Source organism: Pseudomonas bananamidigenes (genome assembly GCF_001679645.1).
In the GTDB taxonomy this organism is placed as follows: domain Bacteria; phylum Pseudomonadota; class Gammaproteobacteria; order Pseudomonadales; family Pseudomonadaceae; genus Aquipseudomonas; species Aquipseudomonas bananamidigenes.
On record NZ_LRUN01000001.1, the window covers coordinates 1 to 57547 of the forward strand.

Consider the following 57547-nt stretch of genomic DNA (forward strand, 5'->3'; position numbering starts at 1 on the left):
CTGAATCAGAGAGCAAGCTCTCTTCATCCGCTCGACTTGCATGTGTTAGGCCTGCCGCCAGCGTTCAATCTGAGCCATGATCAAACTCTTCAGTTCAAACATCTTTGGGTTTTTAAGAAACCCTAAACTTGGCTCAGCAATCGTTGGTTACATCTTTGATTTCTCGCGGAGTAACTTGTGATGCTGATAATCTTGTTGACTATCAGTCTGACTCCACAAGCACCCACACGAATTGCTTGATTCAGTTGTTAAAGAGCGTTTGGTTAAGAGCTTTCGTCTCAACCGAGGCGCGCATTCTACAGCAGCCTCATTTACTGTCAAGTGATTATTTTCAGAAGTTTTCGAAGAATTTCTCAACAACTTCAACCACTTGCGCTTCCGATCTCTCGTTAGCGGGAGGCGAATTCTACAGCGTTACACGCTGCTGTCAACACCTCTTTTTCACCGCTTTCGATCGAGAAGACCGAACCGCCAAAAGAGCCAAACATCACCGCTCTTTCAACTGCTTCCAGGCTTCGATGAACTGAAGCAACTCGCTATCGAAAATCGCTTAACTCATTGAATCTCAAGGAGTTTTCCGTTTCGACTGCGCCGGAAGTGGGGCGAATTATAGACTTCCAGAATCTGCCGTCAACACTTAATTTCGTTTTTCTATCGTGCGAGTAGAAAAGCCGGCGCCTATATAGACGTGCCGCAGATCGGTGCGCAATATACTGCCCAACATCACAATAAAACTCCGCCCTCCTGGATGATTTTCCGCAATGAATGATCAACCCCGCAGCCTGGCCTCAACCCTTTTCCCGGTCGGCCTGCTACTTATAGCCATGGCGTCCATTCAATCCGGGGCATCGCTGGCCAAGAGTATGTTTCCCATAATTGGTGCCCAAGGAACGACGACATTACGCTTGATATTTGCCAGCGTGATCATGCTGTTATTGCTGCGCCCCTGGAGAGCGAACCTGACGGCCAAGTCTCTGCGCACTGTCATCGTCTATGGAATGGCCTTGGGCGGCATGAACTTCCTCTTCTATATGTCATTGCGTACGGTGCCTTTAGGGATTGCGGTAGCCTTGGAGTTCACCGGCCCTTTGGCGGTTGCCATTTACGCCTCCCGACGCGCAATAGACTTCCTCTGGATCGCACTTGCCGCTACCGGACTGCTTTTGCTGATACCGACAGGAGCGACCACTGTCGGCCTGGATCTTGTTGGCGCCGGATATGCACTGGGGGCTGGTGCCTGCTGGGCGCTGTATATCCTGTTCGGCCAGAAGGCCGGCGCCGATAACGGTGTAACCACAGCAGCGCTGGGCGTCATGATCGCAGCTCTGTTTGTCGCGCCGATCGGCATCATCCATGCGGGCGCCGCACTACTGACGCCTTCCCTGATACCGGTCGCGATCGGCGTTGCCATTCTCTCTACCGCCCTGCCCTACACCCTGGAAATGGTTGCCCTCACCCGTATGCCGGCCCGCACGTTCGGAACACTGATGAGCATCGAACCGGCATTCGGTGCATTGTCCGGTTTGTTGTTCCTGCAGGAATACCTGACGTTTGCGCAATGGATGGCGATCCTATGCATCATCCTGGCGTCAGTGGGGGCAACCATGACAATGGGAGCAGCAGCCAAGCCAGCGGTTGCCGCGGATTGAAACAGGATTTGACTCAGGTCTGGTAATTGGTGCTCATTTAGGCCATGTTAGCCACGTAACCCAATGCCAGACATGGATTTTTCGGACAGGGACATCAGAACGCCTACAGCGCGAGCGAACAGGGGCGGACCCGAGCACCAGACCCGAGGCCGCCATTAAGGATGGTAATGAAACGAATCTTGATACTGATCGCCGTACTCGCCATAGCGGGCTGCGCCGCGACATCGAAAACCCAGGTGAAGCACGGCAAGAAAGGGCTGCATATCAATTGCTCCGGACTCTCCTCTTCCTGGGACAAGTGCTATACCAGCGCCGCCAACGCCTGTGCACCGAAGGGTTACAAAGTCATTGCCAAATCAGGTGACGCCGTGGAGGAGCCGGGTGATTATCCATTCGGTCTGAATCCCGCTGGCTATACCAGCCGTAGCATGATCGTCATCTGCAAATAGTTCGACGCCATCTCACTCAGCGCATCGTTCATCGAGCACGCGCTGTATCTCCTGGTGGCTCGACTCCAGTACCCTGCGCTGAATCTCGGGCGAAGCAAGCATTCGTGCTACCACCAACGCCCCGACACATTGCGACAGAATGGACCAGGCAAGATTGTCGCTCTCCAGTATCTGTGCCCAACTTTCCTGGAGTCGGCAGATCCATAGCTCTGCCTGTTCACGCACCGACTCATCCGACCGGGCTATCTCAGCCCCCAATGCAGGTAACGCACAACCGGATTCCGGCTGCTCGACATGAGCCATGCTCAGATACTGCTTGAGACAGCGTTGCAGTCGCTGCCTGTCCTGCGCTCCCTCTCCGCCCAGCCGCTCCAGGCTTTGACTTAACTCACGCTCTACGATCGCGCTGAACAACTCACTTTTTGATGAGAAATGGCTGTAGAACGCAGCGCCACTCAGTCCGATCGCCTTCATCAGACCATCCACTCCCACGGTCGAGAAACCGGAGCTTTTCGCCGACAGCGCGCTGCTTTGCAGCAGTTTTTCCCGGGTTTCCAGTTTGTGGTTGGCGGAGTAACGCATGGCTTTTTCCTCAGAGTGAGCTGTCTTGACGCTGACAAAATCCTAGCATAACGTTCGTTCACTTAACGATCGTTTACCAAAGGGATCCACCCATGAATAACAAGAAGGTCGTATTGGTTGTCGGTGCAGGTGATGCAACGGGCGGCGCCATCGCCAGAAGGTTTGCCAAAGAAGGTTTCATCGCTTGCGTCACACGTCGCAGCGCCGACAAATTACAGCCGTTGGTGGATGCCATTCAGGCAGACGGCGGCGAAGCCCATGGTTTTGCCTGTGACGCACGAAAGGAAGAAGAGGTGATTGGGCTGATCGAAGAGATCGAAACCCATATCGGGCCGATTGAAGCGTTCATTTTCAACATTGGCGCCAACGTTCCTTGCAGCATCCTCGAAGAAACTGCACGCAAGTATTTCAAGATCTGGGAAATGGCCTGTTTCTCGGGCTTTCTGAACGCTCGCGAAGTGGCAAAGCGTATGGTTACCCGCAAACGCGGCACGATTCTGTTCACCGGCGCCACTGCGGGACTGCGTGGAGCTTCCGGATTCGCGGCGTTTGCCGGCGCCAAGCATGGCATCCGCGCCCTGGCGCAGAGCATGGCCAGGGAACTCGGGCCGATGAATATCCATGTTGCCCACGTCGTGGTTGATGGCGCCATCGACACCGATTTCATCCGCAGCAACTTCCCTGACAAGTATGCGACCAAGGATCAGGACGGGGTTCTCGATCCCGGGCATATAGCCGAAAACTATTGGTATCTGCACAGCCAGCCGAGGGACGCCTGGACCTTCGAGCTGGATCTGCGTCCGTGGAATGAACGCTGGTAACCTTCCTCAAAAAATAAAAACGAGTGCAGCGAACATGAGCAAAACCGTGGAGTTTTACTTCGACCTTGGCAGCCCGGCCACTTATCTGGCGTACACCCAGCTGCCCGCCATCTGCGCCAGGACCGACAGCCGGCTGGTCTATATCCCGATGTTGCTTGGCGGCGTATTCAAAGCCACAGGTAATGCATCACCGGCGATGATCCCGGCCAAAGGTCGTTACATGTTTCAGGATCTCGACCGCTACGCCAAACGCTACGGCGTGCCCCTGAAATTCAACCCGCATTTTCCGATCAATACGCTGATTTTGATGCGGGCGGTGACCGGCATTCAGTTGCGCTATCCGGAACGATTCCAGGCCTTTATCGATTGCCTGTTCAAGGCACTTTGGGTCGACGGGCGGACACTCGATGAACCGGCAACGGTTGCAGCGGTGCTGGCCGAACATGGCTTTATTCCGGAGCAGACACTGGCGTTGACCAACGATGAAGCGGTGAAAACCGCACTCAAAGAGAACACCGAAATTGCTGTCAAGCGTGGCGTCTTTGGCGCGCCGAGCATGTTCGTCGGCGATCAGTTGTTCTTCGGTCAGGATCGACTCGACTTCGTTGAAGAAGCCTTGCGCTAGATTTCTTCCAGCAGACGTCCAGGAGCTGCTTTCAACGAGAGCAGTTCATGGACGTCGCCAGTCGCGTTCAATCGCTTAAATTGCAGCAGTGCGCGTATTCAGCCACGCCAACGCCTCACCACTAAGCAACGGACTCAAACGCTCGCGCACTTCGGTGTGATAGGCGTTGAACCATTGCTTCTCTTCCTGCGTGAGCAAGGACGGTTCCAGGCAACGGGTGTCGATCGGACACAGGGTCAGGGTTTCGAACTTGAGGAAGTCGCCGAACTCGCTGCTGCCAGCTTCAACGTTCATCGCCAGGTTCTCGATTCGCACACCCCAACGCCCCGGGCGATAAGTACCGGGCTCGATAGAGGTGATCATTCCTGGCTGCATGGCGGTTTGCGGCGCTGGCGCGGCCTGATAGGCGATCACCTGCGGACCTTCGTGCACATTGAGGAAATAACCCACGCCGTGACCGGTGCCATGGCCGTAATCCACGTTCTCGGCCCAGATCGGCGCTCGGGCGATCGCATCCAGCAGCGGAGACAGAATGCCTTTCGGGAAATGCGCGCGGGACAATGCAATCACGCCCTTCAACACGCGGGTGCAGTCGCGCTTCTGCTCCTCGGTTGGCGTACCGACCGGCACCATACGGGTGATGTCGGTGGTACCGCCCAGGTACTGTCCGCCGGAGTCAATCAGCAGCAGGCCATTGCCCTCGATCACCGCGTGTTCTTCTTCGGTGGCGTGATAATGCGGCATCGCGCCGTTGGCATTGAATGCGGCGATGGTGTTGAAGCTCAGCGAAACATAATCCGGACGGCGCTCACGGGCTGCCGTGAGTTTTTCGTCGATGGTGAGTTCGGTGATGCGCTCACGACCCCAGGCCGATTCCAGCCAGGTAAAGAACTCGCACAGCGCCGCGCCGTCCTGCTCCATTGCCCGACGGATATGCTCGGCATCTGCCGGGCTTTTTTTCGATTTGGCCAAGGTTGTCGGGTTGATGCCTTCAACCAGTTTCACACCATTGTCGAGGTTGCCCAGCAAACCGCTGGTCACCCGCGCCGGATCCACCAGCAGGCTCGCGTCGCTCGGGATCGCACGCAGGGCATCCGCAACTTCGCTGTAGTCGCGCAGGGTCACACCATCCTTCTCCAACACGGCGCGCAGTTCAGCGTCGACCTTGTTCAACGCCACAAACAGTGTTGCCTTCTCTTGACCGATCAAGGCAAAAGACACGAACACCGGGTTGAATGACACATCGCCGCCACGCAGGTTGAACAGCCAGGCGATGTCATCGAGGGTGGCGATGAAGTGCCAGTCCGCCCCGCGCTCCTGCAGGGTTTCGCGCAGTTGGGCGAGTTTCTCGCCACGGCTGACGGTCGCCTGCGGCGGCAAGTGTTGGTAGATCGGTGCGTCCGGCAGACCCGGACGGTCGCTCCAGACTTCGTTCAACAGGTCGAGGTCGGTACGCAGACTGGCGCCCCGCGCTTCGAGCTTGCTGCCCAGGGTCCGCGCCGAGGCCACGGCCATGACCGCGCCATCGACCGCGACCACGCCACCTTCCGGTGTCTGCTCGGCCAGCCAGTCCAGCGGGCCCGGCTGACCCGGTTGCAGTTTCACCAGTTCGATACCGCTGCCCTTGAGTTCCTTGGTCGCCTGCTCCCAGTAACGACTGTCGGCCCAGACACCGGCGAAATCGGCAGTGACAATCAGGGTTCCCACCGAACCATGAAAACCCGACAACCATTGCCGCCCCTGCCAGTAACCCGGCAGGTACTCCGACAGGTGCGGGTCGGCGGACGGCACCAGCAGTGCGTGAATGCCTTCGCGACGCATCAGTTCGCGGGTGCGCGCCAGGCGCTGGGGAACCGTTCCTTCGGTCAAAGTCTGGGTACTCATCGTGTCTCCTGCCAATCACTTCATCGTTATTGTTCGGTGCCGTTCGAAACCGGCTCGTTAAAGCCCTGTCGCCCAGAATGCCGGAGCATTGGCGCAGGCGGTCTTTATCAGATCTATAGCCTTGTCGATGTCCTCGGCGGTGGTGAAACGGCCGAGGCTCAGGCGAATGGTACGGCCGGCCAGGTGTGCGTCGTGCCCCAGCGCCAGCAACACGTGGGACGGTGTATTGCTGGCGGAATTGCAGGCCGAGGTCGCGGAAAACGCGATCGAATGGCTCAATGCCGCCGGATTGAACTCGCCTTCGCTGAAGGTCAGGCTCAGGGTGTGCGGAATGCGTTGCGCGGCGCTGCCGTTGAGACGCACGCCGGGCAGGCTCAACAGTTGTTCGAGCAGTCGCTCGCGCAGCGCGACGATGGTTTTCTTCTCGTCCTCGAAAGCCTCGGCAGCCAGGGCAAACGCCGAGCCCATGGCAGCAATCTGATGCGTCGCCAACGTACCGGAACGCAACCCGCCCTCGTGACCGCCGCCATGAATCTGCGCCTGCAAACGTTGTTGCGCACGCGGTCCGACGTACAGCGCACCGATGCCCTTGGGGCCGTAAAGCTTGTGCGCCGAAAACGACATCAGGTCCACCGGCCATTGCGCCAGATCGATCGCCACTTTGCCGGCGCCCTGGGCCGCATCGACGTGGAATAACGCACCACGCCCACGCACCACTTCACCGATGGCCGGAATGTCGTTGACGGTGCCGAGTTCGTTGTTCACCAGCATCAACGACACCAGAAAGGTGTCATCGCGCATCGCTTCGCTGACCGCCTGCGGAGTGATCAGGCCCTCGGCGTCCGGTACCAGGTAGGTGACGGCCACACCGGACTCCTGCAATTGCCGGGCAGTGTCAAGAATGGCTTTGTGTTCGATCTGACTGGTGATGATGTGCCCGCCGGAAACGCCGCGTGCCTGAGCCACGCCCTTGAGGGCGAGGTTGTTGGATTCGGTGGCGCCGGAGGTCCAGACGATTTGCTGTGGCTGCGCGCCGACCAGTTCGGCCACCTGACGGCGGGCGTTTTCGACGGTTTTGCGGGCCTGCTGACCAAAGGCGTGGGAACTGGAGGCAGGGTTGCCGAAATTACCGTTGAAACCCAGACACTCGATCATCACCTGAATGACCCGCTCGTCCACCGGAGTGGTGGCGGCGTAATCGAAATACAGCGGACGTTGATTCATAAAAAGACTCGCAGAGCGTGTTCCGGGATCAGGAAGCTCGTGTCTACAAACGGCGCGACGCAGCCTTGTGAGCTGCGTCCGGGTTCGAGAGCGTCATCAATACCTGATCGGATGCCGTTAAAGAAGAACAACTTCATTTAAAAGTGCGTAGGAACGCTCCTGAACGCGACTTTAACAGGCATCGGGCCGGCGGTTGTAGCACTGCGTCAGCTAAAGCTCTCAAGGAGTAACGGATACAGCGAAATCACCAGCAGCGCAGCCATGCCCCAGTTGAACACCCGCAACCAGCGGCGATCCTTGAGCACGTTGCGCAGCAAGGTCCCGCACGCCGCCCAGACGCCGACGCTCGGCAGGTTGATGATGGCGAACACCGCAGCGATCACGATGACGTTGGTGAAATATCCCTGCATGGGTGTGTAAGTGCTGATGGCACCGATGGCCATGATCCACGCCTTGGGATTGACCCACTGGAAAGCTGCCGCGCCGAGGTAGCTGATCGGTTTCGCCTCGCCCTGCTCGCTGTCGCCGACCGGGCCGGAATGGGCGATTTTCCAAGCCAGGTACAGCAAGTACGCCGCGCCGACATACCGCAGCACCGAGTACAGGATCGGATAGGTCTGAAAGACCGCGCCCAGCCCGAACCCCACCGCCACCACCAGCACGAAGAAGCCGCAGGTAATGCCGAGCATATGAGGAATGGTGCGGTTGAAGCCGAAATTCACCCCCGACGCCAACAACATCGTGTTGTTTGGCCCCGGTGTGATCGAGGTGACAAGAGCAAACAGGGCAAAGCCCAACAGCAGGTCAAGCGAGAGGGTCATGGCAGGCAGTCCATCAGGGTCATTCAGGTGTTGACCCTATCCCACGGCGCCGCGCAAACCCACGGACAGTTGGGTAAAACTTCGAGCGGTACAGTTGAGGATCAGCTAGGACGCCCGTGCAGCTGTACGGCTCGTTCTGCGCTCATCTCACCCTTGTTATCAAAGCCGAAAGGCTTCTGCGGCTGACCGAGCAATTCAGCTTTCTTCGCCTGATATTCATCGAAGGACAAACCACGACGATTGAGGCTTTCAAGGGCCAGTTCACGGGTTTCTTCCGCCGTGTAAGGGCGCAGTTCCGGGGAAACGTGGCTCGCGCAACCGGCGAGAACGGAGGCAGCGAGCATCAGGGAAACAGTCAGTAAACGATTCATGGGAGCGTCCTGGCGAGCAATGTGGAGTCGATGGAGAAAGGCTACGCCCGGGCTCGTCGTGGCAGAAATCAACGCTCTCAATAGTGGCTATCAGGTTTGCCGACAGATCAGTCTCAAATATTCAAAAAAGATCTATCAATATCAATTAACAGTCTTTTACGGAATAACAATCAGCCCTTATAAATCCTTCATCGCGTTCGGCGCTGTTGCTCCAGCAACTGTTTCCCAGGCAACAGCGGTTCAACAAACCGGCCCGAAAGTCACACAAGCACAGCCGTCGACAACGCTCAAAGCCCCGGAATACGGGCCTTACAGGAATTGGTACAGCGCTTGCTCTGCTCCCGTGACTACTCACTGCTCGCCGAGCAACTGTTGAAAAAGGAACTGACCATGTCGCGTCCATTGAAAGTCGTCGCCCTGTCCGGCGGAACCTGGCGTCCGTCTCGCACACTGGTATTGACCCAGGCCCTGCTGAGCGAATTGTCCGGGCACCTGCCCGTCGAGAGTCACTTGATCGAACTCGGCGATATCGCCCGCCCGCTCGGCGCCGCACTGTCCCGTCAGGAGTTGCCGGCGGAAATCGAAGCCGAACTGCAGGCCATCGAACAGGCTGACCTGCTGATCGTCGCCGCGCCGGTTTATCGCGGTTCGTATCCAGGATTGCTCAAACATCTATTCGACCTGATCGATCTGAACGCGCTGATCGACACCCCTGTGCTGCTCGCCGCCACCGGTGGCAGCGAACGCCATGCGCTGGTCCTCGATCACCAGTTGCGTCCGCTGTTCAGTTTCTTCCAGGCCGTGACCTTGCCCATCGGTGTGTACGCCACCGAGGCCGATTTCGTCGACTACCAGATCACCAGCGAGCCCCTGAAAGCGCGCATCCGTCTGGCCGCCGAGCGCGCCGCGCCGCTGTTCGGTACGCACATCAAACCGTTGCTGAAAATCGCCTGAGGAGCTGTTCATGGATGTTTTCTGGTTCCTGCCGACTCACGGCGACGGTCACTATCTGGGCACCGCCCAAGGCGCGCGTCCGGTCACCCTTCATTACCTGAAACAGGTTGCGCAAGCCGCTGACAGCCTCGGCTATCACGGTGTGCTCATTCCCACCGGGCGTTCCTGCGAGGACTCGTGGGTGATCGCCTCGGCGCTGGTGCCGCTGACCGAACGCCTGCGTTATCTGGTGGCGATCCGTCCGGGGATCATCTCGCCGACCGTCTCGGCGCGTATGGCGGCGACCCTCGATCGGCTGTCCAACGGCCGCCTGCTGATCAATGTCGTGACCGGCGGCGACCCGGACGAAAACCGTGGCGACGGCAGTTTCCTCAGCCACAGCGAACGCTACGAAGTCACCGACGAATTCCTGAAAATCTGGCGCCGCGTGTTGCAAGGCGAAGCCGTGGATTTCGAAGGCAAACACCTGCAGGTGCAGAACGCCAAAGCCCTGTATCCACCGGTACAGAAACCCTATCCGCCGCTGTACTTCGGCGGTTCCTCCGACGCTGCCCACGACCTGGCCGCCGAGCAGGTCGACGTGTACCTGACCTGGGGCGAACCACCGGCCGCCGTTGCGGAAAAACTTGCCGACGTGCGTGAGCGCGCCGCCCGTCACGGACGCAAGGTGAAGTTCGGCATCCGCCTGCATGTGATCGTGCGCGAGACCGCCGAAGACGCCTGGAAAGCCGCTGACAGACTGATCGAACACATCAGCGACGAAACCATCGAGGCCGCGCAGAAATCCTTTTCCCGTTTCGACTCCGAAGGCCAACGGCGCATGGCCGCCCTGCACGGTGGGCGCCGCGACAACCTGGAAATCGCTCCCAATCTGTGGGCCGGCGTCGGCCTGGTACGCGGCGGGGCGGGCACTGCGCTGGTCGGTGATCCGCAACAAGTAGCGGCACGAATCAAGGAATATGCAGACCTGGGTATCGAGAGCTTCATCTTTTCCGGTTATCCGCATTTGGAAGAAGCCTACCGGTTTGCCGAACTGGTGTTCCCGCTGTTGCCCGAACCCTACGCGAGCCTGGCCGGGCGCGGCGTGACCAACCTCACCGGGCCGTTTGGCGAAATGATCGCCAACGATGTACTGCCCGCCAAAGCCAACGCCTGAGGAAAACCGAGTGACTGCCAAACCGCAAAGCACCCTGCTTTCCCCGTTGCAGACCGCCCGACAACTGGCCGCTGAATTCGCCCTGACCGCCGTCGAACGCGACGAACGCGGCGGCACGCCGAAAGCCGAACGCGATGCCTTGCGTGAAAGCGGTCTGCTGGCCCTGAGCATTCCCACCCGTTACGGCGGCCTCGGCGCGCGCTGGAGCGAAACCCTGGAAGTCGTGCGCGAGTTCGCCAAAGTCGACAGTTCGATTGCCCACGTTTTCGGTTTTCATCATTTGATGCTGGCCACCGTCCGCCTGTTTTCCCGTCCCGAACAATGGCAGCCATGGTTCGAACAGACGGCGCGGCAGAACTGGTTCTGGGGCAACGCCCTCAATCCGCTGGACACCCGCACGGTGGTCAAGGATCTCGGAGGCTGGCGCGAGTTTTCCGGCAAGAAAAGTTTCTGCTCCGGCGCCAGCGATTCACAGATGCTGATCGCCTCGGCGGTGGACGAAAACAACGGCGGCAAACTGCTGATCGCGGCGATCCCCAGCGGACGCAGCGGCATCACTTTGCACAACGACTGGAACAACATCGGCCAGCGCCAGACCGATAGCGGCAGCGCGACGTTCGAACGGGTGCGGGTCGAGGAATCGGAACTGCTGCTCGATCCCGGCCCGCTGAGCACACCGTTCGCCTGCCTGCGCCCGTTGATCGCACAACTGACGTTCACCCACATGTTTCTCGGCATCGCCGAAGGCGCCTTCGAAGAAGCGCGGCAATACACCCTCAGCGAAACCCGTGTCTGGCACAAGTCCTCGGTGCGCGAGGTGCGTGAAGATCCTTATGTGCTGGCCCATTACGGCGAGTTCTGGGTGGCCCTCGAAGGCATCCGTCTGCTGGTGGAACGCGCCGCCGCGCTGCTCGACGAGGCCTGGGCCAAAGGCCCGAGCCTCAGCGCCGAAGAACGCGGTCACCTGGCCACGGCGATTGCCACGGCCAAAGTCGCTGCCAGTCGCCAGGGGCTGGAGATTTGCAGCCGACTGTTCGAAGTCACCGGCGCCCGTTCGACCCATGCGTCGCTGCGCCTCGACCGCCACTGGCGCAACCTGCGCACGCAAACCCTGCACGACCCGCTGGATTACAAACTCCATGAGCTGGGCGACTGGGCGCTGAACCAGGCCCTGCCGGTGCCGACGTTCTATTCCTGATTTCCTTTCGTGGAGCGAGACCCATGCAACTGCTGACCCTGCCGCCCTCACCCGCCCTGGCCACGTCGATCCGCGCCACCGCCCAGGTCTTCGAAGACCCGAAATCCCGGGCCTTGCTCGCGCATCTGCAACAAGTCGCACCAAGCGAAGCCAGCGTGCTGATCATCGGTGAAACCGGCACCGGCAAGGAGCTGGTGGCGCGGCACATCCATAACTTGAGCAACCGGCGCAACCGACCGTTCATTGCAGTCAACTGCGGGGCGTTTTCCGAATCGCTGGTGGAAGCCGAATTGTTCGGCCATGAAAAAGGCGCCTTCACCGGCGCCCTAAGTGCCAAGGCCGGGTGGTTCGAAGAGGCGGATGGCGGGACGTTGTTCCTCGATGAAATCGGCGATTTGCCCATGGCGATCCAGGTCAAATTGCTGCGGGTATTGCAGGAACGCGAGGTGGTGCGACTGGGTTCACGCAAGAGCATTCCCATCGATGTGCGAGTGCTCGCTGCGACCAACGTGCAACTGGAGAAAGCCATCAACGCCGGGCATTTTCGCGAGGATCTGTATTACCGGCTGAACGTGGTCAATCTGGACCTGAGCCCGTTGCGCGAACGGCCCGGCGACATCCTGCCGCTGACCCGGCACTTCATCGAGGCTTACAGTCAGCGTCTGGGTTACGGGCGCATCACCATCAGCCCCGGCGCCGAGCAAAAGCTGCGCGGCTACAGTTGGCCGGGCAACATCCGCGAACTGGAAAACGTCATCCATCACACGCTGCTGATCTGCCGCAACGGCGTGATTGAGCGCGACGACCTACGCTTGTCGAACCTGCGCATCGACCGTCCGGACGATCAGCACGGCAGCGTCGACGACTCACCGGAAGCGCTGCTCGAACGCGCCTTCCAGAAACTCTTCGAACAACAGGCCGGCGCCCTGCATGAAAAGGTCGAGGACGCTTTGTTGCGTTCGGCCTATCGGTTCTGCCACTACAACCAGGTGCACACCGCCGCGCTGCTCGGCCTAAGCCGCAACGTGACTCGCACGCGGCTGATCAAGATCGGCGAACTGGCGGTCAACAAGCGGCGGCCTACGGAAAACCTGCAAGGCGAGCGCCTGATCCAGTTGTCGATCTAACCCACCAGTTGGCAGTGCAAGCCATCGTCGTGACTGCGGGCGATGCTGCTCAGTACCTGGAATGAACCGAAAGTCACGGTCCGCGCCTGATGAGTGCGGATCAGTTGCCAGAAATCCTGCTCACCGGTTTCGAAACTGCGCAACGCCGCCTCTCCCGCTTCACGGGATTGCCATTGCAGAAAAGCCAGCACACGTCGGCCATCGTCGCTGGCCTGGACACTGGCGCTGACGAAACCGGCATAACGCTGGGCCAGACGTTCGGTCTGTACGGTCAGCGCCGCGACCAGCGCCGGTTGTTGGCCGGGCTCGATTTCGAATTCGATCAATTGGGTGAAGCTGCGGTTTTTCGCTGTAACTTGCATGACGCCCCCACTCTGTCAGGCGAATCTTGCGATTCGAAGGCCTGCAGGGTAAAACCTAGAGTTAACTAGAGGTCAAGGGGCAATTTTCAAATGGTCACAGCGGAAAACCTGCACAGACAACTCACGGTTGGCGAAGTCGCGGCCCGCAGTGGTGTCGCCGTCACCGCCCTGCATTTTTATGAATCCAAAGGCTTGATCAAAAGCCAGCGCAATGCCGGCAACCAGCGCCGTTATCCACGGGAAGTGTTGCGCCGGGTGGCGTTGATCAAGGTGGCGCAACGGCTGGGCATTCCACTGGCGGAAATCGGTGAGGCACTGAAACAGTTGCCGGACAACCGCGCACCGACGGCGGCGGACTGGAAAGTGTTATCGGAGCAATGGCGGCGGGAACTGGATGAACGAATCAATCAGTTGATGCTGCTGCGGGATCGTTTGACGGGTTGCATCGGTTGCGGCTGTCTGTCGATGGAAGCCTGCCCGCTGCGCAACCAGGGCGATGTGCTGGGCGAGCAAGGGCCGGGAGCGCACTTTCTCGATGTCCCGGGTTGACGGTTCCCACGGCGCGGGAACCGTCGAATCGATCAATCAAAAACCCGGCGCAATCTGGCCTTTGTAACGGGTCAGAATGAACTGACGCACTTCATCGGAATTCAACGCCTTGGCCAGTTTCTGCAGGCCAGGGTCGTTGATGTTGTCGGGACGTGCGACCAGAAACTCGATGTACAGGCTCTTGCCTTTTTCGACGATCAGCGCGCTGTTGGTGTCGATCCCGGCTTCCAGCGCGTAGTTGGCGAACACGAACGCGAGATCCACCTGACTCACCGAACGGGCCAGCAATGCACCTTCCAGCTCACGGATTTTCAAATGTTTGGGGTTTTCGACGATGTCACGCTGGGTGGCCAGCGTGTTGCTCGGATCCTTGAGCTTGATCAACCCCGCCTCATGCAACAGCACCAGGGCGCGACCGGTGTTCACCGGGTCGTTGGGGATCGACACGCTGGCGCCGTCTTTCAGTTCCGAGATGTTTTTGATTTTGGTGGAGTACGCACCGAACGGTTCGATGTGCACCCCGACCACCGGCACCAGATCAGTGTGGCGGGTCTTGTTGAAGTCATCGAGAAACGGCCGGTACTGGTAGTAGTTGGCGTCGAGGTTTTTCAGCGCCAGTTGCTGGTTGGGCTGGATGAAGTCGGTGAAGACCTTGATGTCCAGGTCCACGCCTTCCTTGGCCAGGGTCGGTTTGACGAATTCGAGGATTTCCGCGTGCGGCACCGGGGTGGCACCGACGATCAGTTTTTCGTTGGCGTGAGCGCCGAGCGACAGCACGGCAGCCAGAACGGCCAGGGTCTTTTTCATGGTTTGCTCCAAGGCAGATTTGAGTGGCCGTCGTGGGGTGGACGTGGGGCCTTTATGGGGTGAACTTTTTTTTCAGCGGCGGCTGTAGTGCGCCACCAGTCGGTCGCCGGTCATTTGCAGCGCCTGCACCAGAATCAGCAGCAACACCACGGTGACCACCATCACGTCGGTCTGAAAACGCTGATAGCCGAAGCGGATCGCCAGATCGCCGAGCCCGCCGCCACCGATCACGCCGGCCATCGCCGTGTAATCCACCAGCACGATGGCGGTGACCGTCACCGCCGCCAGCAACCCGCCACGGGCTTCCGGCAACAGGGTGTGGCGGATGATCTGCCAGGTGCTGGCGCCCATGGCCTGGGTCGCCTCGACCACGCCGCGATCGACTTCCCGCAGCGCGGTTTCCACCAGCCGTGCAAAGAACGGTGTGCAGCCGACCACCAGCGGCGGAATGGTGCCCGGTACACCCAGCGAGGTGCCCACCAGCAACGTGGTCAGCGGAATCAGCACGATCAGCAAAATGATGAACGGCAGCGAACGCAGCATGTTCACGATCACCGACAGCACCCGATACACGCCGACCGTTTCATGCAATTGGCGCTTGCCGGTGAGAAACAGCAGCAGCCCCAGCGGCAGACCCAGAATCACCGTGAATAGCAGCGCCGCACCGAGCATGCTCAACGTATCGAGGCAGGCCTGGGCAATGTCGGCCCAGTAAATGTGTCTGAACCACTCGGCCATCATCAGGACCAGTCGTGGCGCGGTGGTTTGACGCCGTTGAGCAGCCAGTTGCCGACCACGTGGTATTTCCAGCGCACCGGGTCATGCAGGGTGTGAACCCGGGCGTTGCGCCAGTGGCGGTCGAAGTTGTGTTTCTTCAAGGTCGAACGGGTGCCGCCGAGTTCGAACAGTTTGTTGCTGGCCTCGATGGCGATTTCGGTGGTCAGCACTTTGGCCTTGGCCACGGCCAGGGATGCCAGCGCGACGTTGTCTTCATCCGGTGACGGACGCGCGGCATCCAGTGCATGACCTGCCCGTTCGAGCAAGGCTTCGGCGGCTTCCAGACGGATTTCCAGCGCGCCGATCTGAATGATCGTCAGCGGATCTTCGCTGGCCTTCCCCACCCCGGCATCGATCCATGGCCGGGCGAACTGGCGGACGAACTCAACTGTATCCCGCAGCGCCGCCCGGGCAATGCCGGCGTCGATGGCGGCGGTGGTCAACTGCGCGAACGGCCCGGCCAGGGTCGGACTTTCGTAGGAACGATAAGTCGGAAACAGACTGAATGGCGCCACCAGCAGATCTTCCGCCAGCACCGTGCCGCTGGACGTGGTGCGCTGGCCGATGCTGTCCCAGTCGTCGACGATCACCAGCCCTTTCGTGCCACGCTCGACGAAAGCCAGTTGGCCCTTCTGTTCTTCATCCAGCGCCAGCACCGCCAGCCAGTGAGCGTAAAGCGAGCCGGTGCAGTAACCCTTGCGGCCATTGATCACGAAGCTGTCGCCATAACGACGGATCGTGGTCTGGATGTCCTGCACGTTCTTGCCGCCGGTTTCCGACAGCGCATTGGCGAAGCGATGGCCTTGCAGCGCCAGTTCAAAAAAATGCGCCTGCTGCGCCGGGGTGCCTTGCAGGCGGATATCCTCGAGCAGGCAGTAATGATTTTGCGGGATCTGCCCGAGGGACGGATCGGCGGCGGAAATGATCGCGATCACCTGCGCCAGCACCGCGTACGACACCTGCGCCCCTCCATATTCCTTCGGCACGGTGATGCCCCACAGACCACTGTTGGAATACAGATCGACGATCTCGGCAGGCACTTCACGGCTGCGGTCGCGCTCGGCGGCGCGCTCCTGCAGAACGGCGGCGACCTGTACGGCCACGCGCAAGGCTTCGGCATCGTCGGTGATGCGACGGGCGGTCGGCGGGTTGATCGGATAAACGGCAGATTCAGGCATGGATGACTCTCGGTATCGATGTTGTACCGGGTCATTGCAGCTTCTGTGCCTGACTGGCAGCCCACGTCTTACGCGGCCTTCAGAGGTTTCGTGCGGAATCTGAAGGTAAAAACCCGCGCATTCTGTTGCTTCACTGTCGATGGCTGAACACTGCTCGTCGGGTACTCGGTCGCGGCGGCGACACACGCCTATAGTGGAGCGACCGGCATTCCCGTCGAAGACATGCAGTCAACCGCCAAATAACAACAGGGAGCAACGCCATGAGTGTCAAACCCATTCCCGAGGGGTATCACAGCATTACCCCGTACCTCGGCATTCACAAAGCTGCCGAGGCCATCGATTTCTATAAAAAGGCATTCGGTGCCACCGAAGTCATGCGCCTGAGCATGCCTGACGGTCGTGTCGGCCACTGCGAACTGCGCATCGGCGACAGCGCCATCATGCTCGGCACACCCTGCGACCAAGGGCCATTGCGCAATCCGGACAGCGGCGTGTCCGTCGGTCTGCATCTGTATGTGACCGATGTCGACAAGTCGTTCCAGCGTGCACTGGATGCCGGGGCGACCGCTGTGTCCGAGGTCAAGGATCAGTTCTATGGGGATCGCAGCGGTACGTTGAAAGATCCATTCGGGCATGTGTGGTTCCTGGCCACCCGCAAGGAGGATCTGACCCAGGAGCAGATCGAGCAACGGGCGAAGGAAATGTTTCAACAGGGTTGAGTCATTCAGGGTCCGAACCGGTCCTTTCGCGAGCAGGCTCGCTCCCACACGGGATCGGCGTGTACCTGCCCGCGACAGGCACTCTGGCTCTACACGCTTCATGAACAATCCCAACACGTTTCACGCCTTGTCATGAACGCCCGGCAATTCCACGATGCAGGCCACCTGCCTGAATAAAGGATCAAGCCGATGTTTGCCGGATTCGTCAAAGACCAGCGCCACGTCAACGGCGTGGACATCAACTATCGCGTCGGTGGCAGCGGCCCCGGCCTGCTGCTGTTGCACGGGCACCCGCAGACCCACGTCATCTGGCACAAGGTCGCCGAGCAACTGGCCGAACATTTCACCGTGGTCGCCGCCGACCTGCGCGGTTATGGCGACAGCAGCCGACCGCCGGCCGATGAACGGCATGTCCACTATTCCAAACGGGAGATGGCCCGCGACAACGTGGAACTGATGACGGCGCTGGGCTTTACCCGATTTTCGATCCTCGCCCACGACCGTGGCGCGCGGGTCGCCCATCGCCTGGCCCTCGATCATCCCGCCGCCGTGCAGCGCATGGTGCTGCTGGACATCGCGCCGACCCTGGCGATGTACAGCCAGACCGACGAAGCCTTCGCCCGAGCCTACTGGCACTGGTTTTTCCTGATCCGCCCGGCACCGCTGCCGGAAACGTTGATCGAGGCCGATCCCGAAGGCTATCTGCGCAGTGTCATGGGCAGCCGCAGCGCCGGGCTCAAGCCGTTCACTGACGACGCGTTCGCTGAATATCTGCGATGCCTGAGCCAGCCCGGCAGTGCCCGAGGCATCTGCGAGGATTACCGGGCCAGTGCCGGGATCGATCTGGAACACGACCGTGCCGACCTCGCGGCCAACCATCATCTGAGCTTGCCTTTGTTGGTGCTCTGGGGAGCCGAAGGCACGGTCGGCCGGTGCTTCGATCCGCTCAGGGAATGGCAGCAGGTGGCCACCGACGTGCGTGGCAAGTCCCTGCCCGCCGGTCACTACCTCGCTGAAGAAGTGCCTGAGCTGTTGCTTACCGAAGTGCTGCCGTTCCTGCGCTGATTCGCCGCCAAAAAGTTCAACACAATCCCTTGTGGGAGCGAGCTTGCTCGCGATGACGGTGTGTCTGTGACATTCAAGCTGTCAGACACGACGCTATCGCGAGCAAGCTCGCTCCCACAAGAAACATTTACTTTCATATCCTTCATCGGGATTTGCTTCGGTCATCCGTCTTATTGAGATGCGGGCCGGTCGCACAGGCAAAAGCCGCCACCGGCCCTTCAGGGACTCCCGCGCTGCGAAGCCCGTAGTGCTGCGTCCTGTCACCGAATCAAGACCCGTCATCATGTCGAAGAAATCCCGCTCGAAACTGTGGTTCCTGGTACACAGCTGGCTGGCGTTGCCGATCTGGTTTTTTGTCCTGATCGTCTGCGTCACCGGCACCCTGGCGGTGGTCAGCCAGGAAATCGTCTGGCTGGCCAACCCGCAAATGCGCGCCAGCGCACCGTCGGACGATGCTCAGCGCCTGAGTTATGACCAGATCCTCGCCGAGATCAAAAAGGCCGAACCCCGGACTCAGGTGCAAAGCATCAATCGTCCGGACGAATCGCACTTTGCCCTCGACGTCGATGTCAGCTACCCGGACGGGCGCTCGCTGACGGTCTACGTCAACCCGTACACCGGGGTGATCCAGGGCACCGCGCCGAATTTCAACTTCAAGGCCTTCACCCGCGCGCTGCACGGCTGGTGGCTGGTGCCGTTCACCAACGGTTTCAGCTGGGGCTGGTACCTGGTGTCGTTTCTCGGCCTGCCAATGCTGGCTTCGCTGGTGACCGGGCTGGTGGTGTACAAACGCTTCTGGAAAGGTTTTTTCCGTCCGACCCTGCGTTTCAACCATGGCGCACGGATCTTCTGGGGCGACTTCCACCGCTTGAGCGGCATCTGGTCGATCTGGTTCATTGCGGTGATTTCCATCACCGGTACCTGGTTCCTGATCCAGGCGCTGCTGTCGGATAACCAGATCTCCATTTCCAGCGAACCGATCATTCCGGCCATGTCCCGGGAAGCCGTCCCGATTTCCTCCGATGGCGCACCGCCGCCACGCATCAGCCTGGACCGCGCCATCGAAATCGCCCGGTCGAAAATCCCCGGCCTGGAAGCCAGCTTCATCAGCCTGCCGGGCAATGCCTATGCACATCTGGATATCGGTGGTCGCGGCTGGTATCCGCTGATGTACCAGACCGCGACGCTCAATCCGTACAGCGGAGAGGTGGCGGCTTCGCGGCTGTTGTCCGACCGCACGTCGCTGGAGTTCGTCACCGAGTCCATGCGCCCGCTGCACACCGGGGATTTCGGCGGCCTGTGGATCAAGCTGATCTGGTTCTTCTTCGGCCTGCTGCTGAGCATGATGGTCCTCAGCGGCTTACTGATCTGGACCAAACGCACCGCGCTGGCCACCGCCAACGCCCTCAAGCGCGAGCACAAGAAACAACGCGTCAAGGCGCAACCGGCCCTGCGCGGTGAACCGTCGGAGGTCAGCCCGTGAGCAAGTCCACCACCGTGGCTCAGCCTTCCCGACTGAGCGTGATCTGGCACAAATGGCGTTTCCACATCAACGTGCTGTTGCTGCTGATCCCGCTGGGTTTCATGCCCAGATACTTCGCCGACGCCGCGCTGTTCCGTGGCGACAGCGGCCTGGGCGAGCGCGAGATCGGCGAAATCCAGGTAGGTCCCTGGAGCCTGCGCCTGGCCGAACTGCGTGACGAAGCACCCCGCTCCGACGGACCGGCGGGCTATCTGAAAGGCTTCAACGCTGCGCTTTGCGATGCCTGTATCGAACCGGTCAAGGCCACCTACCTGCGCATCGGCAAGCCGCGCAGCCTGCGGGCCGCCGGTTCGATCTTTTTCGGCACGCCCTATCGCATGGGCATCCAGTTGCCGGTGCCGGAGAAAACCAAAGCCGACGCCGATCTGTGGATCACCATGGAAGGCTGGGACGGCAGCCTGCATCAAGCCTCTATTCCGCTAAGCCAGGCCTCGCCCGCCACCGTTGCCTGGCTGAACAAACAAGGAGCCAAACCATGAGCCGCCCTACTCGCCTGAACATGAGCGTCGCATTGCTGGCGTTGTGTGCCGGTTTCAGCACCGCAGCCCTGGCCCACAACCCGATGTGCGAGTGCAAGGCCATCGATGCCGAACAGATCAAATGCACCGGCGGTTTTTCCGATGGCAGCGGCGCACCGGGGGTGACCCTCGATGTGATCGGCTACGACGAAACCATTCTGGTGCCGGGCAAGCTCGGCGCCGATTCGACCCTGACCTTCAAGAAACCCGGCGCCGAGTTCTACGTGTTGTTCGACGCCGGCCCCGGCCATGTGGTCGAAATCGACCAAGCGGATATCGAAGCCCCATGACCACACCGACCACCCAAATCGTGCGCCCCGCCGGCGCCGGCCATGAAACCCTCAATGTGCTGCTGATCTGCCTGCTGATCCTCGCGGTCGCCGGCTCCGTGGTGGCGTGGCGCGGGGTCTCCCATGAGCCGGAGCCGGTGTCCAGCCATCAACTCGACGCCCGTCGCGACCTCGCCGCCAGCGAACAAGGCATCTACGCCGACCTGCGAGTGACCCTCGACGAAATCCACTTGTTGCGCGAAGAACAGCAGTCTCTGCCGACTCCGCAGAGCCTGGCCGACGAAGGTTTTGCACCCTTCGCCCAGGATGCCAGCTCAGTGAGCCGTGGCGGTCATGCCTGGCGATTGCTGGGCAACAGCGCTTACTTCGGCCACAGCCAGGCACCTGCCGTGGCCGGTTCGTTTCTGATGCGCCTGAACGAAGACGCGCCGGACATCTGGCTTAACCGCGCTGTCGACCTGCAAGTACCGACGGACCTGTCCGACGCGGCACTGACCGCTGCCGGATGGAAACAGATCGTCGCGCAATTCGATGCCGGGGTGACCCGCGAGCATCGTCATTGAACCTTCGCCTTCATTCGAGAGAAGACCGCCTGCCCATGCCCAGTTCATCTCAACGCCGTCCTTTTTTGCGCCTGCTGCTGATCGGCCTGTGCGCCTGCCTGCTGAGCCCGCTGGCCAGCGCCGACCCGGCCAAGCGCCTGCGCATCGGCATCACCCTGCACCCTTATTACAGCTACGTGGCGAATATCGTCGGCGACAAGGCCGATGTCGTGCCGCTGATCCCGGCCGGCTTCAACCCCCACGCCTATGAGCCCCGCGCCGAAGACATCAAGCGCATCAGCGGGCTGGACGTGATCGTGCTCAATGGCGTCGGCCATGACGACTTCGCCGACCGCATGATCGCCGCCAGCGAAACACCGGACATCAAGACCATCGAAGCCAACGAGAACGTGCCGCTGCTGGCCGCCACCGGGGTCGCCGCGCGCGGTGCCGGCAAAGTGGTGAACCCGCACACCTTCCTGTCGATCAGCGCCTCGATTGCCCAGGTCAATAATATCGCCCGTGAACTGGGCAAGCTCGACCCGGACAACGCCAGGACCTACACCCAAAATGCCCGCGCTTATGGCAAACGCCTGCGGCAGATGCGTGCCGACGCCCTGGCCAAACTGACACAGGCGCCGAACGCCGAGTTACGGGTGGCGACCGTTCATGCTGCGTATGACTATCTGCTGCGCGAGTTCGGTCTGGAAGTCACCGCCGTGGTCGAGCCGGCCCACGGCATCGAGCCAAGCCCGAGCCAGTTGAAGAAGACCATCGATCAACTGCGGGAACTGGACGTGAAGGTGATCTTCTCGGAAATGGATTTTCCGTCCACTTACGTTGAAACCATCCAGCGCGAATCCGGGGTGAAGCTGTACCCGCTGTCGCACATTTCCTACGGCGAATACACCGCCGACAAGTACGAAAAGGAAATGACCGGCAACCTCGACACCGTGGTTCGGGCAATTCAGGAGTCCGGCGCATGACTTCAAAAGAAATCGAACTCCCTGTGGGAGCGAGCTTGCTCGCGAAAGCGTCCATTCAGTCAACGTCGCCGTTGGATGAGAAACCGCATTCGCGAGCAAGTCGAGTCGTCGCACCGTCGCTCCCACAAGTATCAGGCCCGGCTCTGGAATTCGCCGACGTCAGCCTGACCCTCGGCCGCACGACCATCCTCGACAAGGTCACCTTTCAGGTTCAGCCCGGCAGCGTGCATGCGCTGGTCGGCCCCAACGGCGGCGGCAAGAGTTCACTGATCAAGACCCTGCTAGGACAGATGCCGCATCAGGGCCGGCTCAGCCTGCAATGGCCCGGCGAGCCCGGCACCATCGGCTACGTGCCGCAGGCGCTGGAGTTCGACCGGGGTCTGCCGATGACCGTCGATGACTTCATGGCCGCCATGTGCCAGCGCCGTCCGGCGTTTCTCGGCCTGAGCAAGCGCTACGCCGGCGCCATTGGTGATGCGCTGGAACGGGTCGGCATGCAGGACAAGCGCAAACGCCGGATGGGCGCACTGTCCGGCGGTGAACGCCAGCGTGTGCTGCTCGCCCAAGGCTTGATTCCGCCCCCGCAACTGTTGGTGCTGGACGAACCCATGTCGGCGCTGGACGAAGCCGGGATCCAGGTGTTCGAACGATTGCTGGCCGACTGGCGCGCGGCGGGCATCACCGTGCTGTGGATCGAGCATGACCTGGAAGCGGTCGGGCGTCTGGCCAATCGTGTCACCGGCCTCAACCGTCGGGTGCTGTTCGACGCCACACCACAACGGGCCCTGACTCCGGAGCGTCTGCTGACGCTGTTCTCGACCCATCCACGGAGCGCTGCCTGATGAGTTACGAAGCCTTTCGTTTGATGGTGCAGGGCTGGGCCACTTCCGGTTATCTGCCGGAGGCACTGGCCTACGGGTTCGTGGTCAACGCGCTGCTTGCCGGTCTGTTGATCGGCCCGGTGCTCGGTGGTCTCGGCACACTGGTGGTGGTCAAGCGTTTCGCGTTTTTCTCCGAAGCGGTCGCCACGCGGCGTTGACCGGCGTGGCCATCGGCATCCTGCTCGGCGAGCCCTACACCGGGCCGTACGGCAGTCTGTTCGGTTACTGTCTGCTGTTCGGGATTTTGCTCAATTACCTGCGCAACCGCACCGGCCTGGCCCCGGACACGCTGATCGGCGTGTTCCTCTCGGTGTCCCTGGCGCTGGGGGCCAGCCTGCTGCTGATTCTGGCAGGCAAGATCAACGTGCACATTCTGGAAAACGTGCTGTTCGGCTCGGTGCTGACGGTCAACGGCAATGATCTGGCGGTGCTGGCGATCGTCGGTTCACTGGTGATGGCCCTGGCGTTACCGCTGTACAACCGCATCATGCTCGCCAGTTTCAATCCGCAACTCGCTGCCGTACGCGGCGTCGCCGTGAAAGCGCTGGACTACCTGTTCGTGGTTCTGGTGACGCTGATCACCGTCGCGGCAGTAAAAGTCATCGGCGCGATTCTGGTAGGCGCCCTGCTGGTGATTCCCGCAGCGGCGGCACGTTTGCTCAGCCAGTCGCTCAAGGGCTTTTTCTGGTGTTCGGTGCTGATCGCCACGGTCAGCACGCTGTGCGGGATTCTCCTGCCCATCGTGTACGACCTGCCGATTCCGTCCGGCGCCGCGATCATCCTCGTCGCCGGCATCGGCTTCGCCCTCGCCGCCATTGCCCGGGGCGTTGTCCCCAGTCTGAAAGGGAACCTTGGATAAATGTCATTTTCTTTGCGCCAACTCGCCCTGCTCGTCGCCCTCGGTGGCTCCGTTTCCAGCCCTCTGCTGGCCACCGAAAAACCTGTGCGGGTGCTGGCCTCGCTGCCGATCACCTACGGTTTGGGCGAAGTGCTGCTCAAGGGCACCGACATCAGCCTCGAACGCGCGGCGCCGGCGAATCTGCCGGGCAGCCGCCAGTCGGCGTATTTCACCGGGCGCGGCGCCCCGGCGCTGGACAAACTGGCCACTGGCGCCGATGCCGTGATCGGCGTGCGCTCGCTGTGGGCCGACGATCCGCTGTACCCCATCGCCCGACGCAGCAACATCCGCATCGTCGAGGTCGACGCCGCCCGGCCGGTGGACGGTGCCTTGCCGGGCATCGCCGTGCAACCGGGGTTGAAGGTTGATGGCCTGAACAGTCAGCCGTGGCTGGCCAGCAACAACATGGGCCGCATGGCGGACGTGATGGCGTCGGATCTGGTACGTCTCGCGCCGAAGGACAAACCGAAGATCGAAGCCAATCTGGCGGCGCTCAAACAGCGCCTGCTGAAACTCACTGCCGACACCGAAGCGCGTCTGGCCAGTGCCGATAACCTGAGCGTGATGAGCCTGAGCGATCACTTCGGCTATCTGATCGGCAGCCTCAATCTGGAGTTGATCGGACAGGATCCGCGCCCGGATGCCGAATGGACGCCAGAAGATCTGAAAAAACTGACCGCCACACTGAAAGACAATGACGTAGCGGTGGTGCTGCACCATCGGCAGCCGTCGGACGCGGTGAAAGCAGCCATTGCCGAATCAGGCAGTCATCTGCTGGTGCTCAGCACCGATGCGGCGGATCCGGTGGCGGAGCTGGAAGGGAATGTGGATGCGCTGCTCAAAGGTCTGAGCGGCGCGTAACGCCAGTTGCCCCCCCGTTGATCGTTCCCACGTCGAGGGGTCGAACCGTCCGCGTGGGAATGCAGCCCGGGACGCTCCGCGTCCCTTCCAAAGCGGACGCGGAGCGTCCAATGAGACATTCCCACGCAGAGCGTGGGAACGATTATCAAGGCCGATCTTCCAGACATGAAAAAACCCGCTGACTGTTTCCAGTCCAGCGGGTTTCTTTTTGATCGGCAGTCTTACTGCGCCGCCGCTTGCGCTTCCATCTTCTGGCGCAGGCTCAGCGGACGCATGTCGGTCCAGACTTCCTCGATGTAGGCCAGGCACTCCTTTTTCATGCCGCTCTTGCCCACGGTGCGCCAGCCTTCCGGAATGGCCTTGTAGTCCGGCCAGATCGAGTACTGCTCTTCGTGGTTGACCACGACCTGAAAGAGGATGTCCTCGCGGTCGAATACTGACGTCATGCTGTGTCTCCATCGTTGTAGGGTGGCTGCACGGCGGGTGCAGCCGGGTCTGTAGAAGGAACGTTCGGCGCGGCGAAAAATTTACAGCGCAGCGATCGCAGCGCTCAATGCACGGCCGAAAATCTCGGCAACGCGGTCGACTTCAGCGGCGGTGATGACCAGCGGTGGCAGGAAGCGCACCACCGCGCCATGACGTCCGCCCAACTCCAGGATCAGGCCTCGCTTGAGGCACTCGCGCTGCACCAGCGGCGCCAGTCGTGCAAAGGCTGGCGGATGACCAAGGGCATCCGGCGTGCCGTCCGGGTCGACCAGCTCGACGCCGAGCATCAGGCCACGGCCGCGAATGTCGCCCAGTTGCGGGAAGTCACGCTGCAGGCTGTGCAGGTGCTCGCTCAGGCGTTCACCCATGGCGGCGGCGTGCTCGCAGACCTTGTGCTCGACCAGGTAACGCATCACAGCGGAACCGGCGGCCATCGCCATCTGGTTGCCACGGAAGGTGCCGGCATGGGCGCCCGGCTGCCAGGTGTCGAGCCAGTCACGATAGACCACCACCGCCAGCGGCAGGCTGCCGCCGATGGCTTTGGACAGCACCACCACATCCGGGGTGATGCCGGCGTGTTCGAAGGCGAACATCTTGCCGGTGCGGGCGAAACCGCTCTGGATCTCGTCGACGATCAGTGCGACACCGGCCTTCTCGGTGATGCGACGCAGCCCGCGCAGCCACTCGATGTCCGCCGGGATCACCCCGCCCTCACCCTGCACCGCCTCGACGATCACTGCTGCCGGCAATTGCACACCGGCCTCCGGGTCGTTGAGCAGGTTTTCCAGGTAACTCAGGTTGGCCTTCACGCCCGCCGCGCCACCAAGACCGAACGGGCAACGGTAGTCATAGGGGAACGGCATGAACTGCACGCCGTTACTGAGCAGTGCGCCCAAGGGTTTCTTCGGCCCCAGGCTGCCCATCAGGCTCAACGCGCCCTGGCTCATGCCGTGGTAACCGCCGGAGAACGCCAGCACGGTGCTGCGGCCGGTGGCGGTACGCACCAGTTTCAGCGCAGCTTCCACCGCGTCGGTGCCGGTCGGCCCGCAGAACTGGATCTTCGCCTGGGAAGCCAGCTCAGGCGGCAACAGACTGAACAGGTCCTGAACGAACTGATCCTTCACCGGCGTGGTCAGGTCGAGGGTGTGCAGTGGCAGTTCGTCGGTCAGCACTTGCTGGATGGCCTCGATCACCACCGGATGGTTATGCCCCAACGCCAGGGTACCGGCACCGGCCAGGCAATCGATGAACGTGCGGCCTTCAACATCTTCGACGTACAGGCCCTTGGCACGCTTGAGCGCCAGCGGAATGCGTCGTGGATAGCTGCGGGCGTTGGATTCCTGCCGGCTCTGGCGGGCCAGCAGCGGCGTTTCGTTGAACTCGTACAGCGTTTGCGCCGACGCGGAGGCGATCCGGGCCGACGACTCTTCGATAAGGCTGGTGGCGACTGACATCTCTCGACCCCTCAATTCGCTATGGATAGTGACCAAAACTGCACACCACACAGGTGCGCGTTCCGGTCCCGGGGCGCACATGCAGGTTTCCTGTTCTGGAAACGCACCAGCGGGTCGAGGATTTACACCCTTGATCGAGTTCTCAAGCCGATAACCGCAGTGGTTTGTGCATCGGCAGGCTGCGCATGCCGTGGCGGATGAGCGGTGGTGCCGATTCGCGATAGCCCAGATGCCGATAAAAGGCCTCACCGGTGCGGGTGCTCCTGAGCATCGAGCAGTCTCGGCCCCGGGTCCGCAGCCAGCCTTCGAGATCCGCCATCAATGCACGGCCGGCGCCGCGACGAAACCACTCCGGCTGTACATGGCACAACATGACATCGCCATCGAGCGTGGCCATTCCGACGCCGACCGGTTTGTCCTGCAACAGTGCAATGTTCAGATAATGCTGCGGATCGGCGAGCCATGCGCTGATGCGGTCCGGCGATTGCCGACGGATCCAGCTGTCAACGAGGTGTGGATCGTTACGGTGATCGAGCGCGCAACCGACGCGGATCGAACGCTCGACGATGCGGCTGATGATGCCGGTATCGGCCGCAGTGGCCGGGCAAATGTAGATGGATGCATCCATGGCGCAGCTACCTCAATCCATTGAGTCAAAGGCTGGGGCGACAATAGCGGCGCGACCGGCGAATGACCAATGGAGAGAGGTTACATTTGATGTGCCGGGTTCAAGCCGGTTGCAGCGGCATGGTCAGCTCGACCCGCAAGCCATCCGGACGGCTGTCGAAGTGCAGCGTGCAGGCGCAGCGCTGGACAATCGCCTGCACAATCGCCAGCCCCAGCCCGCAACCGGTGCTCTGGCCGTTGCGCCAGAAGCGTTGGGTCAGGTGTTGCAGATCGTCCGGTGCAATGCCCGGCCCGTGATCGCGAACGACGAAACGCACACGGTTGCCGATGGTTTCCAGGCTCAGTTCCACGGCGCCTTCCGACGGGGTATGACGCAGCGCGTTATCCAGCAGGTTGCGCAGTGCGGCGATGGACAACACCGAGGGCATTTGCAGTGGCGCGCTGGACAGGTGCTCGGGCAGATGCAGCCTGATCCGCTGCCGCTCGCCGCTGGCAGAGTCCTGAATCGCCAGTCTTGCCACTTGTTCGGCGCTGCACTGCACGCCGTCATCGAACGACAGACTGCCCTCGACCCGGGCCAGCAACAGCAATTGCTCCAGAGTCCGATGCAGGCGGTCGGCCCCCTCCTCGGCCCGTGCCAGAGACTGATCGCGGGCACTGCCGTCGGTCATCCGCGCCACTTGCAGGTGGGTCTTGATCGCCGTCAGCGGGCTGCGCAGTTCATGAGCCGCATCCCCGGTCAGGCGTCGCTCGCGCTCGATGGTCTTGCCGATGCGCTGGAACAGCTGGTTCTGGGTCTCGAGCAGCGGTTTCAGTTCGCTGGGAAAAGACTGCAACTGCAATGGCTCAAGCGAGTCGGCATTACGCCTCATCAGCGCCTCGCGCAGGCGATTGAGCGGTGCCAGCCCCTGACCGATCCCCAGCCACAGCAGGCACAGGCAGCCGAGCAGCGCCACACCTACCGGCACCGATGCCGCCAGCAGGATCGACATGTTCAAGGCTTCACGCTCGATCACCCGGTCGGCGGTGGTGATGCGCACATCACCCCTGGCCAGAGTGAAAGTGCGCCACGGTGCGCCGTCGATCATCTGGTCGTGGAAGCCCATTTTCTGTGCCTCCAGTGCCTGTTCCGGGTTGTTGTGACTACGGGCGAGGATCTCGCCGCGCAACGAACTGACCTGACAGGCCATGCCGCCGGGAATGTTCAGTTGTTCGGCACTGAAATGCGTTCCGTCACCCTTGCTCGGGATGGCCGGCAATTGCTCCAGCAGCCCGGCGACCATCCGCGCCGACGCCACCAGTCGCTGATCGAGGGAAAACATCATCTGGTTGCGCAGGTCGCTGAGCATCCAGGCGGCCGCCAGGGCCCAGATCAGCGCGAACGCGGCGCCGAGGGTCAGGCTCAGGCGCAGGCGCAGACTCATCACTTGTCAGGTTCTCCACCATCCGCCGGCCCCAGGCGATAGCCCAGACCACGCACGGTTTCGACGATGCCTTTCCCGAGCTTGCTGCGCAGGTGATGGATATGCACGTTGAGGGCGTTGCTCTCCAGCTCATCGCTGAAGCCGTAGACGCTGTCCTTCAATTGCTCGGTGGACAACACCCGGCCACGGTTGTGCAGCAAGGCTTGCAGCAGGGACTGCTCGCGGCGGGACAGGTCAATCGAACGGCCCGCGAGGGTCGTTTCGCGGCTGCTCGGGTCGTAGGTCAGCGCACCATGCTCGATCAGGTTGACGCTACGCCCGGCCACCCGACGCAGCAAGGTTTGCAGACGGGCGAACAGTTCACGCAGGTCGAACGGCTTGAGCAGGTAATCGTCGGCGCCGGACTGCAGGCCGTCGACCCGGTCCGTGACCGAATCCCGCGCAGTCAGGATCAGCACAGGGATTTCCAGGCCCTGCTGACGCAATTGCTGCAACAGTTTGAGGCCGTCTTCGTCCGGCAGGCCAAGATCGAGCACCATTACATCGAACTCGGCGACCTTGAGGATCGCCCGCGCCTTGGAGGCCGTATTGACGTGCTCGACCGTCAGGCCCTGGGCCGTCAGCCCGGCGACTATGCCGCTGGCAATCAACTCATCGTCTTCGCATACCAGTACGTGCATGGGAGCTCCGTGAGAAAAAAGGCGATTCAAGCAACAGAGGATTAAGCGGCAATTATGGACACTGCCCGTGCCGAGGAAAAGCACGATCCCGAATCAAACGTCCACACACAATATTCTTTCAACATTGACCGCCGCATCGACAACTGAAAAACCAACAAAACAAGTTGAAACTTCCCCACCGATACAAACAGCAAACAACAAGATAATGCGCGGATGTTATTTATCGCTATAACCTTTCAGCGCAACACAAACAAAGGCAATCCGCCTCATGACCAAACAATGTTTATTAAAAGGAACATTCAATGTCCAAACTCAAGAACTTCGTCGCTATCGACTGGCGCTCCGGGCCGGACCGTATTTACTTCTTTCTCAAAAATAACGACATCTATTCCCGCTATGACAATGGCGATGAAAAAATATCTGATGATTATCCCCTGCCGATCAAGGGCAACTGGAAGGAATTCGACGCCCACGCCAGGCACCTGCGCTTCGGGTTCACCCAGACACAGGCGGGCGACAAGGATATTGCCTGGCTGTTCTTCTACAATGGCGATCGTCCATGGGTGTGTGCCTATGACCAGGACAAGGATAACGTCGATGCGTTTTACAATCTTTCCAACTCGCTCTGGACGCCGATCCTGCCTTACTTTGAAAGAATCATCGCCGGCACCTGGCTGGAAGCGCTCGGACACAAGTCCCTGTTTCGCTTTTTGTTGAATGATGGAACTTACCTGACATTCGACACTATCAAGCAACAAGTAAGGCACGACCCCACAGCGGTATTGTCCGGACTTGCACCTTATAAACATCGACTCATAACTGCCGCTCAAGTTGATCCAACTTTCAGCGACAACCTCTGGTACATCTTTCTGACCGATGACCAGTTCGTGATTTACAACATGCAAAAAGGCCGGGTCGAGGGAGGCGTGCACAATGTCAGCGGCAGATTCGCCGGGTTGACCCGGGGCCTCTGACTCCCCAAACCGTCTGCAATGCTGTAGCGTCGCGCAGGTTCGACGCATGGAGACGCCCGGTTAATCATCGGTTAATCGCTGCCGCCCATTGTGTTCACCACTTGCACAGGGACAAGGCTCCACCATGCGTCATATTTTTCTACTGTTTGCACTGTTGATTTCGGGTCTGGCCCAGGCAGGGAACGATCCTTTTGCGACAAAACCGGAGTTCCTCCCGGTCGACAAGGCCTTCGTGCTGACGTCGGAACGACTGGACTCCGGTGAAACCCAACTGTTCTGGCAGATCACAGACGGCTACTACCTGTATCAGAAACGCCTGAAATTCGATGGACTGGCGGCGCAAAACGTTCCGGCGCTGCCTGAAGGCGAATCCCACAGCGACGAATACTTCGGCGAGCAACCGGTTTACCGCCAGGGCCTCGAGCTGAAAATCCCGGCGGCGGCCAAAGGCCAGATCAAAGTCAGTTATCAAGGCTGCGCCGACGCGGGCCTGTGCTATCCACCACAGACCCGCGTGATCGATCTCGGTGGCCAAGCGGCCGCTGCGGCGACGGAGCAGGCGCAGGATCAAGCGCTGGCCAGCGGCCTGCAGCAGCATTCGCTGGGCTGGAGTCTGCTGGTGTTCTTCGGTCTCGGTCTGCTGCTGGCCTTTGCACCCTGTTCCTTGCCGATGCTGCCGATTCTGGCCGGCATGGTGGTTGGCAGTGGTGCGACGCCACGTCGTGGTTTCGCACTGGCCAGCAGTTATGTGATTTGCATGGCGCTGGTGTATGCGGCGATGGGTGTCATCGCGGCCCTGTTGGGAGCGAACCTTCAGGCCTGGTTGCAGAATCCGTGGCTGCTCGGGGCGTTCGCGGCGGTGTTCGTGATTCTGGCACTGCCGATGTTCGGCTTCTTTGAACTGCAACTGCCGGTCGCCGTGCGTGATCGACTGGAGCACGCCTCACGCAGCCGCAGCGGCGGCAGTCTGGTCGGCGCGGGTGTACTGGGAGCCTTGTCCGGCCTGCTCGTCGGCCCATGCATGACCGCACCGCTGGCCGGCGCCTTGCTCTACATCGCACAAAGCGGCAATGCGTTGCACGGTGGCCTGATTCTGTTTGCCCTCGGCATCGGCATCGGCGTCCCGCTGCTGGTACTGGTGACCGTCGGCAATCGCTTCCTGCCGAAACCCGGCGCTTGGATGAACCTGCTCAAAGGCGTGTTCGGTTTCCTGTTCCTCGCCACCGCAGTGCTGATGCTGCGCCCGGTGCTGGACCCGTCGTTGTGGCTCGCACTGTGCGGCGCGCTGCTGCTGATAGCGGCCTACAGCGCGTGGAAACAGTCCGAAGGCTTTGGCCGGGTCGCCCAGTTGTTCGGTGCCGGCTCGCTGTTGCTGGGGCTATGGGGCAGTTTGCTGATGGTGGGTGCCGCGGGCGGCAGCGATGATCCGTTTCAACCGTTAAAGGTTTACAGCGCCGGACGCACCGGCACGGCTGCACCGAACGGTCATGAAGCGTTCATCACGATCAAGGATCCAGCGACCCTGCAACGCGAACTCGACACCGCCAGGGCTCAGGGCCAATGGGTGCTGCTCGATTACTACGCCGACTGGTGCACGTCGTGCAAAGTCATGGAGAAAAAGGTGTTTGGTCAGGCGCGGGTGATGCAGGCCCTGAACGATGTGCGCTTGCTGCGCCTGGACGTCACCGCCGACAACGCCGCCAGCCGTGAACTGCTCGCTCGCTACAAAGTGCCGGGGCCACCGAGTTTTGTATGGATCGGTACCGACGGTGAAGAACGCCGCAGCCAGCGCATCACCGGCGAGGTCGATGCCGATACGTTCCTGCAACACTGGATCACCACCAGAGACGCCCGTTAATGCTGACCTTCACCCTCGGTACCTTTGCCATTGCGCTTAATCACCTGCTGCTGATCAGCGCCCTGGCGCTGGCCACATTCGTCGGCTGGCGGGTGGCCAAGCGTGGTGGCGATAATCCCGAGTCAGCCCTGTTCAGCCTGTTCCTGCTGGGCATGCTCGCGGCGCGCATCGCCTTCGTCGCCCTGTACTGGGGGCACTATCGCAACGATCCGTGGCAGATCATCGATCTGCGCGACGGCGGCTTTCTCGCCTGGCCGGGGGTGATCGTGCTGTTGCTGGCCGCGCTGTATCGCGGCTGGCGCCGACCGGGTCTGCGCCGTCCGCTTGGGTTCGGCGTGGCCAGCGGCGTGGCCTTCTGGTTGCTGGCTACCTTGTCGCTGAGCATTTACGAGCAAGGTACGCGCCTGCCGGACATCACGTTGCGCAACGCCGCCGGGGAAACCGTGAAACTCGCCGACTATCAGGGCGGGCCGCTGGTGATCAATCTGTGGGCCACCTGGTGCCCGCCCTGCCGCCGGGAAATGCCGGTGCTGGAAAACGCCCAGCAGCAACGCCCGGACCTGACGTTCCTGTTCGTCAATCAGGCCGAGAGCATGCAAAGCGTCGCCACTTTTCTCGAAACCCAGGGCCTGAGCCTGAACAACGTGCTGTTCGACCGCAGCGGTCATCTGGGTCAGGCCGTGGGTTCCATGGCATTGCCGACTACGCTGTTCTATAGCCCGGACGGCCAGTTGCTGGCCAGTCACCTGGGCGAGTTGTCGAATGCCAGCCTGGCTCGCGCCCTGGAAAACTTCGACGTCCCCGATCCGAACACGAACGCCGTACCGGCCACCTCTGCAAGGAAACTGCCATGCCCCGCCTCCGCCACCTGCTGACGCTGTCTCTGGGCGCCGCCCTGTTGCACTTGCCGTCGGTGCAGGCTGCTGAAGAACTGCCTGACGCGATCAAGAAGATCGAAGCCAAGGGCGCAAAAATCGTCGGCCAGTTCGACGCGCCCGACGGCCTGCGCGGTTACGCTGCGCAATACCAGAACCGTGGCATGGCCCTGTACCTGACGCCGGACGGCAAGCATGTGCTGTTGGGCAACCTGTACGACGCCGACGGCAATGACCTGAGCAGCGCGCCGCTGCAAAAACTGGTGTACGCGCCGATGGCCAAGGAAGTCTGGGCCAGGTTCGAAGCGAGCAACTGGATTCAGGACGGCCAAAAGGATGCACCGCGCACGGTGTACCTGTTCAGCGACCCGAACTGCCAGTACTGCAACATGTTCTGGGAGCAGGCCCGCCCCTGGGTCAAGGCCGGAAAGGTGCAGTTGCGGCACATCATGGTCGGCATCATCCGCGAAGACAGTCCGGGCAAATCGGCTGCGCTGCTGGCGGCCAAGGACCCGGCCAAGGCCCTGGACGATCACGAGAAGGCCGGCAAGACCAGCACGCTCAAGGCCCTGAAGGATATTCCGGCCACCGTGCAGACCAAACTTGCAGCGAACATGCAGTTGATGGAAGACCTGGAACTGCAGGCCACCCCGGCGATCTTCTACATGGATGACAAGGGTGAACTGCAACAACAGCAAGGCGCACCGACGCCGGACAAGCTGGTGAAGATTCTGGGGCCGAAATAAACAACGCCCACGCGATGCGTGGGCGTTTTCGTTACTTCAAGTCAGCCAGAAATTTCAGCAGCGTGTCGGTCACGAACGGCGGATTCTCCAGATTGGAGATATGCCCCGCCTCCGGCACCAGCACACATGGGCAGCCGATCAGCCCGGCCATTTCCTGTGCTTCCGACGGTGGACGGGGTTTGTCCTGATCACCGCAAACCACCAGAGTCCTCGACGCATTCAGCTCCCCCAGTCGTGGCAAAAGATCGTCGCGGCCAAAGGTGATGCGCCCCATCGGCACGATGCTTTGACGCAGACGTTCAGCAGAGTAAGCCGCGAGTTTCGCGCGAAAGTCCTGATACAGCGCCGAATCCCGGTCGATACCCGGACGGAAGAAGATCGGCACCACGATGTCCAGCAATTGCTCGGAGATTGCGCCGCTTTCCTCGATCTGTTTGAACAGCGAAAAATAATACTGACGGGTCGGCTCCGGCTCGACGCCAACGTAGGTGTCCATCAGCACCAGACCGTTGAGCCGCTGCGGCGCCGACAGTGCCAGGCGCACGCCCCACATACCGCCGACCGACAGGCCGACCAGCGTCACCCGGTCGATGTCCAGATGATCGAGCAAGGCCAGCGCCTGCCGGGCGATGTCGTCCAGTGATGTGGTGTGTTCAGGCAAGCGCCCGGATTCACCGTGGCCCCACAGGTCCAGCGCAATCACCCGATAGTGCGGTGACAACGCGGCGATCTGCGGCGCCCACATGGCCTGGTCCCACAGGTAGCTGCCGGCCAGCAACACCGCCGGCCCCGTGCCTTGATCAATGTAGTGAAGCGCCTGTCCGTCAACCGTGAAAAAAGGCATCGATAACCTCCGAGGCAAAGAAACTGGAGCCCGCAGACTGAGCGGGTCGGCCCTGGCAGTCAATGATATGAAAGGATTACAGAGCCCGACCTGCGACAACAGCTACAGAGACAGACAGGTTCTCCGTTGCCGTCTTCGCAAGGCGGGATCTGCGGGGTTTTACAACCCCTCCAGCTCCGCCATCAGATCATTCAGCCGATCCACCTTCTCCTCGGTGATGTCACTGGCCGCCAGCCCTTCAATGTACCCGGCCAGTTCCTCCACCGTGCTGCACTCGAACATCGCTCGCAGCGGCACGTCCCGTTGCAGGGCTTTCTGCACCCGCGAGGCGATCTGCGTGGCGAGCAGCGAGTGGCCGCCAAGTTCGAAGAAGTTGTCCCGCACGCCGACCTTCTCGATCTTCAACACCTCGGCCCATATATCAGCCAGGGTCTGCTCCAGTTCGCTGCGCGGCGCCAGGTAATCCTGGCTCTGCAGCTGGCCGATTTCCAGCGCCGGCAGGGCCTTGCGGTCGAGTTTGCCGTTGGCGTTGAGCGGCAGCCGGTCGAGCCACAACCAGTGCAACGGCACCATGTATTCCGGCAGTTCGGCGCGCAGGCGCTGCTTGATTCGTTCCAGGCGCTCAGTCTGATTCAGTGCGCAATCAGCGGCGACCAGGTAGCCGACCAGATGCTTGCCGTTGACGCCTTCCTGCACGCCGACAGCGCCGTCGCGGACTTCCGGTTGCTCATGCAGACGCGCCTCGATTTCACCCAGTTCGATCCGGTAACCGCGAATTTTCACCTGATGGTCGACCCGACCGACGTACTCCAGCACGCCGTCACTGCGCCGGCGCGCCAGGTCGCCGGTGCGATACAGACGCTCGCCCGGCGCACCGAACGGGTTCGGCACGAATACCGGTGCGGTGCGCAGCGGATCACTGACGTAACCACGACCGACACCGGTGCCCGCCACACACAGCTCACCCACTGCACCCAACGGCACCAGATCCAGCGCGCCGTCGAGCAGGTACAGCAAATTATTGTCGGTGGGTGTACCGATCGGCAGGTAACTGCCGCGAGTCGACGCCATGTCGACGCGGAAGAACGCCACGTCGTCCGAGCATTCCGCCGGGCCGTAGGCGTTGACCAGCCCGATCTCCGGATACCGCAGCAGCCACTGGTGCGCCAGCTCCGGCGGCATGGCCTCACCGGTCGGCAACATCCAGCGCAGGCCATCGAGGCTCAGGCGATCCGAAGCCAGCATGCCCTGAATCAGCGACGGCACACTTTCCAGCACGGTGATGCCCTGTTGCTGCACATGCACCAGCAAACCTTGCGGATCATGGGCGATGGTGTTCGGCACGATATCCACCCGCGCTCCGAACAACGGCGCTGCGAGGAACTGCCAGACCGAAATGTCGAAGCTTTGCGAAGCGGTCTGGGCGATCACGTCGGCGTCGCTCAGGTTCAGATACGGCACCTTGCTCAACTGGTTGTTGAGCATGCCGCGCTGCTCGACCATCACGCCTTTGGGCAACCCGGTGGAGCCCGAGGTGTAGATCACGTAGGCCAGGTTATCCGGGCCGCTGAAGATGCCCGGATTCGCCGACGACACCGCGTCCGCCTGAACGTCTTCCCACACCAGCAGGCGTGGGCGGTTGGCGCAGCTGAACTCATCCAGCAAGGTCGTCGCCTGTTCACGGCAGGCTTCGCTGCACACCAACACCGGCGTGCGACTGAGCTCGATGATGCGTTGCAGGCGCTGACTCGGCAGGCCCGGATCCAGCGGCAGGTAACCGGCGCCGGCCTTGAAGCTGCCGATGATCATGCCCAGCAGATCCAGATTGCGCTCGCTCAACAGCGCCACCGGTTGATCCATCTGCACCCCGGTCGCGACCAGTGCATGGCCGAGACGGTTGGCGTTCCGGTTCAACTGCTCGTAACTCAATTGCTGATCGAGACAACTGGCGGCGACGCGTTGCGGATGTTGCGCCACCTGCGCTTCGAACAGTTCGACGTAGCTCTGCTCCAGCGGATAGTCGTGCTCACTCTGATTGCAACCGTGGAGCAGGAAGTCCTGTTCCGCCTGGCCCAGCAGCGGCAGATCGGCCATGTCGCCATGGAAACCGTCCACCAGCGCCAGCAACAGACGCTTGAACTCACCGAGCATGCGCTCGATGGTCGACTCGTCGAAGTAGCGTTGGTCGTAGGACAGATGCAGGCCGAGGTCATCGCCCGGATAGCAAACCGCTGTCAGCGGGAAGTTGGTGTGGGTACGGCCCGAGTCCGAGGTCGCATTGAGACTCTGCGCCCGGTCCAGCACCGAGACTTCCACCGGGGCGTTCTCGAACACGAACAGGCTGTCGAACAGCGGCTGGCCTTTCGGCAGTTCGCTCTGTTCCTGGATGTTCACCAACGGCAGGTATTCGTACTCGCGCAGCTGCATGTTGCTGTCGAGCAGAGCGCTCAGCCACTGACGCACGCTGGTGCGCTGATCGTCCGCCGGGATCTGCACCCGCAGCGCGATGCTGTTGATGAACAGGCCGACGGTGCGTTGCATCTGCGGCATTTCCACCGGGCGCCCGGCCACGGTCACGCCGAACAACACGTCGCGATCACCGCTCAGGCGTCGCAGCACCAGCGCCCACGCCGCCTGGGCGAAGGTGTTGATGGTCAGTTGATGGGCCTGGGCCAGTTCGCGCAGACGGACACCGTCCTCGACATTCAATCGGGTGTAGCGGTCGCCGACGATCATGCCGCCGCTTTCGCCGGCGTGTTCACGCAGGAACGGGCGGTCGCTCGGGATCGGTGTGGTGCGCTCGAACCCTTGCAGGTTCTGCCGCCACCACTCGCGCGCCTCAACCAGGCTCTGGCGTTGCAGCCAGCCGATGTAATCGCGGTAACGCGGCGGCACGGCTAATTGCGCTTCGCGCCCTTCGCCCAGAGCGGTGTAGATCTCGAAGAAGTCATTCATCAGCAACGAGCGGCACCAGGCATCGATCAGGATGTGGTGGTTGCTCATCATGAACCAGTAACGGGCCGCGCCGACCTTGATCAGGCGCAGGTGGAACGGTGCCTGATTGAGCAGATCGAACCCGGCCTCGCGCTCGGCCTTGAGCAGTGCTTGCAGCTTCGGCTCCTGCTCGGCTTCGGCGATGGCGCTCCAGTCCAGGTAATCGACCGGCGTGCGACCCGGCGTATGAATCACTTGCAGCATGTCTTCGCCGACGTTCCAGCAGAACGATGCACGCAGCGCTTCATGACGGGCGACCACAGCCTGCCAGGCCTGGGCGAAACGCTCGGGATCGAGTTCGCTGTTGATGCGGTAGCGATCCTGCATGTAGTACAGACCGGTGCCCGGTTCGAGCAAGGTGTGCAGCAGCATGCCTTCCTGCATCGGCGTCAGCGGGTACACGTCTTCGATGTGCGCCGCCGGCACCGGCAGTGCGTCGAGCTGCGCCTGGGTCAGTTTCGCCAGCGGGAAGTCCGAAGGCGTCAGGCCACCGGCCTCGTCCTGCAGGCAATGTTCGATCAGGCTCTGCAACTCGCCGACGTAGGCATCGGCCAGCTCGTTGATGGTCTGCGCGTCGTAGCGTTCGGCGCTGAAGGTCCAGCGCAGAATCAACTCACCGCCGTACACCTGACTGTCGACGCTCAGCTCGTTCGGCAGCGGTGCCTGTGGATCGTGGGCCGCACCGACCGACTCATCCAGCGGACGGAACAGCGCGTCGCTGCCGAAGCTCTGGTCGAACTGGCCGAGGTAGTTGAAGGTGATCGGCGCATTCGGCAATGCCGCCATGCTCTGACGGCTGGCGTCATCGGCCAGATATCGCAGCACACCGTAGCCGAGGCCTTTGTGCGGAACCGCACGCAGTTGCTCCTTGATGGCCTTGATCGAAGCGCCCTGCCCGGCGGCTTCTTCGATGTTGTGCGGGGTCAGGCGCAACGGATAAGCACTGGTGAACCAGCCGACGGTACGGGTCAGGTCGATCTCGTCGAACAGGGTTTCGCGACCGTGGCCTTCCAGTTGAATCAACGCCGACGACTGGCCGCTCCAGCGGCACAGCACGCGGGCCAGCGCAGTCAGCAACAGGTCGTTGACCTGCGTGCGGTAGGCGCTCGGGGCCTGTTGCAGCAGTTGTTTGGTTTTTTCTGCATCCAGACGCACGCTGACGGTTTGCGCGTGACGATTCTCGCGACCACCCTCAGGGCGTTCGCATGGCAAATCGGCATTCGGGCCGGCCAGTTGCGCCTGCCACCAGTTCAGTTCTTCACGCAGGGATTCGCTGCCGGCGTAAGCCTGCAAGCGCGCCGCCCAGTCCTTGAAGGCGCTGGTTTTCGCCGGCAGCGCCACCGACTGACCGGCATCGAGCTGGCGATACACGGTTTGCAGGTCGTCGAGCAGAACGCGCCACGACACGCCGTCCACCACCAGGTGATGAATCGCGATGAACAACCGTTGCTGAGCGTCCGGCCCATCCACCAGCACTGCACGTAGCAGCGGGCCCTGGGCAAGGTCGAGACTGCACTGGGCATCGGCGAACAGTGCGGCGCATTTGTCCATCGACGGCACGCGCACTTGCCAAAGCACCGCTGCATCGGTCACCGGTTGATGGGTCGCTTGCCATGCATCTTTGACCTCGGTGAAGCGCAGACGCAGGGCGTCATGCTGCTCGATCACCGCCAGCAATGCTTGCTCCAGACGATGCGGTTCCAGCGGCGCAGCAGGTTCAAGCAGCAACGCCTGGTTCCAGTGCTGACGCTGGGGAATCTCGGTGTCAAAGAACCAGTGCTGGATCGGCGTCAGACGCGATTCACCGGTCACCAGACCTTGTTCGGCGGTCACGGTTTCTGTACGACTGGCGACAGCGGCCAACGTCTGCACTGTCTGATGCTGGAACAAATCACGGGGGCTGAAATGAATGCCCTGCTGCCGGGCGCGGCTGACCACTTGAATCGACAGGATCGAGTCGCCGCCCAGTTCGAAGAAGTTGTCGTTGAGACCGACCTGCCCGACGTTGAGCACTTCGCACCAGATCTGCGCCAGGGTCTGCTCCAGCTCGTTGCTCGGCGCCACGTAATCCTGACGGTTCAGCTCCGGGTCCGGTGCCGGCAACGCGCGGCGGTCGAGCTTGCCGTTGGCGGTCAGCGGCATGCTCGCCAGCAGGATCAGATGGGTCGGCACCATGTAGTCCGGCAATTGCGTCTTGAGATACGCCTTGAGGGCTTCACGCAGTCCGGCTTGCTCGGCTTCGCTTCGCTCGGCGATATCGGTCACCAGGTAGCCGACCAGTTGTTTGCCGCTCGGCGCATCCAGCGCCAGCACCACCGCTTCGCGGATCGAGTCGTGATCGAGCAGGCGGGTTTCGATTTCGCCCAGTTCGATCCGGAAACCACGGATCTTCACCTGATGGTCGATCCGCCCCAGGTATTCCACCAGACCGTCGGCACGCTGGCGCACCAGATCGCCGGTGCGGTACATGCGCCCGCCATCGGCGGCAAACGGGTCGGCAACGAAACGTTCGGCGGTGATGCCCGCACGCTCGTGATACCCCTGGGCCAGGCCGGCGCCGCCGACGAACAACTCACCGGTCGCGCCTTGTGGCACCAGCGCCAGATCGGCATCAAGAATGTAGGCCTGGCGATCACCGATCACGCTGCCGATCGGCACGCTGCCGGCGCCCTCTTCCAGCACCTCGGGCGCCAGACTGGCCAGCGGCATGACCACGGTTTCGGTCGGGCCGTAGGCGTTGAAGAACAGACTCGGTTTGAACGCTGCGCGAATCCGTTGCAGGTGTTCGCCGGTCAGCGCTTCGCCACCGGTGATGATCATGCGCACCGGCAGGATGTCGTTTTGCGTGGCGAGGAACTGCGCCAACTGGCTGCCGTAGCTCGGGGTGAAACCGAGAACATTGATGCGATGTTCGCGGATCAGGCCGCAGATCTCTTGCGCGTCCCACTGCCCTTGCGCACGCAGCACCACTTGCGCGCCGCTGAGCAACGGCACCAGCAGACGTTCGGTGGCGGCGTCGAAGTTGATCGAATAGAAGTGCAGTTCGCAATCGTCCGGGCGCATGCCGAAACGCTCGATCACGGCCTGACAGTGCATGGCGATTTCACCGTGGGACACCACCACACCTTTCGGCTTGCCGGTGGAACCCGAGGTGTAGATCAGGTACGCCTGATGTTGGGGCAAGCTGATGAACGGCAGCTCGCTGGCCGGGTAATCGGCCAGCGCCGCGCTGTCGTCTTCCAGGCACCAGCGCGCCACGTCCGACGGCAGTTCGCCGAGGGCCTTGAACATCGCCCGATCGCTGAGCAGCAGGCCGACGCGGCTGTCTTCGATCATGTAATGCAAGCGGTCGAGCGGGTATTCCGGGTCCAGCGGCACATAGGCGCCGCCGGCCTTGAGGATCGCCAGCAGACCGACGACCATTTCCAGTGAACGTTCCAGCGCCAGACCAACCCGTACTTGCGGGCCGACACCGCGCTCGCGCAGAGCCCAGGCCAGACGATTGGCGCGGGCGTCGAGTTCGGCGTAGCTCAGAGTCTGGCCGGCGAAGGTCAGGGCCGGTGCGTCTTTGCGCGCCAGTGCCTGCTCGGCGAACAGGTGATGGATGCATTGATCGAGACGACGCTCGCCCGGCTCGACGCCGAGGCTGTCGAGCAATTGCTGTTGCTCTGGAGCGTCGAGCAGCGGCAGTTCGCTGAGGCGTTGCTGTGGATCGGCGATCAATGCTTCCAGCAGGTTGCGCCAGTGCCGGGCCATACGTGCGATGGTCGGCTCATCGAACAGATCGGTGCTGTACGTCAGGCAGCACCCGAGGCGATGGTCGAGGTCGGTGACTTCCAGATTGAGGTCGAACTTGGTCGCCCGCGCATCGTTGACCAGATACTCGACGGTCATCCCGGCGAGCGTGCGGCTTTGCTGGAACTCCCAGCGCTGCACGTTGCACATCACCTGGAACAGCGGGTTGTAGGCCGCGCTGCGCGGTGGCTGCAGCGCTTCAACCAGATGATCAAACGGCAAGTCCTGATGGGACTGGCCTTCGATCACGGTGTGGCGCACTTGCTCGAACAGTTCGCCCACCGACATCTGGCCGTCAAGCTGACAACGCAGCACCTGAGTGTTGAGGAACGCCCCGATCAGCCCTTCACTTTCCGGACGGATGCGGTTGGCCACCGGCGCGCCAATACGCAGATCGGTCTGGCCGCTGTAGCGATAGAGCAAGGTCGCGAGCGCAGCGGTCATGGTCATGAACAGGGTCAGACCGTTCTGCGCGTTGAACGCCCGGACCCGCGCGGCAAGGTCGTCACTCAGGTCGAAGCGGAACAGCTCGCCCCGATGGCTTTGCACCGGCGGACGCGGGCGGTCGCCCGGCAGTTCCAGCAGTGGATGTTCACGACCCAGTTGGGTGGTCCAGTAGTCGAGCTGACGTTGACGCTCGCCGGACTCCAGCCAATCGCGCTGCCACACGCTGTAATCGAGGTACTGCACCGGCAGCGGCTCCAGCGGCGAATCGCGGTCATCGATAAACGCTTCGTACAACGCGCTGAGTTCCCGCGCGAAAATGTCCATCGCCCAGCCTTCGGTGACGATGTGGTGCAGGGTCAGAACGAAGTAATGCTCCTTTTCCGCCGTCTTGACCAGGCAGGCGCGCAGCAGCGGGCCGGTTTCCAGATCGAACGGCAGGTGCGCTTCGTCGTCGGCCAGTTGCCGGATTTTCTGCTCGCGTACCTCGGCGGCGAATTTCGAAAAATCTTTCCAGTCCATGCGCACGCCGGTCTGCGCATGCACCTGCTGACGGGCCACGCCATCGACACTCGGGAACGTGGTGCGCAGGGTTTCGTGACGCAGGATCAAGGCTTGCAGCGCCGACTCGAAACGCCCGACATCCAGCATGCCACGCAGGCGCGCCATGCCGCCGACGTTGTATGCGGGGCTGTCCGGCTCCATCTGCCAGAGGAACCACATGCGCTGCTGGGAATAGGACAGCGGCACCGGTTGGCTGCGGTCGACCTTGTCGATCGGCGGCTGCTTGTTGGTGCGACCGCTGGCCTGGATCTGACAGATCTGTTCGGCGAAATCACCCAGTTCGCTGTGTTCGAACAAGGCACGCAACGGCAGCTCGACGTCGCAGGCCTGACGGGTGCGGGAAATGATTTGCGTGGCCAGCAGCGAGTGACCGCCGAGGGCGAAGAAGTCGTCGCGCAGGCCGACCTGTTTCAAACCCAGCACCTCACGCCAGATGGCGGCGATCAGTTGTTCCAGTTCAGTGACCGGCTCGACGTGTTCGCGCACCTGCCATTGCGGCTCGGGCAAGGCACGGCGGTCGAGTTTGCCGCTCGGGCTAAGCGGCATTGCGTCCAGGCGCATCAGTTGCGCCGGGAGCATGTATTCCGGCAGTTCGGCAGCCAGTGCGGTTCTCAGGCGAGCGGTTTGCGCGTCCTGATCTTCGCTGGCATCTGTTGCAGTGAAGTAGCCGATCAGTTGCGGGCCGGCGACGGTTTCGCGCACCAGCACGGCGGCCTGAGCCACACCATCCTGAGCCAGCAGACGGGCTTCGATCTCTTGCGGCTCGACGCGGAAGCCGCGCAGTTTGACCTGCTGATCGAGGCGGCCGAGGTATTCGATCACGCCATCGTTCGTCCAGCGTGCACGGTCACCGGTGCGATACAGACGCGCGCCCTGCTCGCCCAGCGGATCGACCACGAAACGTTCGGCGGTCAGACCCGGGCGACCGAGGTAACCACGAGCCAGGCCGATGCCGCTGATGCACAGTTCACCCGGCACACCGGCCGGCACCGGATTCAGCTCACTGTCGAGCACGCGGCAGACCACGTTGCCCAGCGGACGGCCAATCGGTGAACACTCGCCATCGGCCACGCTGCAATGCCAGTGGGTGACGTTGATCGCGGTTTCGGTCGGGCCGTAGCGGTTATGCAGTTGCACCGCCGGCAGCTGCGTCAGCACGCGGTTGCGCAGTTCCGCCGGCAGCGCTTCCCCGCCAGAGAACACGCGACGCAAGCTGGTGCATTCGGCACTCAGGGGCTCGTCGATGAACAGCGCAAGCAGCGGCGGCACGAAGTGCAGCGTGGTCACGCCGTACTGCTGAACCAGCTGTGCGATGCGATGCGGATCGCGGTGTTCACCGGGGCCGGCGATCAACAGGCGCGCACCGGTGATCAACGGCCAGAAGCACTCCCACACCGACACGTCGAAACTGATCGGCGCCTTTTGCATCAGCACGTCGGTGTCGTTCAGGCGATAGGTGTTCTGCATCCATTGCAGACGTTCGGCCAGCGCCGCATGAGTGTTGCCGACGCCTTTCGGCTGGCCGGTGGAACCGGAGGTGTAAATCACGTAGGCGAGGTTATCGCCGTGCAGGTGTAGACCCGGCGCCTGGCTGGGCCAGTTTTCCAGGTGCAGGGTGTCCATGGCGATCACGCTGACGCCTTCGCTGGCCGGCAAGCGGTCAAGCAATGCGGTCTGGGTCAGCAGCAGTTCGACGCCACTGTCGCCGAGCATGTAGGCCAGACGCTCGGCCGGGTAATCCGGGTCGAGCGGCACGTAGGCACCGCCGGCCTTGATGATTGCCAGCAGGCCGATCAGCAGTTGCGGTGAACGTTCGGCGGCGATGGCCACGCACACGTCCGGGCCGACGCCCTTGTCACGCAGGTAATGGGCCAGACGGTTGGCCTGATCATGCAGTTCAGCGAAATCTAGGCTGCCGCCATCCCATACCAGTGCGGTGCGATCAGGCGTCTGCCGCGCTTGTTCATTCAGCAGCTCCGGCAAACACTGTTGCGCCGGGGTGCACGGGGCGATGCTCCACGCACTTTGCTGAGTGTGCTCGGTGGCGGTCAGCAGCGGCAGGTCACCGATGGCCTGTTCCGGGCGTTCGCAGACAGCGCGCAGCAGGTTGCTGAAATGCTCGGCCAGCCGCTCGATGGTCGCGGCGTCGAACAATTCGTCGGCGTAGTCGAAGGACAGCGTCAGGCGACCGTTGCGGTCTTCTTCACTGTGCAGTTGCAGATCGAACTTGGCCTCGCGGCTATGCCACGGCAACTCTTCGGCAAGCAGGCCCGGCAGGCGCTTGAGCGCACTCAAGTCGCGTTGCTGATGGTTGAACAGGACCTGGAACAAGCCTTGCTCGCGGGCCTGCGGGAAGGCTTCGAGCAGTTGTTCGAACGGCAGGTCCTGATTGGCCTGGGCACCGAGCGCAGCCTGACGGGTTTGCGCCAGCAGTTCGGTGAATGGCAGACGCGAATCGACGTCGGCGCGCAGTACCTGAGTGTTGATGAAGAAACCGATCAGGCCTTGGGTCTCCAGACGCGGACGGTTGGCGTTGGGCACACCGATGCGGATGTCACGCTGGCCGCTGTAGCGATGCAGCAGACTCTGGAACGCCGAGAGCAGCAGCATGAACGGCGTGGATTGGTAGGCCTGGGCAGTCTGGCGAATGGCGTCGCTGAGGCTGATCCCCAGGCGAACGCTGTGGCGTGCGGCACTGTGCTTTTGCTTGGCCGAGCGTGGATGGTCGGTCGCCAGTTCCAGGGGCGGATGCTCGTCACCCAATTGCGCTTTCCAGTACGCCAGTTGCCGCTCGCCCTCGCCTTGCACCAGCCACTGACGCTGCCAGCTGCCGTAGTCCGCGTACTGGGTCGGCAACGGCGCCAGTTCCGCGCGCTGACCTTGGGAAGCGGCGGCGTACAGGCGCGAGAACTCGTCGATCAATACGTTCAGCGACCAGCCGTCAGCGATGATGTGGTGCATCGTCACCAGCAACTGGTGATCTTCGTCGTCGAGGCGAACCAGCGTCACCCACAGCAGCGGACCGTTCTCCAGATCGAACCGGGTGCGCGCTTCGTCTTCGCGGATCTGTTGCGCACGGGCTTCACGCTCGCTGGCCGGCAGGTCGCTGATGTCGATCAATTGCAAATTGAACTCGCCTGCGGCTTCGACCTGTTGCAGGGCCACGCCATCGCGTTCGAAGAAATGCGTGCGCAGGGACTCGTGGCGTTCGATCAGTTGCTGGAAACTGGCGCGCAGTGCGTCTTCATCCAGTTCGCCGCGCAGGCGCAGGGCGCCGGGAATGTTGTAGGCGCTGCTCTGCGGGTCGAGTTGCCAGGTGATCCACAAGCGGTTTTGCGCCAGGGATTGTGCCAGTGCTTCAGTGCGCGACAGTGCGCTGATTTCGACCTGTACGCAGCCGCCGTCCTGTTGCTGCTGCGCCACGGCGGCGGCGAACGCGGACAGGGTCGGCGCTTCGAACAGCAGGCGCAGATTCAGCTCCAGGCTCAGTTCTTCGCGCACCCTGGCGATCACTTGCGCGGCGGCGATCGAGTTGCCGCCGAGCAGGAAGAAGTGATCGTCGGCGTTGACCAGTTTGACGTTGAGTTGCTCGGCCCAGATTCTGCCAATCAACACTTCCAGTTCGGAGGCGGACGCGGTCGAGTCATGCGCGTTTTCAGCCGTGGTCGACGGAAACACCGCGTAGCTGTCGAGGCTGCCATCAGCCAGACGATTGCGGCAGGCCGAACGTTGCAGCTTGCCGCTGGAAGTCTTCGGCAATGCGCCCGGATTGAGCAGAACCACCACACTCGGCGCTTCCTGATACGCCTCGGCCACGGCCTGGCGGATCGCCTTGATCAGCGCTTCGGGCGGAAGGATTTTCTGCACGCTACGGCTGATTTCCGCCGCGATGCCGATGCCTTCTTCACCGTTCTGATTAACTGCGAACGCCGCGACGCGGCCCTTGCGCACCACCTCGACTTCGTTCTCGACCGTTTTCTCGATGTCCTGCGGATAGAGGTTGTGACCGCGCACGATCAGCATGTCTTTCAGGCGACCGGTGATGAACAGTTCACCGTCGCGAATGAAGCCCAGGTCACCGGTGCGCAGCCAGGTCTGGCCGGAATGCTGGACGAAGGTTTTGGCCGTCGCCTCAGGGTTGCGCCAGTAGCCGTGGGCGATGCTCGGGCCGGCGGCCCAGACTTCACCGACGGCGTTGTCGGTCAGTTGTTCAAGCGTGCCCGGCTCGACGATCAGCACCGCATGCTCCGGCTGGCTGATGCCGCAGCTCATGATCGGGCTGCCCTCGCCCGGCTCAGCGCGGTTTTGTGCCAAAGCCTGATCGTTCACGCGCAACGCAGGAATGCCGGTGCCGCGCGGCGTGCCGGCGACGAACAGGGTCGCTTCGGCCAGACCGTAAGACGCCATGAAACTGCTTTCGCTGAAACCGCACACGGTGAACTTCTCGGCGAAGCGCTCGAGGGTGTCGAGACGGATCGGCTCGGAACCCGAATAGGCGACACGCCAGCGACTCAGATCGAGACGCTCCAGCGCGGATTCGCTGACACGTTCGCTACACAGACGATAGGCGAAGTCCGGGCCGCCGCTGATGGTGCCGCCGTACTGACTGATCGCTTCGAGCCAGCGCAACGGCCGGCCTAGGAAGTAAGCGGGTGACATCAGGATGCACGGCACGCCGCTGAAGATCGGCTGCAGCAGACCGCCGATCAGGCCCATGTCGTGGTAAAGCGGCAACCAGCTGACGATCACGTCTTCCGGGTTCACGTCGATGCCGAAACCGTGACGGATCAGCCGTTCATTGGCCACCAGATTGCCATGGCTGACCTGCACGCCTTTGGGCAGCGCAGTCGAACCGGAGGTGTATTGCAGGAAGGCGATGTGGTCTTGCGGCAAGGTCGGTTCGACCCAGCGTTCGGCCAGCGCAGCATCGAGAGTATCGACACACAACAGCGGCGGCGCGCTTTCGATCTGCTGCAAGGCGTCGCGCAGGTCGGCGCTGGTCAGCAACAGCCGCGGTTCGGCGTCGGCAATGATCGACAGCAGCCGCTCCTGATGGTGACGCTTGGCCGACTCCGGCGGATAGGCCGGCACCGCGATCACGCCCGCGTACAGGCAACCGAAGAATGCCGCGACGTAATCCGGACCACTGGGAAACAGCAGCACGGCGCGGTCACCGAAACCGGCCTCGGCCTGCAAGGCAGCGGCGATGGTGCGGGCACGCTGATCGAGTTCGCGATAACTGAGCACCACAGCCTGCTCCTCGGTTTCGGCGAGAAAGCGCAGGGCCAGCCGGTCCGGTGTCAGGGCCGCACGGCGCTGTAGGGCTTGGACCAGGGTGCTGGGGAGTTCGAACGCGTCGGTCATGAGGTTTCCTGCCTGAATTCGGCTTGCTGGTGGATCGGTTGGCTGCGGCATGCCCGTGCAAGGCATGCGGGACACGGTCTTCGCCGACCGTGCAAGGCATTGGAATGCGGTAGGTCCGGGGCTGCGCACCCGGAACCATTCACCAATGAGAACGGATGACGTCTTGAAATAATTAGTCGGCAGGCTGGATAGCCAACGGGGCTTGGCGAATGGGCGCATGCGGCGGCGTGTCGCAGTTCACGGAACGCACCGTCATGGATCATTACTTCTCTTTCTCAATTGACAATCATTATCATTCAACATAATTTGTCGCTCGATGTGTAGGACGCCCCCTCCCCCAGCGTCCCACTAACCTATTGGCAGCAAGGTGATTTCCATGACGGAACAAGTATCCACAAGCAGGTGCGATTCACCGCTACTTCAGGCATTCGTCGACAATCGACTGATTCTGGTCAAGATTGCAGCCCGCATTACCGGCTGTCGGTCACGCGCCGAAGATGTGGTGCAGGATGCGTTCTTCCGGCTGCAATCGGCGCCACCGATCACGTCGTCGATCAAGGCTCAGCTGAGTTATCTGTTCCAGATCGTGCGCAATCTGGCCATCGATCACTACCGCAAACAGGCGCTGGAGCAGAAATATGCCGGCCCCGAGGAGGAAGGGTTGAACGTGGTCATTCAAGGTGCCTCGCCGGAAACCTCGCACATCAACTTCTCGACCCTGGAACACATTGCCGATGCACTGACCGAGCTGCCGGTCCGCACGCGTTACGCCTTCGAGATGTATCGCCTGCACGGCGTACCGCAAAAGGATATCGCCAAGGAACTCGGCGTTTCGCCGACCCTGGTCAACTTCATGATTCGCGATGCGCTGGTGCATTGCCGCAAGGTTTCGGGCAGCCGTGCAGAAGCCATGACCGCCAACCGCCGCTGACGCCACACCATTCCAAAAAAAAAAAGATCGCAGCCTTCATTGAAGGGCTGCGATCTTTTTTGTTTCAGCCGGGCATCACGCCAGCTTGCAGCGATCGAAAAACCGCTCGCGCCCCAGGATCATCAGCGCCGCGCGCTTGTGCGGAAAGTCGAATTCCTTTTCACAGTGGAAACACTGGTTGTGCATGTGGCCGATCATCTTCGCGTTGTCGGCACGCGGCTCGGCGACGACGCGCTGGGTGCGCGGATCATCCAGAAACAGGTAATGCACCAGCGCCGACAGCCAGCTCGCCACTTTGTGCGGGCCGCGATGATCTTCCTCTCCGACCAGCATGTGAATGCCTCGGTCGTAGTTATCGGCGTCGTAGAACGGCGCGATGCGATCTTCCTTGGCCCAGTAGGCTTCGAAATAGGCAAACGGCTGATCATCGAAACAGCCGATCAGGGTCAGGGTGTGCGGATCGGCCTCGAGTTTGCTCAAGTATTCGCGGTGCTGTTCGAGACTGCCCTCTTCCTGCCAGAAACGGGCGACTCGCGGACTGTTCTGCCAGCGGTTGAAACGCGCAAGATCGTGTTCGATCTCAACCGTACGCAGAGAAATCCACGCGCCAAGTCTCGCATCGAAACGTCGATAGACTTCACCGCGCGGCTTCATCGGTCGTAGCGGATGGCGCTTGCCGTTGCTGATGACCATCTGCTGCGGATAGCTGCCGGTCAACGAGGCGCCCAGCCACGGTTGCGGCAATTGCCAGAACAGCGTGCGCTCGCAGCGATACTCACCCGCCACGTCAGTGCCCACCAGCAAACCGCTGAGCAGGGCTTCGGTCGGTGTCTGATCCAGTTGCCAGATCAATTGCTGACACGCCGGATCCCGGGCAAACAGCCAATAACACGCGGCCCACAGCGCCTGACCCGGTGGCAATGCATAGCGTTCATCGATCTGGATCGGCCCATGGCCTTCGCGATCGAGGCGCAGGCGAATCAGCGGTTGCCCGTCCAGGCTCAGGCTCAGACGGCATTCAGTGGCATCGGCTATCAACTGACTGCCCGGGGGCAAGGCCAGGGCAGTCAGGTCATTCAGATTGGACATGGGGCGGGCTCACGATAATCGTCGACAGTTCAACGATGGGACGTGAGCCGGGCCGCCAAATTTAGTCCGCCGGGCAAAAAACCGGGCGTCAGTGATGAGGAACCGGCACCACGGCAATCCGGTACGGCTCGAAGATCTTCAGCATCTGGCCGTTGTCGCGCAAACCCTGCAGCAATTTGCCGAACGCCTCGCCGGTGATCGGCGCTTTCGGGCTGAGAATGGCGTAGTGGTGGTAGATCTGGTCGATGCGCTGCGACACCAGCAACTCATCACGCACCTTTTCGTTGCGCAGCAGGTAATCGAACAGATATGAACGGGTCACCAACGCAATGTCTGCACGACCGCGCAGCACCATCAACAGATTGCTGTCGTGGGAGTAGGTCAGCGTGGCGTTCCAGGTATCGGCAAGGTATTTGGGATCGGCATTGAAGCTGGCGAACTCGTAGTGATAACCACTGTAAAGCGCCAGGCGTTTGCCCTTGAGATCGGCGAAGTAATTCTGCTGGCGACCGGGTTTGTTCTGCGCAACGAAAATTTCCGCGTCTTCCAGACCCATGTCGACAGTAACGTGGGGAATGTCTTTCCAGCCCCAGTCCGGATTTTCAAAGATCGCCATGTCGGTGCGGCCATCCTTGAAATCACCGAACCTTCGCGGAATCGAAGTGGGTACCAGCTCGAAACGGTAGTCGCTCTGCAAGCTGTTCAACGCCGCCACCAGCTCCGGCAACAGACCGGTGTCCGCGCCGTTTTCCGGGCGAATGGTGTACGGCGGAAAATGCGCAGCGCCGACCCGAACCACTTGTTCTGCCTCTGCGGGCAATACCCATAACGTAGCCAGCGCTACGAGCATCAGCCCGGCGGCCGTCCGAATTGGCAAAGACTTCAAAACACCCCACTCCCCGAAAAAGTACCGATCATTGCATTCAAGCTAGGCGGTTTCGCCCAGTTAGCCAGTTTCCCGGGCCGATAGAAAGCGATTAGCGTTCCTCAAGCACCAGAATCAACGCCTCTTCGGCCAGTTGATCGAGGCTCAGACTGCCACCGGCCCGGAACCAGGTGGTGGTCCAGGACAGCGCGCCTGTGAGAAAACGTCGGGTAATGAATACGTCGCCACGGATGAATCCCGCTTCCTTGGCCTCGCCCAGCACTTGCAGCCAGATATCCTCGTAGATGTCCCGCAGCGCCAGCACCTGGGTCTGGCCTTCTTCGGACAGCGAGCGCCATTCATACACCAGCACCGCCATCGCTTCGCCGCTGCCCCCCATGATCGACTGCAATTCGCAACGAATCAGCGCCAGCACCCGCTCACGTACACTGGTCGCTTCGGCCAGGGCCGCCCGCATCAGCGCCGTGTTGTAGCGGATGGTTTCTTCCATCACTGCCCGCAGGATTTCATCCTTGCTCTTGAAGTGATGAAAAATGCTGCCCGACTGAATGCCCACGGCACCGGCCAGGTCGCGCACGGTGGTGCGTTCGTAGCCCTTGTTGCGAAACAGGTGGGCCGCCACTTGCAGCAGTTTGCCGCGGGCGCTGTCCGGGTCGGTCAACCGGCCTTCGTCGACCAGTTCGCGCATGACCTTCAGGGCTTTTTGCTCGTCCACCCGTTCTCTCCTACAGTCGTTCAGTCAGCTGCTGCCCTGAAATCGCAGGGTCGCGCGGGCAATTTAAGCCGCCGACCGCGACCAAGCAAGCGCTTGGGCAGAAGATAATTTCGCCTGTTTACAAACCAAGCGCTTGCTTGGTAGCCTCGATTCACTTCTGCACAGATTGCCGAGTCGGAGATGAAAATGCCCACCACCGTCCGCATCGGATGCGCCAGCGCATTCTGGGGAGACACCTCGACCGCCGCCGCGCAGCTTGTGGCCGGTGGAAAACTGGACTATCTGGTCTTCGACTACCTGGCCGAGATCACCCTGTCGATCATGGCCGGCGCCCGCATGAAGGATCCGCAGGCCGGGTTCGCCAGCGACTTCATCGAAGTCCTCGCGCCGCTGCTGCCGCAACTGGCCGAACAGAAGATTCGCGTCATCAGCAATGCCGGCGGGATCAATCCCCGAGCCTGTGCCGCCGCCCTGCAAGCGGCCTGCGACCAGGCTGGCGTGACGCTGAAAATCGCGGTGCTGTCGGGCGACGATCTGCAACCGCAATTCAAACACCTCACTTCTCAAGGCATCACTGAAATGTTCAGCGGCGCCCCGCTGCCGCCGATGTGCGTTTCAACCAACGCCTACCTCGGCGCACCGGGCATCGTCGAAGCCCTGCGCCTGGGCGCCGACATCGTCATCACCGGCCGGGTGGTGGACAGCGCGGTGGTCAGTGCCGCGCTGGTGCACGAGTTCGGCTGGTCATGGCACGACTACGACAGACTCGCTCAAGCCTCATTGGCCGGGCACATCATCGAATGCGGCGCGCAATGCACCGGTGGCAACTTCACCGATTGGCGCGACGTGCCGGATTACGAGCACATCGGTTTCCCGATCGTCGAGGTGAGCGCCGACGGCCAGTTCATTGTCAGCAAACCCGAAGGCTCCGGCGGGCTGGTCACACCGCTGACGGTCGGCGAACAGATGCTCTACGAAATCGGCGATCCACAGGCCTATCTGTTGCCCGATGTGGTCTGTGATTTCAGTCAGGTCAAACTTCTGCAACAAGGCAAAAACGCAGTCCGCGTTACCGGCGCCAGAGGCTTGCCACCCAGCAACCAATACAAGGTCAGCGCGACGTACCCGGACGGTTTCCGCTGCACCGCCAGTTGCCTGATCGCCGGTATCGATGCGGTGGACAAGGCCCGACGCGTCAGTCAGGCGATCATCGACAAGACCTCGGAAATGCTCGAGCAACGCGGCTGGGGCCCATACACCGAAACCCATGTCGAACTGCTCGGCAGCGAAGCCACCTACGGCCCCCACGGCCAGCGTCGGGACAGCCGCGAAGTGGTGATCAAACTCGCCGTACGCCACCCGAACAAGCAGGCTTTGATCCTGTTCTCCCGGGAAATCGCCCAGGCCGCCACCGGCATGGCGCCGGGCCTGACCGGCATCGTCGGCGGGCGGCCCACGGTGTATCCGTTGATCCGGCTTTTTTCATTTCTGATCGACAAAAGCGCCTGCACACTGAAAATCGACATCGCCGGCGAATCTCATCCGTTCTCCCTGCCCGCCCCGGCCACCCTCGACAGCCAGAGCTTGCCGCTGCCCCACGAAACGCCCAAACCCCTGGGTCGCGCCGACGCCAGCGTGGCGCTGGTGAAACTGGCCGTGGCGCGCTCCGGCGACAAGGGCAACCACAGCAACATCGGCGTGCTGCCACGTCGCCCTGAATACTTGCCGTGGATCGCCGAAGCGCTGACCCCTGCCGTGGTCGTCGACTGGATGAGTCATGTCCTCGACCCGATTCACGGCCGGGTCGAGCGCTGGTATCTGCCGGGTACCCACAGCCTGAATTTCCTGTTGGAAAACGCCCTCGGCGGTGGTGGTGTGGCGAGCCTGCGCATCGACCCGCAAGGCAAGGCCTTCGCCCAGCAATTGCTGGAAATCCAGATCCCGGTGCCGCAGAGCATCGCCGAACAGTTCGACTAGGGGATTGGCACCATGGCATTCGAATCAATTTTCAAGGCTGATCTGTTCAGCGGCCAGACGGTGATCGTCACCGGAGGCGGCAGCGGCATCGGACGCTGTACCGCCCACGAATTGGCGGCGCTTGGTGCGACCGTGGTGCTGGTCGGGCGCAAACCGGAAAAGCTGCAAGCCGTCGCCGCAGAAATTGCCGAGGATCGTGGCCGGGCCCACTGGAAATCTTGCGACATTCGTGACGAAGAAGCCGTGAAGACACTGGTCAGCGAGCTGATCCGCGAACACGGACCGATCCACGGACTGGTCAACAATGCCGGCGGCCAGTATCCGTCGCCACTGGCTTCGATCAATCAGAAAGGTTTCGAAACCGTGCTGCGCACCAACCTGGTCGGTGGTTTTCTGATGGCCCGGGAAGTGTTCAATCAGTCGATGAGCAAACATGGCGGCAGCATCGTCAACATGCTCGCCGACATGTGGGGCGGCATGCCCGGCATGGGCCATTCCGGGGCCGCCCGTTCGGGCATGGACAATTTCACCAAAACGGCGGCGTTCGAATGGGGTTACGCCGGCGTTCGGGTGAATGCCGTGGCGCCGGGCTGGATCGCGTCCAGCGGCATGGACACTTATGAAGGCGCGTTCAAGGCCGTGATCCCGACCCTGCGCGAACACGTGCCGCTCAAGCGCATCGGTACCGAACCGGAAGTCAGCGCAGCGATTGTTTTTCTGCTCAGCCCTGCCGCTGCGTTCATCAGCGGCAGCACCTTGCGCATCGACGGCGCGGCCAGTCTGGGCAATCGCGCATGGCCGCTGCACAAGGCGACCCGCAGCGAATCCTTCAACGGCTTTCATCGGGCCTATATGCCGGACGTCTTGAAGGACAAGGAGTAAGCCATGCCGGTCATTCAATCCCAGCTCGATCCGCAGAGCGAGACCTTCACCCGCAACCGCGCAGCGATGCTCGCGGCTATCGAGCAAGTCCGGCAACTCGAACAGAACCTGCTGGACAAGGCTGCCGAGGCCAAGCCGAAATTCGACAAACGCGGGCAATTGCTGCCCCGTGAACGCCTGAATCTGCTGCTCGACCCGGGCGCGCCGTTCCTCGAACTGGCGAGCCTGGCCGGTTACAAACTGCACGACGACAAGGATGGCAGCTCGGCCGGTGGCGGCTTGATCGCCGGCATCGGTTACGTGTCCGGCGTGCGCGCCTTGATCGTGGCGAACAACAGCGCGATCAAGGGCGGGACGATCTCCCCGACCGGTCTGAAAAAATCCCTGCGCCTGCAACAGATCGCCCAGGAAAACAAACTGCCGGTCATCACGCTCGCCGAAAGCGGTGGCGCCAACCTCAACTACGCGGCGGAGATTTTCGTCGAAGGTGCGCGCAGCTTTGCCAATCAGGCGCGGATGTCGGCGATGGGGTTGCCGCAGATCACTGTGGTGCACGGCTCGGCCACGGCCGGCGGAGCGTATCAACCGGGGCTGTCGGATTACGTGGTGGTGGTGCGCGGCAAGGCCAAGCTGTTTCTCGCCGGTCCGCCGCTGCTTAAAGCCGCGACCGGTGAGGTGGCCACCGACGAAGAGCTGGGCGGCGCCGAGATGCACGCGCAGGTGGCCGGCACCGCCGAGTACCTGGCCGAGAACGATGCCGATGGCGTGCGTCAGGTGCGGGAGATCGTCAGCCTGCTGAACTGGAACGCGCCACTGCCGCGGCTGCCCGAACCGCCATTCAAAGAACCGCTGTACCCCATCGACGAACTGTTGGGGTTGATTCCGGACGACCCGAAAAAGCCCTACGACGTTCGCGAAATCATTGCCCGTATCGCCGACGAATCGCGCTTTCTGGAGTTCAAGGGTGAGTTCGATCAGCAGACCGTTTGCGGTCACCTGAAAATTCAGGGCCGCGCCTGCGGCTTCATCGGCAACAACGGCCCGATCACGCCCAATGGTGCGAGCAAGGCGGCGCAGTTCATTCAATTGTGTGACCAGAGCCAGACACCGTTGCTGTTCTTCCACAACACCACCGGGTTCATGGTCGGCACCGAATCGGAACAGCACGGCGTGATCAAACACGGCTCGAAACTGATCCAGGCCGTCGCCAACGCACGGGTGCCGAAACTGACGATCGTGGTCGGCGGCTCCTACGGTGCGGGCAACTATGCGATGTGCGGGCGTGGACTCGATCCGCGCTTCATCTTCGCCTGGCCCAACAGCCGCACCGCCGTGATGGGCGGTGCCCAGGCCGGCAAGGTGCTGCGGATCGTCACCGAAGCCAAGCAATTGAAGGACGGTCTGGAACCCGACCCGAAAATGCTCGACATGCTGGAACAGGTCACCGCGCAAAAACTCGACAGCCAGTCCACCGCTCTCTACGGCAGCGCCAACCTCTGGGACGACGGGCTGATCGATCCCCGCGACACCCGCACCCTGCTCGGTTACCTGCTGGACATCTGTCACGAAGCCGACATCCGCACGCTGCAAGCCAACAGCTTCGGCGTCAGCCGGTTCTGATTGCCACGGACTCAAGGAGAACAATAACAATGATCTTCACCCCGGAACACGAAGCCCTGCGTCGCACCGTCCGCCAGTTCGTCGAGCACGAGATCAACCCCCACGTCGATGAATGGGAAAAGGCCGGTCGTTTTCCGATCCACGAAATTTTCCGCAAGGCCGGCGACCTCGGTCTGCTGGGGATTTCCAAACCGGAAAAATTCGGCGGCATGGGACTGGATTACAGCTATTCGATCGTCGCCGCCGAAGAATTCGGCACCATCCATTGCGGCGGCATTCCGATGTCGATCGGCGTGCAGACCGACATGTGCACGCCCGCCCTCGCCCGCTTCGGCTCCGATGAACTGCGCGAGGAATTTCTGCGACCGGCCATCACCGGCGAGCAGGTCGGCTGCATTGGCGTGTCGGAAGTCGGCGCCGGTTCCGACGTCGCCGGGCTCAAGACCACCGCGCGCAAGGACGGCGACGACTATGTGATCAACGGCAGCAAGATGTGGATCACCAACTCACCGAGCGCCGACTTCATCTGCCTGCTGGCCAACACCTCGGATGACAAGCCGCACGTCAACAAGTCGCTGATCATGGTGCCGATGAACACGCCGGGCATCAGCCTCAGTACACACCTGGACAAGCTCGGCATGCGCAGCTCGGAAACCGCCCAGGTGTTTTTCGACAACGTGCGGGTGCCCCAGCGCAATCGCATCGGCCACGAAGGCGCCGGATTCATGATGCAAATGCTGCAGTTCCAGGAGGAGCGTCTGTTCGGCGCGGCGAACATGATCAAGGGTCTGGAATACTGCGTCGACAGCACCATCGAGTACTGCAAGGAACGCAAGACCTTCGGCAATGCGCTGATCGACAATCAGGTGATCCACTTCCGCCTCGCCGAATTGCAGACCGAAATCGAATGTCTGCGGGCACTGGTCTATCAGGCCACCGAGCAGTACGTGAAAGGCCAGGACGTCACCCGGCTGGCCTCGATGGCCAAACTCAAGGCCGGGCGTCTGGGCCGCGAAGTCAGCGACAGTTGCCTGCAATACTGGGGCGGCATGGGTTTCATGTGGGACAACCCGGTGGCCCGCGCCTATCGCGACGTACGCCTCGTATCGATTGGCGGCGGTGCCGACGAAATCATGCTGGGCATCATCTGCAAACTGATGGGCACCCTGCCGGGGAAAAAGAAATGACGGCCCTGCCCGATTGCCGGACGCTATTGCTCGAATCCCATAACGGCGTACTGCACATCACCCTCAATCGCCCGGAAAGCCGCAACGCCATGAGCCTGCAAATGGTCGCCGAGTTGCGTGCGGTGCTGACCGCCGTGCGCGATGACCGCAGCGTGCGCGCCCTGGTGCTCAGTGGCGCCGGCGGGCATTTCTGTGCCGGCGGCGACATCAAGGACATGGCCAGCGCCCGTGCCCGGGGCAGCGATGCCTATCGGGACTTGAACCGTGCCTTCGGTTCATTGCTGGAAGAAGCGC

The 57547-nt window shown here is 61.6% G+C and carries 47 protein-coding genes, 1 rRNA gene and 1 pseudogene (1 of these 49 cut by a window edge); 29 read left to right on the top strand and 20 right to left on the bottom strand.

The window, feature by feature from the left end; genetic code table 11:
• A 16S ribosomal RNA gene (locus BBF94_RS00005) occupies positions 1-96 on the bottom strand; the annotation flags it as partial.
• 665 nt (positions 97-761) lie between these two features.
• Between BBF94_RS00005 and rhtA the strand changes: the two genes are divergently transcribed.
• Together rhtA and BBF94_RS00015 are read left to right on the top strand one after the other, a co-directional pair.
• Positions 762-1649, top strand: a complete 888-nt coding sequence (gene rhtA / locus BBF94_RS00010) for a threonine/homoserine exporter RhtA (RefSeq protein WP_065257013.1) — start codon at positions 762-764, stop codon at positions 1647-1649.
• Between the two features lie 167 nt (positions 1650-1816).
• Positions 1817-2098 (top strand): hypothetical protein, encoded by a 282-nt coding sequence (locus tag BBF94_RS00015; RefSeq protein ID WP_065257014.1) that lies wholly within the window; start codon positions 1817-1819, stop codon positions 2096-2098.
• Positions 2099-2110: 12 nt separating this feature from the next.
• Here BBF94_RS00015 and BBF94_RS00020 read toward each other — a convergent pair whose 3' ends face one another.
• Entirely contained in the window at positions 2111-2680 is a 570-nt protein-coding gene (locus BBF94_RS00020; RefSeq protein WP_065257015.1) for a TetR/AcrR family transcriptional regulator, read from the bottom strand.
• Positions 2681-2772: 92 nt separating this feature from the next.
• On the opposite strand from BBF94_RS00020, the gene BBF94_RS00025 reads away from it, so the two are divergent.
• Together BBF94_RS00025 and BBF94_RS00030 are read left to right on the top strand one after the other, a co-directional pair.
• A complete protein-coding gene (locus tag BBF94_RS00025; protein WP_065257016.1) occupies positions 2773-3501 on the top strand; it encodes an SDR family oxidoreductase in 729 nt (242 codons plus the stop codon).
• Between the two features lie 34 nt (positions 3502-3535).
• Positions 3536-4126: a 2-hydroxychromene-2-carboxylate isomerase gene (locus tag BBF94_RS00030; RefSeq protein WP_065257017.1), complete on the top strand. Its 591-nt coding sequence runs from the start codon at positions 3536-3538 to the stop codon at positions 4124-4126.
• A 75-nt stretch (positions 4127-4201) separates the two neighbouring features.
• Here BBF94_RS00030 and BBF94_RS00035 read toward each other — a convergent pair whose 3' ends face one another.
• From BBF94_RS00035 to BBF94_RS00050, 4 genes are all read right to left on the bottom strand, one after another.
• Entirely contained in the window at positions 4202-6010 is a 1809-nt protein-coding gene (locus tag BBF94_RS00035; RefSeq protein ID WP_065257018.1) for an aminopeptidase P family protein, read from the bottom strand.
• Between the two features lie 57 nt (positions 6011-6067).
• Positions 6068-7234 (bottom strand): aminotransferase class V-fold PLP-dependent enzyme, encoded by a 1167-nt coding sequence (locus tag BBF94_RS00040; RefSeq protein WP_065257019.1) that lies wholly within the window; start codon positions 7232-7234, stop codon positions 6068-6070.
• Positions 7235-7440: 206 nt separating this feature from the next.
• The gene (locus BBF94_RS00045; RefSeq protein WP_065257020.1) at positions 7441-8055 is read right to left on the bottom strand and encodes a LysE family translocator; all 615 of its coding nucleotides are present in this window, start codon (positions 8053-8055) and stop codon (positions 7441-7443) included.
• A gap of 101 nt (positions 8056-8156) precedes the next feature.
• A complete protein-coding gene (locus tag BBF94_RS00050) occupies positions 8157-8426 on the bottom strand; it encodes a hypothetical protein (protein ID WP_065257021.1) in 270 nt (89 codons plus the stop codon).
• Positions 8427-8816: 390 nt separating this feature from the next.
• On the opposite strand from BBF94_RS00050, the gene msuE reads away from it, so the two are divergent.
• Genes msuE through BBF94_RS00070 form a run of 4 tightly spaced genes read left to right on the top strand, consistent with a single transcriptional unit; the run spans position 8817 to position 12861 of the window.
• Positions 8817-9380, top strand: a complete 564-nt coding sequence (gene msuE, locus BBF94_RS00055; protein ID WP_065257261.1) for an FMN reductase — start codon at positions 8817-8819, stop codon at positions 9378-9380.
• Between the two features lie 10 nt (positions 9381-9390).
• The gene (gene ssuD / locus BBF94_RS00060; protein WP_065257022.1) at positions 9391-10536 is read left to right on the top strand and encodes an FMNH2-dependent alkanesulfonate monooxygenase; all 1146 of its coding nucleotides are present in this window, start codon (positions 9391-9393) and stop codon (positions 10534-10536) included.
• A 10-nt stretch (positions 10537-10546) separates the two neighbouring features.
• On the top strand, positions 10547-11734 hold the full coding sequence (locus BBF94_RS00065) for an acyl-CoA dehydrogenase family protein (RefSeq protein WP_065257023.1): 1188 nt from the start codon (positions 10547-10549) through the stop codon (positions 11732-11734).
• A gap of 23 nt (positions 11735-11757) precedes the next feature.
• The gene (locus BBF94_RS00070) at positions 11758-12861 is read left to right on the top strand and encodes a sigma-54 interaction domain-containing protein (protein WP_065257024.1); all 1104 of its coding nucleotides are present in this window, start codon (positions 11758-11760) and stop codon (positions 12859-12861) included.
• Here the strand turns inward: BBF94_RS00070 and BBF94_RS00075 are convergent.
• Positions 12858-13223: an antibiotic biosynthesis monooxygenase gene (locus tag BBF94_RS00075; protein ID WP_065257025.1), complete on the bottom strand. Its 366-nt coding sequence runs from the start codon at positions 13221-13223 to the stop codon at positions 12858-12860. The two genes, BBF94_RS00070 and BBF94_RS00075, sit on opposite strands and share 4 nt — an antisense overlap.
• 90 nt (positions 13224-13313) lie before the next feature.
• On the opposite strand from BBF94_RS00075, the gene soxR reads away from it, so the two are divergent.
• Entirely contained in the window at positions 13314-13772 is a 459-nt protein-coding gene (gene soxR / locus BBF94_RS00080; RefSeq protein ID WP_065257026.1) for a redox-sensitive transcriptional activator SoxR, read from the top strand.
• Between the two features lie 36 nt (positions 13773-13808).
• Here the strand turns inward: soxR and BBF94_RS00085 are convergent, their stop codons facing one another.
• The 3 genes from BBF94_RS00085 to BBF94_RS00095 all read right to left on the bottom strand — a co-directional run bounded on the left by BBF94_RS00085 (position 13809) and on the right by BBF94_RS00095 (position 16534).
• Complete coding sequence (locus tag BBF94_RS00085; protein WP_065257027.1) at positions 13809-14579, bottom strand: MetQ/NlpA family ABC transporter substrate-binding protein; 771 nt, start codon at positions 14577-14579, stop codon at positions 13809-13811.
• A gap of 72 nt (positions 14580-14651) precedes the next feature.
• Positions 14652-15317 (bottom strand): methionine ABC transporter permease, encoded by a 666-nt coding sequence (locus BBF94_RS00090; protein WP_065257262.1) that lies wholly within the window; start codon positions 15315-15317, stop codon positions 14652-14654.
• A gap of 2 nt (positions 15318-15319) precedes the next feature.
• Positions 15320-16534, bottom strand: a complete 1215-nt coding sequence (locus tag BBF94_RS00095) for an SfnB family sulfur acquisition oxidoreductase (protein ID WP_065257028.1) — start codon at positions 16532-16534, stop codon at positions 15320-15322.
• Between the two features lie 260 nt (positions 16535-16794).
• Here BBF94_RS00095 and BBF94_RS00100 point away from each other — a divergent pair, with 260 nt between their 5' ends.
• The 10 genes and pseudogenes from BBF94_RS00100 to BBF94_RS00145 all read left to right on the top strand — a co-directional run bounded on the left by BBF94_RS00100 (position 16795) and on the right by BBF94_RS00145 (position 24837).
• The gene (locus BBF94_RS00100) at positions 16795-17253 is read left to right on the top strand and encodes a VOC family protein (RefSeq protein ID WP_065257029.1); all 459 of its coding nucleotides are present in this window, start codon (positions 16795-16797) and stop codon (positions 17251-17253) included.
• A 189-nt stretch (positions 17254-17442) separates the two neighbouring features.
• Positions 17443-18318, top strand: a complete 876-nt coding sequence (locus tag BBF94_RS00105; RefSeq protein WP_065257030.1) for an alpha/beta fold hydrolase — start codon at positions 17443-17445, stop codon at positions 18316-18318.
• 283 nt (positions 18319-18601) lie between these two features.
• Entirely contained in the window at positions 18602-19801 is a 1200-nt protein-coding gene (locus tag BBF94_RS00110) for a PepSY-associated TM helix domain-containing protein (protein WP_065257031.1), read from the top strand.
• The gene (locus BBF94_RS00115) at positions 19798-20340 is read left to right on the top strand and encodes a thiamine pyrophosphate-binding protein (RefSeq protein ID WP_065257032.1); all 543 of its coding nucleotides are present in this window, start codon (positions 19798-19800) and stop codon (positions 20338-20340) included. The genes BBF94_RS00110 and BBF94_RS00115 overlap by 4 nt, the downstream gene beginning before the upstream one ends.
• Complete coding sequence (locus tag BBF94_RS00120; RefSeq protein ID WP_065257033.1) at positions 20337-20669, top strand: hypothetical protein; 333 nt, start codon at positions 20337-20339, stop codon at positions 20667-20669. The genes BBF94_RS00115 and BBF94_RS00120 overlap by 4 nt, the downstream gene beginning before the upstream one ends.
• A complete protein-coding gene (locus BBF94_RS00125; protein ID WP_065257034.1) occupies positions 20666-21232 on the top strand; it encodes a DUF6162 family protein in 567 nt (188 codons plus the stop codon). Before BBF94_RS00120 ends, BBF94_RS00125 begins: the two co-directional genes overlap by 4 nt.
• A gap of 35 nt (positions 21233-21267) precedes the next feature.
• The gene (locus tag BBF94_RS00130) at positions 21268-22197 is read left to right on the top strand and encodes a metal ABC transporter substrate-binding protein (RefSeq protein WP_065257035.1); all 930 of its coding nucleotides are present in this window, start codon (positions 21268-21270) and stop codon (positions 22195-22197) included.
• Positions 22194-23039, top strand: a complete 846-nt coding sequence (locus BBF94_RS00135; protein WP_065257036.1) for a metal ABC transporter ATP-binding protein — start codon at positions 22194-22196, stop codon at positions 23037-23039. Before BBF94_RS00130 ends, BBF94_RS00135 begins: the two co-directional genes overlap by 4 nt.
• Positions 23039-23937 (top strand): annotated as a pseudogene (locus tag BBF94_RS00140) (metal ABC transporter permease). The gene BBF94_RS00135 and the pseudogene BBF94_RS00140 overlap by 1 nt, the downstream one beginning before the upstream one ends.
• Positions 23938-24837, top strand: a complete 900-nt coding sequence (locus tag BBF94_RS00145; protein WP_065257037.1) for a metal ABC transporter substrate-binding protein — start codon at positions 23938-23940, stop codon at positions 24835-24837.
• Positions 24838-25058: 221 nt separating this feature from the next.
• Here the strand turns inward: BBF94_RS00145 and BBF94_RS00150 are convergent, their stop codons facing one another.
• From BBF94_RS00150 to BBF94_RS00170, 5 genes are all read right to left on the bottom strand, one after another.
• Complete coding sequence (locus BBF94_RS00150; RefSeq protein WP_065257038.1) at positions 25059-25283, bottom strand: MbtH family protein; 225 nt, start codon at positions 25281-25283, stop codon at positions 25059-25061.
• An 81-nt stretch (positions 25284-25364) separates the two neighbouring features.
• A complete protein-coding gene (locus tag BBF94_RS00155; protein WP_065257039.1) occupies positions 25365-26777 on the bottom strand; it encodes an aspartate aminotransferase family protein in 1413 nt (470 codons plus the stop codon).
• Positions 26778-26919: 142 nt separating this feature from the next.
• Positions 26920-27405, bottom strand: coding sequence for a GNAT family N-acetyltransferase (locus BBF94_RS00160; RefSeq protein WP_065257040.1), 486 nt, complete (start codon positions 27403-27405; stop codon positions 26920-26922).
• A 100-nt stretch (positions 27406-27505) separates the two neighbouring features.
• Entirely contained in the window at positions 27506-28828 is a 1323-nt protein-coding gene (locus BBF94_RS00165; protein WP_065257041.1) for an ATP-binding protein, read from the bottom strand.
• On the bottom strand, positions 28828-29508 hold the full coding sequence (locus tag BBF94_RS00170; protein ID WP_065257042.1) for a response regulator: 681 nt from the start codon (positions 29506-29508) through the stop codon (positions 28828-28830). The genes BBF94_RS00165 and BBF94_RS00170 overlap by 1 nt, the downstream gene beginning before the upstream one ends.
• Before the next feature lie 302 nt (positions 29509-29810).
• On the opposite strand from BBF94_RS00170, the gene BBF94_RS00175 reads away from it, so the two are divergent.
• The 4 genes from BBF94_RS00175 to dsbG all read left to right on the top strand — a co-directional run bounded on the left by BBF94_RS00175 (position 29811) and on the right by dsbG (position 33961).
• Positions 29811-30482: a hypothetical protein gene (locus BBF94_RS00175; protein WP_065257043.1), complete on the top strand. Its 672-nt coding sequence runs from the start codon at positions 29811-29813 to the stop codon at positions 30480-30482.
• A 124-nt stretch (positions 30483-30606) separates the two neighbouring features.
• Complete coding sequence (gene dsbD / locus BBF94_RS00180; protein WP_065257044.1) at positions 30607-32340, top strand: protein-disulfide reductase DsbD; 1734 nt, start codon at positions 30607-30609, stop codon at positions 32338-32340.
• Positions 32340-33215, top strand: a complete 876-nt coding sequence (locus BBF94_RS00185; protein WP_065257045.1) for a TlpA disulfide reductase family protein — start codon at positions 32340-32342, stop codon at positions 33213-33215. Before dsbD ends, BBF94_RS00185 begins: the two co-directional genes overlap by 1 nt.
• Complete coding sequence (dsbG, locus tag BBF94_RS00190) at positions 33191-33961, top strand: thiol:disulfide interchange protein DsbG (protein WP_065257046.1); 771 nt, start codon at positions 33191-33193, stop codon at positions 33959-33961. Before BBF94_RS00185 ends, dsbG begins: the two co-directional genes overlap by 25 nt.
• Positions 33962-33992: 31 nt before the next feature.
• Here the strand turns inward: dsbG and BBF94_RS00195 are convergent, their stop codons facing one another.
• Together BBF94_RS00195 and BBF94_RS00200 are read right to left on the bottom strand one after the other, a co-directional pair.
• Positions 33993-34805, bottom strand: a complete 813-nt coding sequence (locus tag BBF94_RS00195) for an alpha/beta fold hydrolase (protein WP_065257047.1) — start codon at positions 34803-34805, stop codon at positions 33993-33995.
• Between the two features lie 159 nt (positions 34806-34964).
• Complete coding sequence (locus tag BBF94_RS00200; RefSeq protein ID WP_065257048.1) at positions 34965-47966, bottom strand: non-ribosomal peptide synthetase; 13002 nt, start codon at positions 47964-47966, stop codon at positions 34965-34967.
• Between the two features lie 376 nt (positions 47967-48342).
• Between BBF94_RS00200 and BBF94_RS00205 the strand changes: the two genes are divergently transcribed.
• Complete coding sequence (locus BBF94_RS00205) at positions 48343-48897, top strand: RNA polymerase factor sigma-70 (RefSeq protein WP_065257049.1); 555 nt, start codon at positions 48343-48345, stop codon at positions 48895-48897.
• A gap of 75 nt (positions 48898-48972) precedes the next feature.
• Here the strand turns inward: BBF94_RS00205 and BBF94_RS00210 are convergent, their stop codons facing one another.
• From BBF94_RS00210 to BBF94_RS00220, 3 genes are all read right to left on the bottom strand, one after another.
• Positions 48973-49986 carry a GNAT family N-acetyltransferase gene (locus tag BBF94_RS00210; RefSeq protein WP_065257050.1) on the bottom strand — a complete coding sequence of 338 codons (1014 nt, stop codon included), beginning with the start codon at positions 49984-49986 and terminating at the stop codon, positions 48973-48975.
• An 88-nt stretch (positions 49987-50074) separates the two neighbouring features.
• Positions 50075-50872 (bottom strand): substrate-binding periplasmic protein, encoded by a 798-nt coding sequence (locus tag BBF94_RS00215; protein ID WP_065257051.1) that lies wholly within the window; start codon positions 50870-50872, stop codon positions 50075-50077.
• Positions 50873-50963: 91 nt separating this feature from the next.
• Positions 50964-51587, bottom strand: coding sequence for a TetR/AcrR family transcriptional regulator (locus BBF94_RS00220; protein ID WP_065257052.1), 624 nt, complete (start codon positions 51585-51587; stop codon positions 50964-50966).
• A 186-nt stretch (positions 51588-51773) separates the two neighbouring features.
• Here BBF94_RS00220 and BBF94_RS00225 point away from each other — a divergent pair, with 186 nt between their 5' ends.
• The 5 genes in view from BBF94_RS00225 to BBF94_RS00245 are tightly spaced (at most 29 nt apart) and all read left to right on the top strand, a layout consistent with a single transcriptional unit that may run on beyond the window.
• A complete protein-coding gene (locus BBF94_RS00225; RefSeq protein WP_065257263.1) occupies positions 51774-53564 on the top strand; it encodes an acyclic terpene utilization AtuA family protein in 1791 nt (596 codons plus the stop codon).
• Between the two features lie 12 nt (positions 53565-53576).
• Positions 53577-54446, top strand: coding sequence for an SDR family oxidoreductase (locus BBF94_RS00230; protein ID WP_065257053.1), 870 nt, complete (start codon positions 53577-53579; stop codon positions 54444-54446).
• Between the two features lie 3 nt (positions 54447-54449).
• Positions 54450-56066: a geranyl-CoA carboxylase subunit beta gene (gene atuC / locus BBF94_RS00235; RefSeq protein ID WP_065257054.1), complete on the top strand. Its 1617-nt coding sequence runs from the start codon at positions 54450-54452 to the stop codon at positions 56064-56066.
• A gap of 29 nt (positions 56067-56095) precedes the next feature.
• On the top strand, positions 56096-57253 hold the full coding sequence (atuD, locus tag BBF94_RS00240) for a citronellyl-CoA dehydrogenase (protein ID WP_065257055.1): 1158 nt from the start codon (positions 56096-56098) through the stop codon (positions 57251-57253).
• On the top strand, positions 57250-57547 hold the start of the coding sequence (locus BBF94_RS00245) for an enoyl-CoA hydratase/isomerase family protein (protein WP_065257056.1). 500 nt of this gene lie beyond the right edge of the window; only the first 298 of its 798 coding nucleotides appear in the window; the start codon lies at positions 57250-57252; its stop codon lies beyond the right edge, outside the window. The genes atuD and BBF94_RS00245 overlap by 4 nt, the downstream gene beginning before the upstream one ends.

Excerpts from the sequence above, each read along its gene's own strand:
- ssuD (WP_065257022.1), top strand. The coding sequence starts at position 9,391 with ATGGATGTTTTCTGGTTCCTGCCGACTCACGGCGACGGTCACTATCTG.
- BBF94_RS00145 (WP_065257037.1), top strand. The coding sequence starts at position 23,938 with ATGTCATTTTCTTTGCGCCAACTCGCCCTGCTCGTCGCCCTCGGTGGC.
- BBF94_RS00075 (WP_065257025.1), bottom strand. The coding sequence starts at position 13,223 with ATGCAAGTTACAGCGAAAAACCGCAGCTTCACCCAATTGATCGAATTC.
- dsbD (WP_065257044.1), top strand. The coding sequence starts at position 30,607 with ATGCGTCATATTTTTCTACTGTTTGCACTGTTGATTTCGGGTCTGGCC.
- BBF94_RS00225 (WP_065257263.1), top strand. The coding sequence starts at position 51,774 with ATGCCCACCACCGTCCGCATCGGATGCGCCAGCGCATTCTGGGGAGAC.
- BBF94_RS00130 (WP_065257035.1), top strand. The coding sequence starts at position 21,268 with ATGCCCAGTTCATCTCAACGCCGTCCTTTTTTGCGCCTGCTGCTGATC.
- BBF94_RS00205 (WP_065257049.1), top strand. The coding sequence starts at position 48,343 with ATGACGGAACAAGTATCCACAAGCAGGTGCGATTCACCGCTACTTCAG.
- BBF94_RS00195 (WP_065257047.1), bottom strand. The coding sequence starts at position 34,805 with ATGCCTTTTTTCACGGTTGACGGACAGGCGCTTCACTACATTGATCAA.
- BBF94_RS00150 (WP_065257038.1), bottom strand. The coding sequence starts at position 25,283 with ATGACGTCAGTATTCGACCGCGAGGACATCCTCTTTCAGGTCGTGGTC.
- rhtA (WP_065257013.1), top strand. The coding sequence starts at position 762 with ATGAATGATCAACCCCGCAGCCTGGCCTCAACCCTTTTCCCGGTCGGC.
- msuE (WP_065257261.1), top strand. The coding sequence starts at position 8,817 with ATGTCGCGTCCATTGAAAGTCGTCGCCCTGTCCGGCGGAACCTGGCGT.
- BBF94_RS00015 (WP_065257014.1), top strand. The coding sequence starts at position 1,817 with ATGAAACGAATCTTGATACTGATCGCCGTACTCGCCATAGCGGGCTGC.
- BBF94_RS00200 (WP_065257048.1), bottom strand. The coding sequence starts at position 47,966 with ATGACCGACGCGTTCGAACTCCCCAGCACCCTGGTCCAAGCCCTACAG.
- BBF94_RS00045 (WP_065257020.1), bottom strand. The coding sequence starts at position 8,055 with ATGACCCTCTCGCTTGACCTGCTGTTGGGCTTTGCCCTGTTTGCTCTT.
- BBF94_RS00070 (WP_065257024.1), top strand. The coding sequence starts at position 11,758 with ATGCAACTGCTGACCCTGCCGCCCTCACCCGCCCTGGCCACGTCGATC.
- BBF94_RS00135 (WP_065257036.1), top strand. The coding sequence starts at position 22,194 with ATGACTTCAAAAGAAATCGAACTCCCTGTGGGAGCGAGCTTGCTCGCG.
- atuC (WP_065257054.1), top strand. The coding sequence starts at position 54,450 with ATGCCGGTCATTCAATCCCAGCTCGATCCGCAGAGCGAGACCTTCACC.
- BBF94_RS00230 (WP_065257053.1), top strand. The coding sequence starts at position 53,577 with ATGGCATTCGAATCAATTTTCAAGGCTGATCTGTTCAGCGGCCAGACG.
- BBF94_RS00095 (WP_065257028.1), bottom strand. The coding sequence starts at position 16,534 with ATGCCTGAATCTGCCGTTTATCCGATCAACCCGCCGACCGCCCGTCGC.
- BBF94_RS00050 (WP_065257021.1), bottom strand. The coding sequence starts at position 8,426 with ATGAATCGTTTACTGACTGTTTCCCTGATGCTCGCTGCCTCCGTTCTC.
- BBF94_RS00110 (WP_065257031.1), top strand. The coding sequence starts at position 18,602 with ATGTCGAAGAAATCCCGCTCGAAACTGTGGTTCCTGGTACACAGCTGG.
- BBF94_RS00105 (WP_065257030.1), top strand. The coding sequence starts at position 17,443 with ATGTTTGCCGGATTCGTCAAAGACCAGCGCCACGTCAACGGCGTGGAC.
- BBF94_RS00100 (WP_065257029.1), top strand. The coding sequence starts at position 16,795 with ATGAGTGTCAAACCCATTCCCGAGGGGTATCACAGCATTACCCCGTAC.
- BBF94_RS00165 (WP_065257041.1), bottom strand. The coding sequence starts at position 28,828 with ATGAGTCTGCGCCTGCGCCTGAGCCTGACCCTCGGCGCCGCGTTCGCG.
- BBF94_RS00025 (WP_065257016.1), top strand. The coding sequence starts at position 2,773 with ATGAATAACAAGAAGGTCGTATTGGTTGTCGGTGCAGGTGATGCAACG.
- BBF94_RS00040 (WP_065257019.1), bottom strand. The coding sequence starts at position 7,234 with ATGAATCAACGTCCGCTGTATTTCGATTACGCCGCCACCACTCCGGTG.
- BBF94_RS00185 (WP_065257045.1), top strand. The coding sequence starts at position 32,340 with ATGCTGACCTTCACCCTCGGTACCTTTGCCATTGCGCTTAATCACCTG.
- BBF94_RS00020 (WP_065257015.1), bottom strand. The coding sequence starts at position 2,680 with ATGCGTTACTCCGCCAACCACAAACTGGAAACCCGGGAAAAACTGCTG.
- BBF94_RS00085 (WP_065257027.1), bottom strand. The coding sequence starts at position 14,579 with ATGAAAAAGACCCTGGCCGTTCTGGCTGCCGTGCTGTCGCTCGGCGCT.
- BBF94_RS00175 (WP_065257043.1), top strand. The coding sequence starts at position 29,811 with ATGTCCAAACTCAAGAACTTCGTCGCTATCGACTGGCGCTCCGGGCCG.
- BBF94_RS00030 (WP_065257017.1), top strand. The coding sequence starts at position 3,536 with ATGAGCAAAACCGTGGAGTTTTACTTCGACCTTGGCAGCCCGGCCACT.
- BBF94_RS00125 (WP_065257034.1), top strand. The coding sequence starts at position 20,666 with ATGACCACACCGACCACCCAAATCGTGCGCCCCGCCGGCGCCGGCCAT.
- dsbG (WP_065257046.1), top strand. The coding sequence starts at position 33,191 with ATGCCCCGCCTCCGCCACCTGCTGACGCTGTCTCTGGGCGCCGCCCTG.
- BBF94_RS00160 (WP_065257040.1), bottom strand. The coding sequence starts at position 27,405 with ATGGATGCATCCATCTACATTTGCCCGGCCACTGCGGCCGATACCGGC.
- BBF94_RS00035 (WP_065257018.1), bottom strand. The coding sequence starts at position 6,010 with ATGAGTACCCAGACTTTGACCGAAGGAACGGTTCCCCAGCGCCTGGCG.
- BBF94_RS00090 (WP_065257262.1), bottom strand. The coding sequence starts at position 15,317 with ATGGCCGAGTGGTTCAGACACATTTACTGGGCCGACATTGCCCAGGCC.
- BBF94_RS00210 (WP_065257050.1), bottom strand. The coding sequence starts at position 49,986 with ATGTCCAATCTGAATGACCTGACTGCCCTGGCCTTGCCCCCGGGCAGT.
- BBF94_RS00155 (WP_065257039.1), bottom strand. The coding sequence starts at position 26,777 with ATGTCAGTCGCCACCAGCCTTATCGAAGAGTCGTCGGCCCGGATCGCC.
- BBF94_RS00170 (WP_065257042.1), bottom strand. The coding sequence starts at position 29,508 with ATGCACGTACTGGTATGCGAAGACGATGAGTTGATTGCCAGCGGCATA.
- BBF94_RS00120 (WP_065257033.1), top strand. The coding sequence starts at position 20,337 with ATGAGCCGCCCTACTCGCCTGAACATGAGCGTCGCATTGCTGGCGTTG.
- atuD (WP_065257055.1), top strand. The coding sequence starts at position 56,096 with ATGATCTTCACCCCGGAACACGAAGCCCTGCGTCGCACCGTCCGCCAG.
- soxR (WP_065257026.1), top strand. The coding sequence starts at position 13,314 with ATGGTCACAGCGGAAAACCTGCACAGACAACTCACGGTTGGCGAAGTC.